The sequence below is a fragment of the Methylobacterium aquaticum genome (genome assembly GCF_016804325.1).
Lineage (GTDB): Bacteria > Pseudomonadota > Alphaproteobacteria > Rhizobiales > Beijerinckiaceae > Methylobacterium > Methylobacterium aquaticum_C.
Genome location: NZ_CP043627.1, coordinates 4,670,293 through 4,726,312, shown reverse-complemented (window position 1 = coordinate 4,726,312; position 56,020 = coordinate 4,670,293). Strand labels below are relative to the sequence as shown.

General features: G+C 71.3%; 49 protein-coding genes, 1 other RNA gene and 5 pseudogenes (2 of these 55 running past the window's edge). 35 read left to right on the top strand and 20 right to left on the bottom strand.

What is annotated here, in order from left to right; translation table 11 throughout:
* Together F1D61_RS21565 and F1D61_RS21560 are read right to left on the bottom strand one after the other, a co-directional pair.
* On the bottom strand, positions 1–121 hold the 5' end (the start) of the coding sequence (locus F1D61_RS21565; RefSeq protein ID WP_246775458.1) for a type II toxin-antitoxin system Phd/YefM family antitoxin. It extends 173 nt beyond the left edge of the window; 121 of the gene's 294 nt are visible here — the first part of the coding sequence; its start codon is at positions 119–121; the stop codon falls past the left edge of the window.
* A gap of 136 nt (positions 122–257) precedes the next feature.
* Complete coding sequence (locus F1D61_RS21560) at positions 258–1,667, bottom strand: PLP-dependent aminotransferase family protein (RefSeq protein WP_246775457.1); 1,410 nt, start codon at positions 1,665–1,667, stop codon at positions 258–260.
* Between the two features lie 194 nt (positions 1,668–1,861).
* Here F1D61_RS21560 and F1D61_RS21555 point away from each other — a divergent pair.
* A pseudogene (locus F1D61_RS21555) lies at positions 1,862–2,721 on the top strand (DMT family transporter).
* Positions 2,722–2,835: 114 nt separating this feature from the next.
* Positions 2,836–3,801: an extensin-like domain-containing protein gene (locus tag F1D61_RS21550; RefSeq protein WP_203154053.1), complete on the top strand. Its 966-nt coding sequence runs from the start codon at positions 2,836–2,838 to the stop codon at positions 3,799–3,801.
* A 133-nt stretch (positions 3,802–3,934) separates the two neighbouring features.
* Here F1D61_RS21550 and F1D61_RS21545 read toward each other — a convergent pair whose 3' ends face one another.
* The 3 genes and pseudogenes from F1D61_RS21545 to F1D61_RS21535 form a co-directional block, all read right to left on the bottom strand.
* Complete coding sequence (locus F1D61_RS21545; RefSeq protein WP_203154045.1) at positions 3,935–4,363, bottom strand: hypothetical protein; 429 nt, start codon at positions 4,361–4,363, stop codon at positions 3,935–3,937.
* Between the two features lie 156 nt (positions 4,364–4,519).
* The gene (locus F1D61_RS21540; protein WP_432443161.1) at positions 4,520–4,855 is read right to left on the bottom strand and encodes a GCG_CRPN prefix-to-repeats domain-containing protein; all 336 of its coding nucleotides are present in this window, start codon (positions 4,853–4,855) and stop codon (positions 4,520–4,522) included.
* A 369-nt stretch (positions 4,856–5,224) separates the two neighbouring features.
* A pseudogene (locus F1D61_RS21535) lies at positions 5,225–5,955 on the bottom strand (lysophospholipid acyltransferase family protein).
* Positions 5,956–6,231: 276 nt separating this feature from the next.
* Here F1D61_RS21535 and F1D61_RS21530 point away from each other — a divergent pair.
* Positions 6,232–7,251 carry a TRAP transporter substrate-binding protein gene (locus tag F1D61_RS21530; protein WP_203154041.1) on the top strand — a complete coding sequence of 340 codons (1,020 nt, stop codon included), beginning with the start codon at positions 6,232–6,234 and terminating at the stop codon, positions 7,249–7,251.
* 38 nt (positions 7,252–7,289) lie between these two features.
* Here the strand turns inward: F1D61_RS21530 and F1D61_RS21525 are convergent.
* A pseudogene (locus F1D61_RS21525) lies at positions 7,290–9,248 on the bottom strand (putative bifunctional diguanylate cyclase/phosphodiesterase); the annotation flags it as partial.
* A gap of 262 nt (positions 9,249–9,510) precedes the next feature.
* A pseudogene (gene guaA / locus F1D61_RS21520) lies at positions 9,511–11,066 on the bottom strand (glutamine-hydrolyzing GMP synthase).
* 140 nt (positions 11,067–11,206) lie between these two features.
* Between guaA and F1D61_RS21515 the strand changes: the two are divergent.
* Complete coding sequence (locus tag F1D61_RS21515; RefSeq protein ID WP_203154031.1) at positions 11,207–11,443, top strand: hypothetical protein; 237 nt, start codon at positions 11,207–11,209, stop codon at positions 11,441–11,443.
* 47 nt (positions 11,444–11,490) lie between these two features.
* On the opposite strand, the gene F1D61_RS21510 is transcribed toward F1D61_RS21515, so the two are convergent.
* From F1D61_RS21510 to F1D61_RS21500, 3 genes are all read right to left on the bottom strand, one after another.
* Positions 11,491–12,426, bottom strand: coding sequence for an alpha/beta fold hydrolase (locus tag F1D61_RS21510; protein ID WP_203154029.1), 936 nt, complete (start codon positions 12,424–12,426; stop codon positions 11,491–11,493).
* Positions 12,427–12,530: 104 nt separating this feature from the next.
* A complete protein-coding gene (locus tag F1D61_RS21505; RefSeq protein ID WP_203154027.1) occupies positions 12,531–13,568 on the bottom strand; it encodes an alpha/beta hydrolase in 1,038 nt (345 codons plus the stop codon).
* 182 nt (positions 13,569–13,750) lie between these two features.
* Positions 13,751–15,043 (bottom strand): RsmB/NOP family class I SAM-dependent RNA methyltransferase, encoded by a 1,293-nt coding sequence (locus F1D61_RS21500; RefSeq protein WP_203154026.1) that lies wholly within the window; start codon positions 15,041–15,043, stop codon positions 13,751–13,753.
* A 111-nt stretch (positions 15,044–15,154) separates the two neighbouring features.
* Here F1D61_RS21500 and F1D61_RS21495 point away from each other — a divergent pair.
* Positions 15,155–15,342, top strand: a pseudogene (locus tag F1D61_RS21495) (hypothetical protein).
* A gap of 124 nt (positions 15,343–15,466) precedes the next feature.
* On the opposite strand, the gene F1D61_RS21490 reads toward F1D61_RS21495, so the two are convergent.
* Complete coding sequence (locus F1D61_RS21490) at positions 15,467–15,886, bottom strand: MAPEG family protein (RefSeq protein WP_203154024.1); 420 nt, start codon at positions 15,884–15,886, stop codon at positions 15,467–15,469.
* Between the two features lie 333 nt (positions 15,887–16,219).
* Here F1D61_RS21490 and ssrS point away from each other — a divergent pair.
* From ssrS to F1D61_RS21465, 5 genes are all read left to right on the top strand, one after another.
* Positions 16,220–16,377, top strand: a non-coding RNA gene (ssrS, locus tag F1D61_RS21485) — 6S RNA.
* A gap of 10 nt (positions 16,378–16,387) precedes the next feature.
* Positions 16,388–16,978 (top strand): 5-formyltetrahydrofolate cyclo-ligase, encoded by a 591-nt coding sequence (locus F1D61_RS21480; RefSeq protein WP_203154021.1) that lies wholly within the window; start codon positions 16,388–16,390, stop codon positions 16,976–16,978.
* Between the two features lie 8 nt (positions 16,979–16,986).
* Positions 16,987–17,808 (top strand): TIGR00282 family metallophosphoesterase, encoded by an 822-nt coding sequence (locus F1D61_RS21475; protein ID WP_203154019.1) that lies wholly within the window; start codon positions 16,987–16,989, stop codon positions 17,806–17,808.
* A gap of 138 nt (positions 17,809–17,946) precedes the next feature.
* The gene (locus F1D61_RS21470) at positions 17,947–18,984 is read left to right on the top strand and encodes a MotA/TolQ/ExbB proton channel family protein (protein ID WP_203154017.1); all 1,038 of its coding nucleotides are present in this window, start codon (positions 17,947–17,949) and stop codon (positions 18,982–18,984) included.
* Between the two features lie 151 nt (positions 18,985–19,135).
* Positions 19,136–20,149, top strand: a complete 1,014-nt coding sequence (locus tag F1D61_RS21465; RefSeq protein ID WP_203154015.1) for a peptidoglycan -binding protein — start codon at positions 19,136–19,138, stop codon at positions 20,147–20,149.
* 248 nt (positions 20,150–20,397) lie between these two features.
* Here F1D61_RS21465 and F1D61_RS21460 read toward each other — a convergent pair whose 3' ends face one another.
* Complete coding sequence (locus tag F1D61_RS21460) at positions 20,398–22,203, bottom strand: ABC transporter transmembrane domain-containing protein (RefSeq protein ID WP_203154013.1); 1,806 nt, start codon at positions 22,201–22,203, stop codon at positions 20,398–20,400.
* 215 nt (positions 22,204–22,418) lie between these two features.
* Between F1D61_RS21460 and rpmE the strand changes: the two genes are divergently transcribed.
* Positions 22,419–22,655, top strand: a complete 237-nt coding sequence (rpmE, locus tag F1D61_RS21455) for a 50S ribosomal protein L31 (protein ID WP_432443317.1) — start codon at positions 22,419–22,421, stop codon at positions 22,653–22,655.
* A 129-nt stretch (positions 22,656–22,784) separates the two neighbouring features.
* Here rpmE and F1D61_RS21450 read toward each other — a convergent pair whose 3' ends face one another.
* Together F1D61_RS21450 and F1D61_RS21445 are read right to left on the bottom strand one after the other, a co-directional pair.
* A complete protein-coding gene (locus tag F1D61_RS21450; protein ID WP_203154003.1) occupies positions 22,785–23,309 on the bottom strand; it encodes a DUF1465 family protein in 525 nt (174 codons plus the stop codon).
* 745 nt (positions 23,310–24,054) lie between these two features.
* On the bottom strand, positions 24,055–24,246 hold the full coding sequence (locus tag F1D61_RS21445) for a DUF1192 domain-containing protein (RefSeq protein WP_203154002.1): 192 nt from the start codon (positions 24,244–24,246) through the stop codon (positions 24,055–24,057).
* 217 nt (positions 24,247–24,463) lie between these two features.
* On the opposite strand from F1D61_RS21445, the gene rpmH reads away from it, so the two are divergent.
* The 9 genes from rpmH to pgl all read left to right on the top strand — a co-directional run bounded on the left by rpmH (position 24,464) and on the right by pgl (position 34,468).
* Complete coding sequence (gene rpmH / locus F1D61_RS21440; RefSeq protein WP_010300405.1) at positions 24,464–24,598, top strand: 50S ribosomal protein L34; 135 nt, start codon at positions 24,464–24,466, stop codon at positions 24,596–24,598.
* A 46-nt stretch (positions 24,599–24,644) separates the two neighbouring features.
* A complete protein-coding gene (locus F1D61_RS21435) occupies positions 24,645–25,169 on the top strand; it encodes a ribonuclease P protein component (RefSeq protein ID WP_203154000.1) in 525 nt (174 codons plus the stop codon).
* A gap of 111 nt (positions 25,170–25,280) precedes the next feature.
* Positions 25,281–27,116 carry a membrane protein insertase YidC gene (gene yidC, locus F1D61_RS21430; protein WP_203153998.1) on the top strand — a complete coding sequence of 612 codons (1,836 nt, stop codon included), beginning with the start codon at positions 25,281–25,283 and terminating at the stop codon, positions 27,114–27,116.
* A gap of 13 nt (positions 27,117–27,129) precedes the next feature.
* Positions 27,130–27,801 (top strand): ribosome biogenesis GTP-binding protein YihA/YsxC, encoded by a 672-nt coding sequence (gene yihA, locus F1D61_RS21425; RefSeq protein WP_203153996.1) that lies wholly within the window; start codon positions 27,130–27,132, stop codon positions 27,799–27,801.
* Positions 27,801–28,172: a DUF423 domain-containing protein gene (locus tag F1D61_RS21420; RefSeq protein ID WP_203153994.1), complete on the top strand. Its 372-nt coding sequence runs from the start codon at positions 27,801–27,803 to the stop codon at positions 28,170–28,172. The genes yihA and F1D61_RS21420 overlap by 1 nt, the downstream gene beginning before the upstream one ends.
* A gap of 116 nt (positions 28,173–28,288) precedes the next feature.
* A complete protein-coding gene (locus F1D61_RS21415) occupies positions 28,289–31,120 on the top strand; it encodes a bifunctional transaldolase/phosoglucose isomerase (protein ID WP_203153993.1) in 2,832 nt (943 codons plus the stop codon).
* Between the two features lie 137 nt (positions 31,121–31,257).
* Complete coding sequence (gnd, locus tag F1D61_RS21410; RefSeq protein ID WP_203153991.1) at positions 31,258–32,232, top strand: phosphogluconate dehydrogenase (NAD(+)-dependent, decarboxylating); 975 nt, start codon at positions 31,258–31,260, stop codon at positions 32,230–32,232.
* Positions 32,229–33,761, top strand: coding sequence for a glucose-6-phosphate dehydrogenase (zwf, locus tag F1D61_RS21405; protein ID WP_203153989.1), 1,533 nt, complete (start codon positions 32,229–32,231; stop codon positions 33,759–33,761). The genes gnd and zwf overlap by 4 nt, the downstream gene beginning before the upstream one ends.
* Positions 33,758–34,468 (top strand): 6-phosphogluconolactonase, encoded by a 711-nt coding sequence (gene pgl, locus F1D61_RS21400; protein ID WP_203153987.1) that lies wholly within the window; start codon positions 33,758–33,760, stop codon positions 34,466–34,468. The genes zwf and pgl overlap by 4 nt, the downstream gene beginning before the upstream one ends.
* A 130-nt stretch (positions 34,469–34,598) precedes the next feature.
* Here the strand turns inward: pgl and F1D61_RS21395 are convergent, their stop codons facing one another.
* Together F1D61_RS21395 and F1D61_RS21390 are read right to left on the bottom strand one after the other, a co-directional pair.
* Positions 34,599–35,684, bottom strand: a complete 1,086-nt coding sequence (locus F1D61_RS21395) for a 2'-deoxycytidine 5'-triphosphate deaminase (RefSeq protein WP_203153985.1) — start codon at positions 35,682–35,684, stop codon at positions 34,599–34,601.
* Between the two features lie 61 nt (positions 35,685–35,745).
* Positions 35,746–36,267: a hypothetical protein gene (locus F1D61_RS21390; RefSeq protein WP_203153983.1), complete on the bottom strand. Its 522-nt coding sequence runs from the start codon at positions 36,265–36,267 to the stop codon at positions 35,746–35,748.
* 133 nt (positions 36,268–36,400) lie between these two features.
* On the opposite strand from F1D61_RS21390, the gene apaG reads away from it, so the two are divergent.
* Positions 36,401–36,793 carry a Co2+/Mg2+ efflux protein ApaG gene (apaG, locus tag F1D61_RS21385; RefSeq protein ID WP_203153981.1) on the top strand — a complete coding sequence of 131 codons (393 nt, stop codon included), beginning with the start codon at positions 36,401–36,403 and terminating at the stop codon, positions 36,791–36,793.
* Between the two features lie 893 nt (positions 36,794–37,686).
* Here the strand turns inward: apaG and F1D61_RS21380 are convergent.
* Positions 37,687–38,223 carry a hypothetical protein gene (locus tag F1D61_RS21380; RefSeq protein ID WP_203153972.1) on the bottom strand — a complete coding sequence of 179 codons (537 nt, stop codon included), beginning with the start codon at positions 38,221–38,223 and terminating at the stop codon, positions 37,687–37,689.
* Positions 38,224–38,556: 333 nt separating this feature from the next.
* Here F1D61_RS21380 and F1D61_RS21375 point away from each other — a divergent pair, with 333 nt between their 5' ends.
* The 8 genes from F1D61_RS21375 to F1D61_RS21340 all read left to right on the top strand — a co-directional run bounded on the left by F1D61_RS21375 (position 38,557) and on the right by F1D61_RS21340 (position 46,835).
* Entirely contained in the window at positions 38,557–38,913 is a 357-nt protein-coding gene (locus F1D61_RS21375; protein ID WP_203153971.1) for a hypothetical protein, read from the top strand.
* 49 nt (positions 38,914–38,962) lie between these two features.
* Entirely contained in the window at positions 38,963–40,357 is a 1,395-nt protein-coding gene (locus F1D61_RS21370; RefSeq protein ID WP_203153969.1) for a PepSY-associated TM helix domain-containing protein, read from the top strand.
* A gap of 59 nt (positions 40,358–40,416) precedes the next feature.
* Positions 40,417–42,723: a TonB-dependent receptor family protein gene (locus tag F1D61_RS21365; protein WP_203153967.1), complete on the top strand. Its 2,307-nt coding sequence runs from the start codon at positions 40,417–40,419 to the stop codon at positions 42,721–42,723.
* Positions 42,724–43,237: 514 nt separating this feature from the next.
* On the top strand, positions 43,238–44,062 hold the full coding sequence (locus F1D61_RS21360; RefSeq protein WP_203153964.1) for a tellurite resistance TerB family protein: 825 nt from the start codon (positions 43,238–43,240) through the stop codon (positions 44,060–44,062).
* A 74-nt stretch (positions 44,063–44,136) separates the two neighbouring features.
* Positions 44,137–44,841, top strand: coding sequence for a septum site-determining protein MinC (gene minC / locus F1D61_RS21355; RefSeq protein WP_203153962.1), 705 nt, complete (start codon positions 44,137–44,139; stop codon positions 44,839–44,841).
* Positions 44,842–44,957: 116 nt separating this feature from the next.
* Positions 44,958–45,773, top strand: a complete 816-nt coding sequence (gene minD, locus F1D61_RS21350; protein ID WP_203153960.1) for a septum site-determining protein MinD — start codon at positions 44,958–44,960, stop codon at positions 45,771–45,773.
* Positions 45,770–46,039: a cell division topological specificity factor MinE gene (gene minE, locus F1D61_RS21345; RefSeq protein WP_109961197.1), complete on the top strand. Its 270-nt coding sequence runs from the start codon at positions 45,770–45,772 to the stop codon at positions 46,037–46,039. The genes minD and minE overlap by 4 nt, the downstream gene beginning before the upstream one ends.
* Positions 46,040–46,232: 193 nt before the next feature.
* The gene (locus F1D61_RS21340; protein ID WP_203153958.1) at positions 46,233–46,835 is read left to right on the top strand and encodes a hypothetical protein; all 603 of its coding nucleotides are present in this window, start codon (positions 46,233–46,235) and stop codon (positions 46,833–46,835) included.
* Between the two features lie 209 nt (positions 46,836–47,044).
* Here the strand turns inward: F1D61_RS21340 and F1D61_RS21335 are convergent, their stop codons facing one another.
* A complete protein-coding gene (locus tag F1D61_RS21335; RefSeq protein ID WP_203153956.1) occupies positions 47,045–48,733 on the bottom strand; it encodes a methyl-accepting chemotaxis protein in 1,689 nt (562 codons plus the stop codon).
* Between the two features lie 500 nt (positions 48,734–49,233).
* Between F1D61_RS21335 and F1D61_RS34855 the strand changes: the two genes are divergently transcribed.
* Together F1D61_RS34855 and F1D61_RS21330 are read left to right on the top strand one after the other, a co-directional pair.
* The gene (locus F1D61_RS34855; protein WP_281437018.1) at positions 49,234–49,359 is read left to right on the top strand and encodes a hypothetical protein; all 126 of its coding nucleotides are present in this window, start codon (positions 49,234–49,236) and stop codon (positions 49,357–49,359) included.
* Entirely contained in the window at positions 49,356–51,260 is a 1,905-nt protein-coding gene (locus F1D61_RS21330; RefSeq protein ID WP_203153954.1) for an adenylate/guanylate cyclase domain-containing protein, read from the top strand. The genes F1D61_RS34855 and F1D61_RS21330 overlap by 4 nt, the downstream gene beginning before the upstream one ends.
* A 194-nt stretch (positions 51,261–51,454) precedes the next feature.
* Here the strand turns inward: F1D61_RS21330 and F1D61_RS21325 are convergent, their stop codons facing one another.
* Positions 51,455–51,700 carry a hypothetical protein gene (locus F1D61_RS21325; protein ID WP_203153952.1) on the bottom strand — a complete coding sequence of 82 codons (246 nt, stop codon included), beginning with the start codon at positions 51,698–51,700 and terminating at the stop codon, positions 51,455–51,457.
* Between the two features lie 233 nt (positions 51,701–51,933).
* On the opposite strand from F1D61_RS21325, the gene F1D61_RS34390 reads away from it, so the two are divergent.
* The 4 genes from F1D61_RS34390 (at position 51,934) to F1D61_RS21310 (ending at position 55,738) form a co-directional block, all read left to right on the top strand.
* The gene (locus F1D61_RS34390) at positions 51,934–52,113 is read left to right on the top strand and encodes a hypothetical protein (RefSeq protein WP_246775455.1); all 180 of its coding nucleotides are present in this window, start codon (positions 51,934–51,936) and stop codon (positions 52,111–52,113) included.
* Positions 52,110–52,919 carry a Gfo/Idh/MocA family protein gene (locus tag F1D61_RS21320; protein ID WP_246775454.1) on the top strand — a complete coding sequence of 270 codons (810 nt, stop codon included), beginning with the start codon at positions 52,110–52,112 and terminating at the stop codon, positions 52,917–52,919. Before F1D61_RS34390 ends, F1D61_RS21320 begins: the two co-directional genes overlap by 4 nt.
* A gap of 795 nt (positions 52,920–53,714) precedes the next feature.
* Positions 53,715–54,902, top strand: coding sequence for a glycosyltransferase (locus F1D61_RS21315; protein ID WP_203159194.1), 1,188 nt, complete (start codon positions 53,715–53,717; stop codon positions 54,900–54,902).
* Between the two features lie 5 nt (positions 54,903–54,907).
* Positions 54,908–55,738 (top strand): WecB/TagA/CpsF family glycosyltransferase, encoded by an 831-nt coding sequence (locus tag F1D61_RS21310; RefSeq protein WP_203153950.1) that lies wholly within the window; start codon positions 54,908–54,910, stop codon positions 55,736–55,738.
* On the opposite strand, the gene F1D61_RS21305 is transcribed toward F1D61_RS21310, so the two are convergent.
* Positions 55,668–56,020 carry the 3' portion of a right-handed parallel beta-helix repeat-containing protein gene (locus tag F1D61_RS21305; protein WP_203153948.1) on the bottom strand. The gene runs 1,588 nt beyond the window's last position, so 353 of the gene's 1,941 nt are visible here — the last part of the coding sequence; its start codon lies beyond the right edge, outside the window; its stop codon occupies positions 55,668–55,670. The genes F1D61_RS21310 and F1D61_RS21305 overlap by 71 nt on opposite strands.

The following is a 56,020-nucleotide window of genomic DNA, read 5'->3' as shown; positions in this document are numbered from 1 at the left end:
GGGGCTCGTGACCCTGACGGGTGACCACCAGCTCTTCCCGGTCGCGTTCGACCCGGTCGAAGTGGGTCGCGATGCTCTGTCGGAAATCAGTCAGGCTCACATGCGTCACGGCCTTCTCCATCTGTACGCATCACCGTACATAAACCGGGAGTTCCCGGGTGCCGAGGTGATGCCCCGCGTGTCATCCGCGACCGACCGGATTCACGGCAGCATCGGCCACGATCATCCGGATCGCTCACCACGACCAGCGGCCCGCCTCACATCTCCGGCACCGCCAGCGCCCGCTCCAGCACCGGCATCACCCGCGCATCCGCCATCTGCGCCACGTTGAAGCGCATGCGCGACCCGGCCGTGCGCGAGACGCTGAACACGTCGCCCGGCGCCAGCACCACGCCCTCGCGGAGCGCCGCCCGGGCCACGGATGCGGCGTCGCGGTCCTCCGGCAGGCTGCACCAGAGATAGAATCCGCCCCGCGGCATCAGCCAGGGCCGGATGCCGAGGGGAGCCAGCCGCTCGGCGGCCTCGCGCCGGGCCCGGTCGAGGCGGCGGCGCACGGAATCCAGGTGCTTGCGGTACTGGCCGTCGCCGAGAACGCCCGCGACCAGTTCCGCCGCGACCGGGCTGACCCCGCCGAAGCTCGTCGCCACCTGGAGGTCGATCAAGGCCTCGATCCAGTCCGGCTTCGCCACGACGTAGCCGCAGCGGATCGAGGCCGAGAGGGTCTTGGAGAAGCTGCCGATCCGGATCACCCGCGTGAGCCCGTCGAGGCCGGCGAGACGCGGCGAGGGTTCGGGCTCGAAGGGCGCGAAGATGTCGTCCTCGACGATGGTGACGTCGTGGGCGGCGGCCGCGTTGAGGAGCCGGTGGGCGACGGCCGGCGAGAGCGTGGCGCCGGTCGGGTTGTGGAGCGCCGAATTGGTGACGTAGAGCCGCGGCCGGTGCGCGGCGGCGGCTTGCGCGAAACGCTCCGGGTCCGGTCCCGCCTCGGTGAAGGGGATGCCGACCACGTTGGCCCGGTGGGCGCGCAGCAGCGCCTGGAAGTTGAAGTAGCAGGGGTCGTCGACCAGCACCGTGTCGCCGGGTCGCACGAGCAGGCGGCAGATCAGGTCGATCGCCTGCGTGCCCGAGCCGGTGAGCAGGACCTGGTCCGGGCCGACCGCCAGCCCCTCCGCGGCGCATTGCCGGGACAGCAGCCGGCGCAACGGGAGCGGTCCGCGCGTGGCGCCGTAATTGGTGAGCACGGAATCCTCGGCCCGGGCGAGGCCGCGGGCGGCGCGGCGGAGCGCCGCGACCGGCATCCAGGCCGGCGGCAGCCAGCCGCAACCGGGCTTCGGGCTCTCCGGCTCGCCGTCGAGGGATTGCCGGGACACCCAGAGCGGGTCCACCGCCCGGTCGAGGCGCGGGCCGGTCTCGGCGAGCACCGGCAGCGGACCCGGCGCCGCGGCGTAGAAGCCGGAACCGGGGCGCGAGCGCACCGCCCCATCCGCCGCGAGGCGCTCATAGGCCTCGACCACCGTCGAGGGCGAGACGCCCATGGCGGCGGCGAGCCCGCGGATCGACGGCAGCCGCTCCCCCGGCGCCAGCCCCCGCGCGGCGATCCGGGCCCGGATCGCCGCCATCACCGCCGCCGTGCGGCCGCCTTCCGCCATCGCCTCGTCCCCGGCCATGTGGGTGCAGGCACCCATACAGTTCGGCGCAACCGTATGGGACCGTGCCTTCGGCAGATAGACCGGGAGCCGTATTCCTGTCGCCGGTCGTGGACAGATTCGGAGACAGAATGAGGCGTGGGTCTCCCCTCTCCCACCCGGGGAGGAGGGATCCCGCGCCTCATCCGGTCTCACCGGTGAAAGAGACGTGAGCGATGCAACGGTCGGCGGATGGGTGGGGCAGCGGGCTCCTCGGGGTGGTCATCTTCAGCGGCTCGCTGCCGGCGACGCGGGTGGCGGTGGGGGGCTTCTCGCCGCTCTTCCTCACCTCGGCCCGGGCGGTGATCGCGGCCCTCCTCGGGGCGGCGCTGCTGTGGGGTTTGCGGCAGGCGCGGCCGGCGCGGTCGGACCTCCTGTCGCTCGCCATCGTGGCCTTCGGCGTGGTGCTGGGCTTCCCGCTCCTGACGGCGCTGGCGCTCCAGCACGTCACCTCGGCCCATTCGATCGTGTTCATCGGCCTCCTGCCGCTCGCCACCGCCCTGTTCGGCGTCCTGCGCGGGGGCGAGCGGCCGCGGCCGGCATTCTGGCTGTTCTCGCTGGTCGGCAGCGCCGCGGTGGCGGGCTTCGCCCTCGTCCAGGGCGGCGCGGGGTCGTTTACCGGCGACCTCCTGATGCTCGCCGCCATCCTGCTCTGCGGGCTCGGCTACGCGGAAGGCGCGGCCCTGTCGCGCCGGCTGGGCGGCTGGCAGGTGATCTCCTGGGCGCTGGTCCTGTCCCTGCCGGCGATGCTGGTCCTGGCCCTCGCGACCCGGCCGGCGGGGGTGGCGCAGGTCGGCGGGCCGGCTTGGGCCGGCCTCGCCTACGTCTCGGTGTTCAGCATGCTGGTCGGCTTCGTGTTCTGGTATCGCGGCTTGGCGCGGGCGGCATCGCCGGGGTGGGCCAGTTGCAGCTGCTCCAGCCCTTCCTCGGCCTGGCGCTGGCGGGCCTGCTCCTCGGCGAGCCGGTCGCCCCGGCGATGATCGCCGTGACCGGGCTGGTGGTCCTGTGCGTGGCGGGAGCCAAAAGGTTCGCGTGAGCGAACCGTCCCACGGAGAATGTGGTTCGCGTGTGCGGACCGACCCATCCTGGGCCAGAAGCTAACGGCCGAGGTTGACGGCGTGTTTACGGCATCGTGCGCATTGTCCGCATCATGCGTCGTGGCATCGTAGCGTTCTCAGCCTTCACGCTTTTCGGCCTGGGGCTTACCGGATGCGCGCTCAACCGGTTTGAGCAGCGCGAACCGTGGCGGAATCAGGCCGAAGAGGTCTGCCTCGCCCAGAAACTCGTTCGTCCGAGCGAGGACATCCAGCCCGTCAAGGAGATCGACGGGCCGGGCGTGTGCGGGATGGTGCATCCGTTCCGGGTCACGCGGCTCGCCGGCGGGACGGTGGCGCTCAAGCAGCGCATGACGCTGGCCTGCCCGATCATCCCGGAGGTCGAGGCCTGGCTCGCCGGCACGGTGCAGCCGGCGGCCGAGATCTATTTCGGCCAGCCGGTGGTCGAGATGAATTCCGGCTCGTATTCCTGCCGCGGCCGCAACAACCAGGTCGGCGCCAAGCTCTCGGAGCATTCCTTCGGCAACGCCGTCGACGTGATGTCCTTCCGCTTCGCCGACGGCTACGTGGTGACGGTGAAGGGCGGCTGGCGCGGCACGGAAGCCGAGCAGGGCTTCTTGCGCGAGGTGTTCCTGGGGGCGTGCAACCACTTCACGACCGTGCTGGCGCCGGGGTCGAACGTCTACCATTACGACCACCTGCATCTCGATCTGGCACGGCACGATCCCCGGGGCCTGCGCCGGATCTGCAAGCCGCTGATCAAGTACGAATCGCGCCTGCCGCCCCCCGGTACGCCGCTCTCGCCGATCCGCAGGAAGCCGCCGGCCTGGCAGCCGGCCCCCGAGCCGGCGCCGATCGACGTCGAGCAGGACGATCCCTACGGCCTGTCGCCGACGAGCGCCCGGGAGACCGCGACCAAGGTCGCCCGCTCGCCCTCCCCTGCGCCGGTCCACGCCTACGTCCCGCCGCCGGCGCGGCCGGCGATGATCGCCGAGCCGCGGGCCCTTCCGGAGCCGCTGCCGCTCTCGAGCCCGACCTGGTCGTCCGGCCCGATCTACTGACGACGCCTCATACCAATGGCCCAAGATGCCGACGCATCGGGCCCTTGAGCCATCTCGAATTGTCTATGCCAAGCCAGAGGCTCGACGAAAATTCGAGAACGGAACCAAAGGTCGTTTCCAACGACCGTTGGTATCACGCCGACACGCCGCCGAGATCCGCCACCACGGCGCGGCGCGCCGCGGCGTCCTCGGCCAAGCGGTGGACATGCATCTCGGTCGCGCCACGGGCCCGGGCGCGGGTGAGCCAGCCGCGGGCGAGTCGCTCGCGCGGGCTCTCGCCGGCGGCGGCCACCGCCACCAGCTCGGCGGTGCCGTCGCCGCCGCGGCGCACCGCGATCACCACCGCCTCGCCGACCTCCGCCGGATCGTCGTCGAGGGCGTGGATCCCCACCACGTAGCGGCGGCCGGACTGGCCGCGCCAGGCACTCAGCGGCAGGGCCGGGGTGCCGCGCAGGCTCGAGGCCGTTCTCAGGCGCTCCTCACGCACGTCCATTCTCCTCGCGCGGTCGTTCTGGATGTCCCGCATCGCCACCGACCAGGACAGGGCTCGTTTGTTCGCCATTTGTTCCAGCCTAGTTCCGATCCCGGACGTCCGTCAAGCGCGAACGATCGGTATGAAGACGATCTGGCGAGGGTGTGCGCGAGGTTCAAGAGCCGGGGTCGATCCGACGCTCCGGGCAGGGTGGCGCGGCGGCCGCCAAGGCCGCCGCGCGCCCGGTTACCAGCGGTGATGCCAGCCGTGATGGCCCCACCCGTGGTGGTGGCCCCAGCCGCCGCCCCATCCGACCCGGCGCCAGCCGCCGCCATAGCCCCAGGGCCGGTGCCAGCCGGCGCGACGCCAGCCGTAGCCCCAGCGCGGGCCGACGACGACCGTGCGGTAGCCGACGACGGGGGCGTAATAGACCCGGGGTCCCCAGGCGTTCGGGCGGCACCAGCCGCGCCAGTTCCGGTGGAATCCGGGACCGCAGCCGTCCCGCGCTTCCGCGGTCGTCGCCGTGCCGGCGAGGGCGCCGAGAGACAGGATCGCAGCGCCTGCAGCCATCGTCCAACGCATCATGGCCTCCTGTTGGTGAGGCCCATGAAATGCACGAGGCGGGGACATCGTTTCAAGATTACGAAGAGTTCATGTTCGACCACCGACGGCTCCAAGGCTGTGCTTGCGCAGCGTTCGGATCCGGATCGAAACAGTCGGATTTCGAGGGACAGGACGGATTTTTCCGACGTCCTTCCCACCCTCGGCCTCATCCTGAGGTGTTAGCCGATCGAAGATCGGCCGACCTCGAAGGAGACCTCCAGCAAGCTCCGTGATCCCTGGAGCCCTCCGTCGAGGTCAATCCATCCCCGATGGACCGATACCTCAGGACGAGGTCGAGGGCGGGGCAGGAAGCCGGACGTCGTCGTCGACCGGAGGAGCATCACCCCCCTACGCCCGCGCCGCGCCTGTGCCGTCCGCCTCGCGCACCAGGGCATCCGAGGCGGTCTCGATCCGCTGCTGCAACTCGGCATGGAACGCGTCCCGCGAAAGGCCCGGCGGAATCACCGGAAGGAACTCGATCACCGCCGTACCGGGCCGGTAGGTCAGGCGGCGGCGGCCCCAGAACACCCCGGTATTGAGGGCGACCGGCAGGCACGGCACGCCGAGGCGGTCGTACATGTGGACGACGCCGTACTTGTAGGCCGGGGGGCGCCCACCGCACGGCGCGTGCCCTCGGGAAAGATGATCAGGCGGCGGCCATCGGCCATGGCGGCGGCGGCCTCCTCGTTCATCAGCGCCAGGGCGCGGGAGCCCTTCGAGCGGTCGATCGCCACCATCTCGCTGCGGGCGAGGTACCAGCCGAACAGCGGCAGCCACATCAGCTCGCGCTTGAGGATGTAGGTGAAGTCGTCGAGCACCGTGACGAGGGCCAGGGTCTCCAGCGCCGATTGGTGCTTGGCGGCGACCAGCACGCCCCCGGCCGGCAGATGCTCCAGCCCGCGGAACTCGACCCGCAGGCCGACGATCAGGTGCAGGAGCTTCAGGATGGTCCGGCCCCAGGTCTGGGCGAGCCAGACCACGCTGCGCCGGCTGACCATGGTCGGCAGGCCGAGGATCATGATCCCGGCGGTGGCGAGATAGAACGCGACGGTGAACAGGATCGAGCGGACGAGCGGCATGATGGGTGGAACAGCGAGCCTTCCGGGCCGGCGCCGCGTCCGGAAGGGGATCGCGGGCCGCCCGCGTGATGCGGAGGCGCCCTCCTTAGAGCATTTCGGCGCGCGCGTAACGGCGACTTGCCGGGGCGGCCCGATCGTCGCGACGGAAACGGCGCGGCGGGGGCCGCGGGGCGGATGCCGGAGCGGAAAAAACGTGCTTTAAGCCACGACGGACCCGCACCCGAGATGCGGGACAACCATCGACCCGGATTCGTCGGGTCTTCCAGGGAGGATGCCATGACCACGCTCACGCGCCGCCGCGCGCTCCATCTCGCCGTCGCCGGCGCCGTCGCGGGACCGGCGGTGTTGCGCATCACCCGGGCGCATGCGGCCGAGTTCAGCCTGAAGGCCGCCAACAACACCCCGATCAGCCACCCCCTCACGGTCTTCATGACCAAGGCCGCGGACGGGATCCGCGAGGAGACCGGCGGCAAGGTCGACATCAAGCTGTTTCCCAACAACCAGCTCGGCGGCGACACCGACATGCTGAGCCAGCTGCGCTCCGGCGCGCTGGAATTCTTCACCCTCTCGCCGCTGATCCTCGCCACCCTGGTGCCGGCGGCCTCGATCAGCGGCGTCGGCTTCGCCTGGTCGTCCTACGACAAGCTGTGGCCGGCGATGGACGGCGATTTCGGCGCCCATGTGCGGGCGCAGATCGAGAAGTCGGGCCTCTACGCCTTCGACCGTATCTGGGAGAACGGCTTCCGCCAGACCACCTCGTCGACCCGGCCGATCCTGAAGCCGGAGGACTTCAAGGGCTTCAAGATCCGGGTCCCGCCGAGCCCGATGTGGACCTCGATGTTCAAGGCCTTCGACGCCGCCCCGATGACGATCAACTTCGCGGAAGTGTACTCGGCGCTCCAGACCAAGATCGCCGAGGGCCAGGAAAACCCGCTGACCCTGATCGACAACGCCAAGCTCTACGAGGTGCAGAAGTACCTCTCGAAGACCAACCACATGTGGGACGGCTTCTGGCTCCTGTCGAACGGCAAGGTCTGGCGCGGCCTGCCGCAGGACGTGAAGACCGTGATCGCCAAGCACTTCAACACCCAGGCCGTGGCGCAGCGCGCCGACATGGCCCAGCGCGCCGGCACGACCGAGCAGGACCTGAAGGCCCGCGGCCTGACCATCCAGGACGTCGACACCAAGGCGTTCCAGGCCAAGCTGCAATCGGCCGGCTTCTACAAGGAGTGGAAGGGCAAGTTCGGCGACGACGCCTGGGCGCTCCTCGAGAAGCACACCGGCCCGATCTCCTGAGCGACAGCCGGGCCTGACCCACACCAAGCCCCGGCGGCTCACGCCGCCGGGGCTGTCAGGACGGCGCGGCCGAACAGGTAGCCCTGCCCCTCCGTGAAACCCTCCTCGTGCACCACCGCGAGCTGGGCCGGCGTCTCGACGCCCTCCGCCACCGTCTCGATGCCGAGGCGCCGGCCGAGCTCGGCCACCACGCCGACGATCGCCCGGCAATCCGGCCGCTCGACGGCGTCGCGCACGAACGAGGCGTCGAGCTTGATCCGGTCGAACGGGAAGGCGCGCAGGCGCCCGAGGGACGAGAACCCGACGCCGAAATCGTCGAGCGAGATCCGCACGCCCATGGCGTGCAGGAGCTGCAGGTCGTCGACGATGCCCTCGGTGGAGTTGGTCAGCACCGTCTCGGTGATCTCGAGCTCGAGGCGCCGGGGGGTAAGGCCGGTCTGCTTCAGGATCTCCTGCACCGCCCGCGGCAGGCTGCCATCCCCGAGCTGGCGCACCGAGACGTTGACGCAGATCCGGGCCTGGTCGGGCCAGGCGGCGGCATCGCGGCAGGCCCGGTCGAGGATCCACAGGCCGAGCACCCGGATCAGGTCCGACTTCTCGGCGAGCGGAATGAATTTCCGCGGCGGGATCGACCCGCGGCCCGGATGGGTCCAGCGCAGGAGCGCCTCCCGGGCGGTGACCGCGCCGTGCGAGAGGCCGATGAGCGGCTGGTAGGCGACGCCGAGCTGGCCGGCCGCGATGGCGTGCCGCAGGTCCTGCTCCAGGCGCTCCTCGTCGCTGCGCTCGATCTGCAGTTCCGGCGTGAACGGGCGCCAGGCGGCCTTGCCGGCGCCCTTGGCGGCGTAGAGCGCGCAATCGGCCTGGTGCAGCATGGCGTCGGGGGAGGTCGTCTCCTCCGAAAAGGCGATGCCGATGCTGGCGGTGACGTGGCGCGGCCGCTGGCCCTCGATCGCGTAGGGCCGGGCGAGCTCGATCAGCAGGCCCTCGGCGAGGGAGACGGCGAGGTCGCCGGCCACGCCCGGGAGCAGCAGGGCGAATTCGTCGCCGCCGAACCGGGCGGCGAGCCCGGTTGGCGGCAGGACCCGGCGCAGGCGGTCGGCGACCTGCTGCAGCAGCGCGTCGCCCGCCTGATGCCCGAGATCGTCGTTGACGGCCTTGAAGCCGTCGAGGTCGAGGAACAGCAAGGCGGTGCCGGCGGGCAGCCGTCCGCCCTCGGCGCTCTCGCGCAGGCGCCGCCACAGCATCGTGCGGTTGGCCAGACCCGTGAGGGCGTCGTGGTGGGCGAGCCGGATGATCTCCAGCTCGGCCTCGCGCTGGCGGGTCACGTCCTCGAAGGTGACGACGAAGGCCCCGCCCGGGACGCCCCGGCGCACGACGGCGATGGCGCGGCCGTCCGGCGTCGGCACCACGACCGCCTCGCCGCGGGCGAGCCCGGCCTCGTGCCCGGCGAGGAGGGCGGCGCCCGCCCCCTCCCCGGCATCCGGCTCCGCGAAGGCGAGGGCCCACAGGGCCGCGACCGGCATCCCGACGAGGTCGCGCCCGCCGGCCGCGGCGAACATCGCGAAGAAGCGCTGGTTGAGGAGCCGCACCTGGCCGTCGGCATCGAACAGACAGAGGCCCTGCGACATGGTCGAGAGGGCGAGGTCGAGGATCAGCGCCACCGCCTCGAACTGGCCGCCCTCCTCCCCGCGCGGTGTCGCGTCGCGGATGGTCTGGGCAAAGCCGGCGAGCCTGTCGCCGTCGTGGATCGCCGTGATGACCGTGCTGGCCCGGAACCGGCTGCCGTCACGCCGCGGCCACCACCCTTCCGTCTCGTGCCGCCCGGCTTCCCGGACCGCCGCGAGCGCCGCGGCGGAATCTTCGGGCGCCTCGCCATACGCGAAGGTGCGGCCGACCACCTCGGCGGCCAGGTAACCGGTCAGGTGCTCGGCGCCGGGGTTCCAGGCGACGACCCGCCCGTGAGGATCGAGAAGGCAGAGGGCCGGATCGGTCGCGTTCCAGACGAGGCGTGACCAGGCATCGTGAAGCGCGGAGGCCGCATCGTCGTCGTCCGTGCGGATCGCGATCGCTTCACTCCCCATCGACGCACAGCCCCATCGCGCCGCGGGCTGTGTTCCGCGGACGCTCACCATTTCGAGGCGCACGCTAGGCGATTTGGTGCCGGAGGTTGAGTCGAATTCTCGGCCTATGCCGCGGCGCGGGGCTCGGTGTGGCGCCGGCCCCACCTTCCGGTTCCGGACGAGTCGCCCGGAACCCGGATCACTCCCACTCGATCGTGCCGGGGGCTTGGAGGTGATGTCGTAGGTCACCCGGTTGATGCCCTTGACCTCGTTGATGATCCGGGTCGCGACCCGGCCCAGGAACGCCATGTCGAAGGGGTAGAAATCCGCCGTCATGCCGTCGACCGAGGTGACGGCGCGCAGGGCACAGACGTGGTCGTAGGTGCGCCCGTCGCCCATCACGCCGACGGTCTTGACCGGCAGGATCACCGCGAAGGCCTGCCAGATCGTGTCGTAGAGGCCGGCCTTGCGGATTTCTTCCAGGTAGATCGCATCGGCCTTGCGGAGCGCATCGAGCTTCTCGCCCGTGATCTCGCCGGGGCAGCGGATGGCGAGGCCCGGACCCGGGAAGGGATGGCGGCCGACGAAGGCCTCGGGCAGGCCGAGCTCGCGGCCGAGCACCCGCACCTCGTCCTTGAACAGCTCGCGCAGGGGCTCGACGAGCTTCATGTTCATGCGGGCGGGCAGGCCGCCGACATTGTGGTGGCTCTTGATCGTCACCGACGGGCCGCCGGTGAACGACACGCTCTCGATCACGTCCGGGTACAGCGTGCCTTGCGCCAGGAAGTCGGCGCCGCCGATCTTCTTCGCTTCGGCCTCGAACACGTCGATGAACAGGCGGCCGATCGTCTTGCGCTTGACCTCGGGATCCGTGACCCCGGCAAGCTCGCCGAGGAACAGGTCGGAGGCTTCGACGTGGACGAGCGGGATGTTGTAGTGGTCGCGGAACAGCCGCACCACCTCCTCGGCCTCGCCCTGGCGCAGCAGGCCGTGATCGACGAAGACGCAGGTGAGCTGCTCGCCGATCGCCTCGTGGATCAGCACCGCCGCCACCGCCGAATCGACGCCGCCCGAGAGGCCGCACAAAACCTTGGCGCCGCCGACCTGGGCGCGGATCCGCTCGATCGCCTCCTCGCGGAAGGCGGCCATCGACCAGTCGCCGGTGCAGCCGGCGATGTCGCGCACGAAGTTGCGGATCAGCAGCGCGCCGTGGGGGGTGTGGGCCACCTCGGGGTGGAACTGCACCGCGTAGAATTTCCGGTCCTCGTCCGCCACCGCCGCGAAGGGGGCGTTGGGCGAGATCGCCACGGTGGTGAAGCCGTCGGGCAGCTTCGTCACCCGGTCGCCGTGGCTCATCCAGACCGGATATTTCTCGCCGACATGCCAGACGCCGCGGAACAGCGCGCTGTCGGCGATGATCTCGACCTCGGCCCGGCCGAACTCGGCGTGGTGGCCGCCCTCGACCTCGCCGCCGAGCTGCGCCGCCATGGTCTGCTCGCCGTAGCAGATCCCGAGAACCGGCACGCCGGCCTCGAACACCGCCTGCGGCGCCCGCGGCGAGGATTCGACGGTGACCGATTCCGGCCCGCCCGACAGGATCACCGCCCGCGGCTTCATCGCCGCGAAGGCCGCCTCGGCCGCCTGGAACGGGACGATCTCGGAATAGACCCCCTCCTCACGCACCCTTCGGGCGATGAGCTGGGTCACCTGGCTGCCGAAATCGATGATGAGGATCTTGTCGTGCTCGGTCGTCATGGAACGATGAGTTAGACGAGGCTCCGGCTCCGCGCAACGCGCCGCACCGCGCATCCCCGGTGCATCCACGGCATTAACCGGACGTTCAGGCGCTAACGGCGATCGAGGCGCCCCCAACCCACCAGACAGGGAGCCTCGTCATGCGAGCCGTCGTCCTCGGGATCGCCGCCACCCTCGCCACGGGCTTGAGCCTCACGCCGGCCTCGGCCCTGCCGGTCGCCCCCGGCCACAGCGTCGCGCCCGTCGCCTCGATCGAGCAGGCGCAGTACGTCACCCGCCGGGTGATCCGCCGCGGTCCGCGCTGCACGGTCAAGGTGACCCGCACCCGCGGGCCCTTCGGCCGGGTGGTGGTGCGCAAGGTGCGCCGCTGCTACTGAGCCGCGCCTGACGATTCGGAAGGGCGGCCCCGTGGGGCCGCCCTTCTTCAGTTCGGCCAGAGCGCCAGCAGCGTCCGGAGCGCCGCCACGAAGGCGAGCGGCTGGTCGACCATCACGTGATGATAGGCCTCCGGCAGGTCGATCCGGGGTGAGCCCGGCGGCAGCAGGCCCTGGACATAGGCCGCATCGGCCGGGCGCATCAGGTCCGAGCGGGCGCCGGTGACGAGCGCCAGCGGGCAGCGCGCTCCCGTCACCATCGCGGCCCGGTCCGGCAGGGCGAGGCGGGCCCAGAGCGACGGGTCGAAGCGCCAGCTCCAGCCGCCCGCCACCTCCTTCAGCGATTCGCGGGCGATCAGGTCGGCGATGTAGAGCGCGTCGCAGGGCTGCATCGGCGCGAAGCGGAATCGCGCCAGAGCCGCTTCCAGGGTCGGGTAGACCCGGTGATGCGCGAAGCGCCCGTCCTCGCGCCGGCGGCCGGTGCGGCGCTCGGGGGAGAAGATCGGCGGATCGACGATCACGGCGCCGCGCCAGCGCCCGGCCTCCCGCCCCGCCTCGGTCAGCATCGGGAAGCAGCCGAAGGAATGGCCGACCATCACGGGCATCCCGGCATCGAACAGGCCGGTCTCCCGCGCCACCGCCTCGATCTCGTCGGCGAAGGTGTCGAGGTCGTAGGTCTCGCGCCAGTCCGAGCCGCCCATGCCGGACCAGGACGGGGCCGCCACCCGGTAATCCTCCGCGAGATACGGCGCGATGAAGCGCCACCAGCCCGCATGGGCCCCGTTGCCGTGCAGGAGCAGCAGCCCCGGTCGCCCGCGCCGGCCCCACGCGAAGGTCTCGAGGCACGCGCCCTTCACCGTGACGCGCCCGATCTCCGGTGCGGCGGCGACCGCGTCCCGGAACCAGTCGGGGGCGGGCGGAGACTCGCCCTCCAGATGGCCGAGGGGAGCGGAGAGGTTCGGGTCGGGGGGCAGAGGGTCGGTCACGGGCGCGATGATGCGGCGTGGCCGGAGGCCGTGTCAATCGAGATTGGAAGAATGGGTATGGCTCTTTGGCCATGATGCGAGCAGGCGTTCGAAACCCCGGTCTCTCACAACCGGATGAACCCCCGCCGCCTCGCCCAGGTGGCGAACAGGCCCGGCCAGGCCGCGGCCGGCGACCCCGGCACGCCGAGGTTGAAGCCGTGGCCGCCGCGCTCGAACAGATGCATCTCCACCGGCACCTCGACGGCCCGGAGCGCCGAGAACATCAGGAGCGAGTTGTCGACGACGGCGATCGGGTCGTCCGCGGCCTGGGCCAGGAAGGTCGGCGGGGTCTCGGGCGGGACGCGGGTCTCGACCGAATAGGCCTCGGTGGCGACGCGGGTCGGGCTGTCGCCGACGAGGACGCGGCGGCTCGAGGTGCGGTCGAAGGGCGGTTTCAGGGTGATGACCGGATAGATCAGCGCCGCGACGTCGGGCCGGGCCGAGACCGCGTCGTCCTCATCCACGGGCTTGTACAGTGGCGCGGCGAAGCGGGTGCTGGCCGACCCCATCAGGTGGCCGCCGGCCGAGAAGCCCATGACCCCGACCCGGTTCGGCTCGTAGCCGTAGCGCCGGGCCCGGGCCCGCACCAGGCGCGTCGCCCGCAGGGCGTCCTGGATCGGCGCGTCGGCCCCCGCCGCCCAGCCCTCGCCGGGCAGGCGGTAGACCAGCGCGAAGGCGGTGACGCCTAAGCTGTTCAGCCAGCGCCCGACCGGCACCGCCTCGTGGCCGAGATCGATGCGGCGATAGCCGCCCCCGGCGGCGATCACCATCGCGCTCCCGGTCGGCCGCGCCGGGCGCATCACCAGCAGGCAGGGCTCGGCGACGCCGGTGACCACGCCCTCGCGGCTCTCGTCGAAGCGCGGCCCGTCCGAACCGGGCCCGCCGCCCCCCGGCGGCTGGCCGGGCCAGAGCGGCATCACCTCCAGGGCGGCACCGGGCGCGGTCTCCGGCGGCGCATCGTGCCCCGATGGTGTCTCCCGCGGCCGCTCCGGGGGTGTTCCGTCCAACGGTGGCGGCGCGCCCGCCGGCCGCTCCTGCGCGGCGGCGGGCGCGAGGGCGAGGGCGGCCGTTCCCGTGAGCAACGTCCTGCGATGCAGCGCCATGCCGACCGTCCGATACGCCCGATGACCGCGACCCAGCTCCCGAAGACCCCGGCCCCGAGACCCGATCGCACGAGGCTCGATCGGACCGCGGGACGACCCCTCGTCCGCCCTGCATACGCCAAGCTGCCGCCGATGCACGGCAGAAAAGTACCGGGTCGGCCGGGCGATGCGCGGCGCCGGGTTCAGGAATGGTCCGGCCCGCGCTCCAGGAGCGCGACGTAGAAGCCGTCGGTCCCGGTCCGCTCCGGGGTCATCTGGATGCCGTGGGCGGTGCGGCGGACCCTGGTGGCGACGGCGTCGGGCAGGTCGAGGGGCCGGGGCGCGATGTCGTCGCGCCGGCCGACGAGCCCGGCCACGGCCGCATCGTTCTCCTCCGGCAGGAGCGAGCAGGTGACGTAGACGATCCGACCGCCCGGCCGCACCAGCCGCGCGGCGCGGTCGAGCACCGCCTCCTGCTCGGCCACCCGGGTGGCGAGGCTGCCGGGGCGCAGGCGCCACTTGGCGTCCGGGTTGCGCCGCCAGGTGCCCGAGCCGGTGCAGGGCGCATCGACGAGGACGAGGTCGGCGGTCCCGTCGAGGTCGGTCAGCACGTCAGGCCGTCCTTTGCCGCCGCGGGGCGTGCGCACCTCCGCCGTGGCGCCGGCCCGGCGCAGGCGCTCGTGGATCGGCGCGAGGCGCCGCGGGTCGCCGTCGGTGGCGATCAGCCGGCCCTGATCGTTCATCAGGGCGGCCAGCGCCAGGGTCTTGCCGCCGCCGCCGGCGCAGAGGTCGATCACGGTCATGCCGGGACCCGCCCCGGAGAGCCGGGCGGCGAGCTGCGAGCCCTCGTCCTGGATCTCGAACCAGCCGTCCAGGAATTCCGGCTCGACGTGGAGCGCCGGCCCGCGGCCATCCTCGCCGAGCGGCACCCGCAGGCCGTCCGGCGAGAGCGGCGTCGGCTCGGGGGCGAGATGGGCCAGCGCCTCGGCCGTGCCGGGGCGGGTCGCCTTGAGGGTGTTGACCCGAATGTCGAGGGGCGCGCGGCGGGCGAGCGCCCGCAATTCGGGCAGGAGGTCGTCGCCCAGAGCGTTCTCGAGGGACGGCACCACCCATTCGGGCACGTCGCCGGCGACGTGGACCGGAGCGTCGGCGAGCGTCCCGGTCTCGAGCCGCGTCCGCTCGGCCTCGGTGAGGGGGGCGGGCGCGAAGCGCTCGCCGGTGAACAGTTCCGCGACCGTCCGGGCCGCGAGGCCGCGCTGGAGCCGCAGCGAGCCGATCAGCGTCGCGCGCGGGCTGTCCGCACCCATGATCCAGGCGGAGGAGGCGCGACGGCGCAACGCGTCGTAGACCAGCGTCGCGATGGTGGCGCGGTCGCCGGAGCCGGCGAAGCGGTGGGCGAGGCCCCAATCCTTCAGGGCATCGGCCACCGGGCGGCGGCGCTCGGCGATGTCGGCCAGGACCTCGATGGCGGCGGAGAGGCGGGCGCCGGGGGTCATCGCGAAACCGCCACGCCAGCGCCGCGGGACCGGCCCATCCCGGCCAAGCTTTCGGCCAGGCGCGTCGCGAAGCCTTGGCCGTTCCCCTCGTTGAGCCGGAGACCCGCTCGCATGATCCGTCGTTCCATCCCGTCCGCCCTCGCCGTGAGTCTCGCCGGCCTGATCGCGCTGGCGGCCGGCGCCTGCGCCACCGCCCCGGCGGCCCGGCCGTCGACCTCACCCCGCCGCCGCCCCGGCCCTACGATGCCAAGACGCAGCTCGAATACGGCAACCCGCCGCCGCGGGCCCCGCGCTACTGAATGTCCTCGCGACACTCCCGCCGCACCGGCGCCGCTACCGCCAGCGACGATGGTGGCCGGGAGTTTCGTGAGAGACGCTGCGTGCCCCTTACCCTCCTCGCGCCGGGATGGCGAGAAGCCGGCTTCAGGCGAGGAGGATCCTGACGGCGAAGATCGCCCACATCGCCATCAGGACGATCGCCCCGGCGAGAAAGGCCTGGAAGCGCCGGATCACCACGTTGCTCGTGGCGTAGATCCCCGCATGGACGAGCCGGGTCAGCACGAACAGCCAGGCGAGGCCGACGAAGAGGTGATCGGCCTTCCCCGTCGCGAGCGCGAAGCCGGTCAGGACGTAGAACAGCACCGGCAGTTCGAACTGGTTGGCGAAGGCGTTCGAGACCTGCTGCACCGGCGCCGGCCAGCTGCGCTCGCCGAGCGAGATGTCCTTGAGCTTCACGGCGCCGGCCCGCGCCGCGGCGAAGCGCACCCGTCCGGTCCAGAGCAGCAGGCAGAAGGTCAACAGTACCTGGACGAAGACGGGGGCAAGGACGGCTTGTGGGCTCATGGGGTCCTGGAGAGGTTGTTGAGCATCTGCTAGTTCATCCGATGAGGCTTGAGTCAGATCGCATCGTAAAGACACTCCAACCTGCGACCTCATCCTGAGGTGCGACCGGAAGGGAGCCTCGAAGGAGGGCTCCAGAGAGCACCGAGGCTTCTGGAGCCCTCCTTCGAGGTCAGTCGATCTGCGATCGACTGACACCTCAGGATGAGGTCGCGGGCGGGATAGTTTCGACGCCGCGGTCGAGCGAGATGCAGCCCCCACCCTCGCTGCGCCCCTCGGCTCCGAATCCCCCATCCGCCCCCTTTCGCAACCGCCTCGGCAGCGCTACATGGGTCGGCGGGGCTGCGGCTCTCGTCAGGAGACAATATCCCCGGGGCCTTATCGACTCCCTCGGGAGCTGTCACTGCCCTGGTCCGTGGACCGGGGCATAACGGCGCCCACCTACTTCGTAGGTTTCCCGGGATCGATTCTCCAACGGCTCTCGTGGCTCCGCGCTGGACTGACATGACGACGGACGTTTCCCCCGCTCCCCCGGACAAGGCCGCCTTGCGCAAAGCCGCCCTGGCGCGGCGGGACGGGCTGGCGGTCGAGGCCCGCGAGGACGCCTCCCGCCGCATCGCCGAGACGATCCTGTCCCTTCCCGAGGTGGCGAGGGCCGACGTGGTCTCGGCCTATTGGCCGATCCGCAGCGAGGTCGACCTGCGGCCGCTGATCGCGCGTTTGCGCGCCCGCGGGCAGGCCGTGGCCCTGCCGCAGGTCACGCCGGACGGGCTGGTGTTCCGCCTCGCCGCCGAGGGCGACGCGCTCAGCCCCGGCGGGTTCGGCCTGAGCGAGCCCGGGCCCGACGCACGGATCGTCGATCCCCGCGTGCTGCTGGTGCCGCTCGCCGCCTTCGACCGGCGCGGCCACCGCATCGGCTACGGCAAGGGCTATTACGACCGGGCGCTGGCGCGCCTCGACGCACCTGTGCCTGCGCTCGCCCTCGGCATCGCCTTTTCGGCCCAGGAAACCCCCCGCGTGCCGGACGGCCCGCACGACAGGCCCCTCGACGCGATCGTCACCGAGGCGGGCCTGATCCACCCCACCGGAGACTGAACCCCGCCATGCGCCTCCTCTTCCTCGGCGACATCGTCGGCCGGCCGGGCCGCCTGGCGGTGAGCGAGCGCTTGCCGGCCCTGCGCGAGCGCTGGCGCCTCGACTGCGTGGTGATCAACGGCGAGAACGCCGCCGGCGGCTTCGGCATCACCGAGAGCATCTGTGACGAACTGATCAATGCCGGCGCCGACGCGGTGACGCTCGGCAACCACTCCTTCGACCAGCGCGAGGCGATGGTGTTCATCGCCCGCCAGCCGCGCCTCGTGCGCCCGGCGAACTACCCGCCCGGCACGCCGGGCCGCGGCGCCACGGTGGTGGAGACGCGGGCGGGCGCCCGGGTCCTCGTCGTCAACGTGATGGGGCGGATCTTCCTCGATCCCCTCGACGACCCCTTCGCGGCGGCCGAGCGCGAGTTGTCGGCCTGCCCCTTGCGCGACGCCGCCGACGCGGTGATCGTCGACGTCCACGCCGAGGCGACGAGCGAGAAGGAGGCCTTCGGCTGGTTCCTCGACGGACGGGCGAGCCTCGTCGTCGGCACCCACACCCACGTGCCGACCGCCGACCACCGCATCCTGCCGGGCGGCACCGCCTACATGTCGGATGTCGGCATGTGCGGCGACTACGATTCGGTGCTGGGCATGCAGAAGGACGAGCCGGTGCGCCGCTTCCTGCAGAAGACGCCCGGCAGCCGGCTCGAGGCCGCGACCGGCGAGGGCACGCTCTGCGGCATCGCGGTCGAGACCGACGACGCCACCGGCCTCGCCCGGCGGGTGAGCCCGGTGCGGCTCGGGCCGCATCTCGAGGAAACCTGGCCGCGGCACTGGGACTGAATCCTTTGGACTCACCCAAAGATCCCCCGGGCACTCCCGAGGCTTCGGCTTGATCGGCCAAGCCGCACCCGGCACAGTGCGGGCGGCCCCCGCCACGCGAGGCAGGGGGTGACCCCGCGACAGTGAGTACGGCCCGCGATGGCGGCGAGCGCAGCGTCCCCTCCCCTGACATCGCCGCGGATCTACCTCGTCCGCATGGTGGTGTTCCTGACGCTGGCCGGCTTCCTGGCCTTCGTGCTCTATCGCCAGATCGTGCCGGCCTTCATGGCCAATCCGGGCCTCAACGGCCTGATCCTCGGCGCGACGCTGATCGCCATCATCATGGCCTTCGGGCAGGTGCAGCGCCTGTTCCGCGAGGTGCGCTTCGCCAACCGCACCGCCACCGGCGCCGCCGATCCCGGCACGCCGCGGGTGCTCGGCGCCCTGGCGCCCGCGCTCCGGGAGGCGCGGGCCGGGCGTCCGCACCCGCAAGGGCAGTTCCAGCCGCTCCTCGACAGCGTGGCCTCGCGGCTCGACGAGGGGCGCGAGATCCTGCGCTATATCGGCGGCCTCCTGATCCTGCTCGGCCTGCTCGGCACCTTCTGGGGCCTGATCGACACGCTGTCGGCGGTCGGCGGCGTGATCCGGTCGATGCGGGCCGGCGGCGGCGACGCGGCGGTGATGTTCGACGAATTGAAGAGCGGCCTCGCGGTGCCGCTGTCTGGCATCGGCCTCGCCTTCTCGGCCTCCTTGTTCGGCCTCGCCGGCTCCCTGGTGATCGGCTTCCTCGACCTCCAGGCGGGGCAGGCCCATAACCGGTTCTACAACGAGCTCGAGGACTGGCTCGTCACCGCCGCCGGCCCGGCGCCGGCCCCGGTGCCGGTTCCCGTCACGGTGCCGGCGGCGGCGGCCCTCCCCGCTCCCCCGCGCCCGCCCGAGCCTCCGCCGCGGGGCGACGCGGTGCTCAAGGACATCGCCGACGCGATGACGCGGCTCGGCACCCTCGTCGGCGACAGCACGGCGCATGGTCGGGCCAGCACCCAGGCGATGGCGAACCTCGCCGAGGGCATCCAGGGCCTCGTCCAGCACATGCGGGCCGAGCAGCAGATGATCCGCGACTGGGTCGAGGCGCAGGCCAACCGCGAGCGCGAGCTGAAGCAGGTGCTCGACCGCCTCGCCAGGGAGAAGGTGGAGTGAGTCGAGACGGTGGAGTGATACCAACGGTTGTTGGAAACGACCTTTGGTTCCGTTCTCGAATTTTCGTCAAGCCTCTGGCTTGGCATAGACAATTCGAGATGGCTCAATGGCCCGATGCGTCAGCATCTTGGGCCATTGGTATGAGTCCCTGATGGCCGGCCGCCTCGTCCGGCGCGACCGCGCCCTCAATGTCTGGCCCGGCTACGTCGACGCGCTGACGACGCTGCTGCTCTCGGTCGTCTTCCTGCTCACCATCTTCGTCACGGGCCAGTTCTTCCTGTCGCAGGAATTGTCGGGCCGCGACACGGTGCTGGAACGGCTCAACCGGCAGATCTCCGAACTCACCGACCTGCTGGCGCTGGAGCGCTCGGGCAAGCGGGCGATGGAGGAGAGCGCCGCGTCCCTGCGGGCGAACCTCCAGGGCTCCGAGGCCGAGCGCAAGCGGTTGCAGGACCTGCTCGCCAGCGGCCAGGGCGCGGAGGGCAAGGCGGCCGAGCTCGGCCGCCAGCTCGACGCCGAGAAGGGTGCCGCCACCCGGGCGCTCAACCAGGTCGATCTCCTGAACCAGCAGATCGCGGCGATGCGCCAGCAGCTCGCGGCGCTGGAGGACGCGCTCGCGGCGTCCGAGACCCGGGACCGCGAGAGCCAGGCCCGCATCGCCGACCTCGGCAGCCGCCTCAACGTGGCTCTGGCGCAACGGGTGCAGGAACTCGCGCGCTACCGCTCGGATTTCTTCGGGCGCCTGCGCCAGATCCTCGGCAACCGCCCCGACATCCGCATCGTCGGCGACCGCTTCGTCTTGCAATCCGAGGTGCTGTTCTCCGCCGGCCAGGCGGTGCTCAAGCCCGAGGCCGGGCCGGAGATCGACCGGATCGCCGGCGCGATCCTGGAGCTCAACCGGCAGATCCCGGCCGACATCCCGTGGGTGCTGCGGGTCGACGGCCATACCGATGCGCGGCCGATCAATTCCTCGCAATTCCCGTCGAACTGGGCGCTGTCGGCGGCACGCGCCATCGCGGTCGTGCAGTACCTGGTCGGAAAGGGCATCCCGCCCCAGCGCCTGCTCGCCGGCGCCTTCGGCGAGTTCCAGCCCGTCGATGTCGGGACGAGCGAGGAGGCCTATGCCCGCAACCGGCGGATCGAGATGAAGCTGACGGAGCGGTAGACAAAAACCCGATCGCACGGTTTCGGTCCTCCCGCCCGACCATCCTGCCACCCTCCGGGTCATCCCGGGGCCGCGAAAGCGGAGCCCGGGATCCGGAAACGCAGGAGGTTCAGAAAGGAGCGGAGCGCATCCCGCTTCCTTCTCCACCCGCCGCGGCACCTGAGTCCGGGCGCCGCTTTCGCGGCCCCGGAACGACGCGGAGGGTGCGATAGCCGGTGGCCGGGTCCCGGGTGGCTCTCCGGCCTGGGTTACGCCTCCGCCACCTGCCGCTCGCCCGCCGCGTCCATCCCGGCCCCGAACTGCAACGCCGCCAGCTGGGCATAGAGCCCGCCGCGCGCCAGCAGCGCGTCGTGGGTGCCCTGCTCGGCGATGCGGCCGTCCTCCAGCACCAGGATGCGGTCGGCGGCCCGGATAGTGGCGAGGCGGTGGGCGATGACCAGGGTGGTGCGGCCCTTCATCAGCACGTCGAGGGCGGCCTGCACCGCCCGCTCGCTCTCGGCGTCGAGGGCGGAGGTCGCCTCGTCGAGGAGCAGGATCGGGGCGTCCTTGAGGATCGCCCGGGCGATGGCGATGCGCTGGCGCTGGCCGCCCGAGAGGGTGACGCCGCGCTCGCCGACGAGGGTCGCGTAGCCCTGCGGCAGGGCGCGGATGAAGCCGTCGGCATGCGCCTGGGCGGCGGCGCGTTCCACCTCGGCCTGGGTCGCCTCGGGCCGGCCGTAGCGGATGTTGTCGAGGATGCTGCCGCTGAACACGACCGGGTCCTGCGGCACCAGGGCCATGCGGGCGCGCAAGGAATCGGGCTCGACCGCGTCGACCGGCACGCCGTCGATCCGCACCTCGCCGGATTCCGGATCGTAGAAGCGCAGGAGCAGTTGCAGCACCGTGCTCTTGCCGGCGCCCGACGGCCCGACGAGGGCCACGCGCTCACCCGGCGCCACCGTGAAGCTGAGGTCGTGGAGCGCCGCGTGCTCGGGCCGGGTCGGGTAGTGGAAGCGCACCTGCGCGAAGGCGATCTCGCCGCGCGGCGGCACCGGCAGGGGGCGGGGGCGGTCCGGCGCGGCGATGACCGGCACCGTGTCGAGGATCTCGCCCAGGCGCTCGGCCGCGCCGGCGGCGAGGGTCAGTTCGCCGTAGACCTCGGAGAGCTGGCCGAGCGCGCTGGCGCCGAACACCGCATAGAGCACGAATTGCGACAATTGCCCGGCCGAGATCGTGCCGGCGGCCACCCCTTGCGCGCCGTACCACAGCACGCCGACGACGCTGGCCGAGATCAGGAAGATCGCCACGCCGGTGAGCAGCGCCCGCGCCCGGGCCGAGCCGCGGGAGGCCAGGAACGCCTCCTCGGACGCCGCGGCGAAGCGCGCGGCGGTGGCCGGCGCCATGCCGAAGGCCTGCATGGTGCGCACCGACCCCACCGCCTCGGTGGCGAAGGCCGAGGCGTCGGCGAGCCGGTCCTGCGCCGCCCGGGAGCGGCGGCGCACGCCGCGGCCGGAGAGGATCAGCGGGAAGACGATGAGCGGGATCGCCGCCAGCACCAGAACCGAGAGCCGGGGGCTGGTCCAGACCATCATCCCGACCGCGCCGGCGAACAGGAACAGGTTGCGCAGGAGGATCGAGAGCGAGACCCCGAAGACCGATTTCACCTGCGCGGCGTCGGCGGTCAGGCGCGAGACCAGCTCGCCGCTGCGCGACCGGTCGAAGAAGGCCGGATCGAGGGTGGTGAGCCGGGAGAAGACCGCGGCGCGCAGATCCGCCACCACCCGCTCGCCGAGCGTCACGACGCAGTAGTAGCGGGCGGCGCTGGCGACGGCGAGCACGGCCACCACCCCGATCAATCCGCCGAAATAGGCGTCGATCATCCCGACCTCTCCGTGGGAGAAACCGAGATCGACCACCCGGCGCACGGCGATCGGCACCGTCAGGGTCGCGCCCGAGGCGGCGACGAGCGCCACGATCGCGGCGGCGATCCGGCCCTTGTAGCGGCCTGCGAAGGGAATGAGGGGCTTCAGGGCCCCGAGGGAGGCGCGGGGACGGGCAGTGTCGTTACGTGCCATCTGAACTGTCGTGCTGTCCGGGGTGCCGGCGCTTGTTTGGCGCACGGAGGTGAGGTATAGGCCGCCGCTCATCCGATTACGCGCGATCAATGGCCGCGGCCCGAAGCGGAGCGTTCGGCGCGGGTCGCACTCTGTAGGAATTCGTCATGGCAAAGCAAGCAGCCCCCGCCGCCAAGCAGGCAATCCCCGCCGGCAAGTCGGTCGCAGTCGCCAAGGTGGCCCGCACCGCGACCGAGCACCCGGACTACCACTTCATCAAGGTGGTGCTGACCGACGGCAGCTCGTTCATGACGCGCTCCACCTACGGCAAGGAGGGCGACACCCTCAACCTCGACATCGACCCGAGCACGCACCCGGCCTGGACCGGCGGCGAGCAGAAGCTGCTGGACCGCGGCGGCCGCCTGTCGCGCTTCAACTCGCGCTTCGCCGGCATCTCGTTCACCAAGAAGTAAGCAGCGGCCTCGTTCGCGCGAAAAAAGCCCCGGCCTCGCGGCCGGGGCTTTTTTCGTGCCCGGATCCCCCGGGACGGTCTTCCAGGATTTTGACGCCGGGGAGGGCCGCGCCCTCCCCTGACGCTCTCGTCAGCCGAACGCCACCCGCAGCATGTCGTGCTGGGCGAAGACCGGGCTCACCCGCGGCTCCGGGGTCGGGCGGTCGTCGGAGATCAGGCGATCGAGGTGGATGATGCGGGCATGCAGGCGCTTCGACTGGGCGATCAGGGCCTGGAGCGACAGCGGCAGCTCGGCAATCAGGACCGCGCCGCCCTCGTTCGGCTCGGAATTCGAGAGGCGGACCCGGGTCTTCTCCTCGGCGGCCTCGCTCAGGCTCAGCTCGCCCTCGGACACGGCGCGCTGCACGAGCAGCCAGGACGCGATCTGCATCAGACGGGTGGTGAGCCGCATGCTCTCGCTGGCATAGGTCAGGGCGGCGTGGCGGGCGAGCAGACGCGATTCATCGCGGCCGGGACCGTCGAGATAGGCCGCCGTCTCCTCCACGAGGGTCATGCCCTCGCGAAACAGCATCTTGAAGCTCTCGGAGGCCACGAAGGTCTCGCCGAACCGCACGGTGGGCTGCTCGTCCCGAAACATCACGTCCATCACGCCCATGATCCCTCCTGTGCCACCGCGACGCCGGTCCCGCCTCGATACGGGACATTCACGGTGCGCTCGGGCTGTCTGGCGCAACGATAGCGCCATGACGCGGATCGCGCGCCGTCAACGATTGATTAACCTTAACGTCAACGCGGGCGGGGGACGGGCGATCCCAAGGAATTCCGGAAAATCGTGGTTAACGAGGCGAAGCGGCGGGAAAAAAGAAAGCCGCCCACGGGGGGCGGCTGAAAGAGTCGTACAGGGAGGCATCAAACAGAGTGGACAGAGACCACTCGACATCCAGAAAGCTGGACCGACATGGTTATCGCCCGGAAGGCTTAAAAAATGGTTAATGGGGCCGGGGCAGAGTCGGGAAAGCGGTGGCGGCGCAGGGAGCTCGGGGCAACAGCCGGTGGGACGGACTGCGAGAAATCCCGTGAAGGTCGGGCGCTGGCCTGTTCCCTCCCCCCTCTGCGGGGGAGGGTGGCGAACGCAGTGAGCCGGGAGAGGGGCAGCGCGACGATGGTCCAGGTGGCGCCCGTCATGACGGTCGCGACGTCTCCGGAAGCGGCGCCCCCTCTCTCCCGGCCTGCTCCGCAGGCCACCCTCCCCCGCAGAGGGGGGAGGGGTGAACCCGCGCCGGTCTCCTTTTCCCGGACCGCCGGCCGTCGCCCGCGGCGCGGTATCGGCGAGACATCCGCCCTTTCGCCACGGCATCCCTGCCCCGGAACGGGACACGCCGCCCCCGTCCCGTCCCGCTTCAGAACTTGAACACCGCCCGGGCCGCCTCCTGCGAGGCCTGCTTGCGCCGCCGGTCCTCCTCGATCCGGGCGATCTCCCGGCGCAGGAGTTCGATCCGCTCGTCGAGGTCGGAAACGGACAGGGCGGCGAGGTCCTGGCCGACCTGGTGGGCGGCATGCGCCGGCTTGCGGATCTCGGCATCGTCGAACATCGGCGTCCCCTGCGTGCGGGCGTCCTGCCCTGGCCCCTCGCCGGGCCCCTCGCGCGATCCTTAACGCGATTGACTCGCGGGGGCCATTCCGCCATACACCGGCGCGTCGTGACCGCGCCCCATTCGGGCGCGGTTCGCTTTCGCCAAGACATTCTGGACCACGAGGGCCTCGGCAGCGCGACGCGCAGGGCCGGCCCCGGCCTTCGGAGAACGAGCCGTGAAGAGAACCTATCAACCGTCGAAGCTCGTGCGCAAGCGCCGCCACGGCTTCCGTGCCCGCATGGCCACCGTCGGCGGCCGCAAGGTGATCGCCGCCCGCCGCGCCCGCGGCCGCAAGCGTCTGTCGGCGTAAGGCGCCTCGCGGTGCCTGCAAGCGCCGCGTTGACCGGAGCGCCGCGATGACCGGTGCTTCGCCGCCGATCGGCCGGATCACCCGGCGCCCGGACTATCTGGCGGCGGCCAAGGCCCGCCGTTTCCATACCGAGCGTCTGACGGCACAGGGCCGCCTGCGGGACGATGGACCGCCGGGCGGCTTGCGCGTGGGCTTCACCGTGACGAAGCGCGAGGGCCACGCGACCGAGCGCAACCGGATCCGCCGCCGCCTCAAGGTCGCGGCCCGGCTCGCGGCCGAGCAGGCCGGTCCGGCGCAGCGGGACAAGCCGGCGGACGTGGTCCTGATCGGTCGGCGCGACGCCCTCGGGGCGCCCTTCGCGCAACTGGTCGAGGATGTCGCCCAGGCGCTCGGCGTGGTGACGAAGCCGCGCTGGCCGAAGCCGCCCTCGCCTGAGGGCGCGCGGCCGGGTCGCGGCAAGGGCCGGCCGGATTTGGGCAGGCCGGATCCGGGCAAGCCGGGATCGGGCAGGCGGGCCCCGGACGCACCGGGGAAGGCCCCGGTATCGGGGCCGCAGGAACGGAATTCATGAGGCGATCCCGGGAAGCCGGAATCGCCTCGTCGTGTTGGTCGTGAGGGCCGGGAAGCGGGCTGCCAGGCCCGCCCTCGGTCCCGCTCTTTTGGCGGCAGGCGTCGCGGGTCCATGGGTAACGACAAGACGAACATGATCATCGCCGTGGCGCTGTCGCTGGCGGTGCTGCTCGGCTGGAACTACTTCGTCAGCGCGCCGCAGGTCGAGCGGCAGCGTCAGGAGCAGGCGGCCAAGCAGGCGCAGGCCGCGAAGGACGGCCCGGCGGCGAGCCCCCGCGAGGGCGGCCCCGCCGCCCCGGTGCCCGGAACCCTGCCGGGCGCGCCCGGCGGCAACCCGGCGCTCGCGGCGACCCGCGAGGAGGCGCTCGCCCGCTCGGCCCGGGTGCGGATCGACACCCCGGCGCTCGCCGGTTCGATCGCGCTCAAGGGCGGCCGCATCGACGACGTGTCGCTGAAGAACTACCACGAGACCGTCGACAATTCCTCGCCGCGCATCGTGCTGCTCTCGCCGACCGGCTCGGCCAACCCGTACTACGCCGAGTTCGGCTGGGTCAGCCAGGGCGGCGCCAAGGTGCCGGACGGCAACACCGAATGGACCGCCGAGGGCGACGTGCTGACGCCGCAGAAGCCCCTGGTCCTGACCTGGGACAACGGCGCCGGCCTCACCTTCCGCCGCACCATCTCTGTCGACGACAAGTTCATGTTCACGGTCGCCGACGCGGTCGAGAACAAGGGCGGCACCGCCGCCACCCTCTACCCGTACGGCCTCGTCTCGCGCTGGGGCAAGCCGCACACGCAGGGCTACTACGTCTTGCACGAGGGCATGATCGGCGTCTTGGGCGACAAGGGCCTGCAGGAAGTCACCTACGACAAGCTCGCCAAGGACAACCCGCTCGGCGCGCCCGGCACCCGCGGCCAGTCCTGGACCGGCGTGACCGGCGGCTTCCTCGGCATCACCGACAAGTACTGGGCCGCGACCGCGATCCCGGACCAGAAGACCCCCTATACCGGCTCGTTCACCGAGCGCGACGAGGGCGCCACCAAGGTCTACCAGGCGAGCAGCCTCGGCGAGGCCAGGCAGCTCGCCCCCGGCGCCAGCATCGAGGCGCAGCAGCACCTCTTCGCCGGCGCCAAGGAGGTCGGCACCATCGACGGCTACGAGAAGTCGATCGGCATCAAGCGCTTCGACCTGCTGATCGATTGGGGGTGGTTCTACTTCATCACCAAGCCGATGTTCAAGGCGCTGGACTTCTTCTACCACCTGTTCGGCAATTTCGGCGTCTCGATCCTGGTCGTCACCCTCCTGCTGAAGCTGCTGTTCCTGCCGATCGCCAACCGCTCCTACGTCTCGATGGCCAAGATGAAGGCCGTCCAGCCGGAGATGACCGCCATCCGCGAGCGCTACGCCGACGACAAGGTGAAGCAGCAGCAGGCGATGATGGAGCTGTACAAGAAGGAGAAGATCAACCCGGTCGCCGGCTGCTGGCCGGTGCTGGTGCAGATCCCGGTCTTCTTCTCGCTCTACAAGGTGCTGTTCGTCACCATCGAGATGCGGCACGCGCCGTTCTTCGGCTGGATCCGCGACCTCGCGGCGCCGGACCCGACCTCGCTGTTCAACCTGTTCGGCCTCCTGCCCTACACCCCGCCGGACTTCCTCCACCTCGGCATCTGGCCCATCATCATGGGTATCACGATGTTCGTGCAGATGAAGATGAACCCGACGCCGCCGGACCCGGTCCAGGCTCAGGTCTTCACCTTCATGCCGATCATCTTCACCTTCATGCTCGGCTCGTTCCCGGCCGGCCTGGTGATCTACTGGGCGTGGAACAACACCCTGTCGGTGATCCAGCAATACGTGATCATGCGGCGCAACGGGGTGAAGGTGGAGCTGTGGGACAACCTGCGCTCGACGTTCTCCCGGCCGAAGGCCGCGAAGGCCAAGAGCTGAGCCGAGGGCCACGATGCAGGACCAGCCTCAGACCGAGGCCGAGAAGGAAGCCGCCCTGCGTGAAGCGGGGCGGCTGCTCTTCGCCGGCACCGCCGATTTCTTCTACGCCGCCGACAAGCTCGAGATCCTGCCGCCGATGCGCGGCCACGAGATCGCCTTCGCGGGCCGCTCCAACGTCGGCAAGTCGAGCCTGATCAACGCGCTCACCGGCCGCAACGCGCTGGCGCGCACCTCGCACACGCCGGGGCGCACCCAGCAGCTCAACTTCTTCGACGTGGGCGGCGGCAAGCTCGTCCTCGTCGACATGCCGGGCTACGGCTACGCCGCGGTCGAGAAGGCGAAGGTCGCGGCCTGGACCGAGCTGATCCATGCCTACCTGCGCGGCCGGGCCAACCTCGCCCGGGTCTACGTGCTGATCGACTCGCGCCACGGCATCAAGCCGAACGACGCCGAGGTGCTGGACGGGCTCGACAAGGCCGCGGTTTCCTACCAGATCGTGCTCACCAAGTCGGACGCGCTCAAGAAGCACGAGATCGAGGCCCGCCTCGACGCGACGAAGGCGGCGATCGCCCGGCGGCCGGCGGCGTACCCGGAGATCATCCTGACCTCGAGCCGCACCGACGACGGCGTCACCGACCTGCGCGCCAGCATCGCCCGGCTGCTCTCCGAGCGCGGGGACGCGTGATGCGGCCGGCCGACCGAGGGCTCCTGGCGCTCGCCGGCCTCGCCGGCGCCCTCGGCGTCGGGTTGTCGGCCGCGGCCGCCCACATCGCCGGGGCGACGAGCCTCGCGACCGCCGCGCAGTTCCTGCTCTTTCACGCCCCTGCCCTCCTCGCCCTCGCGCTCCTCGCCGGCAGCGGTCACGCCCACCCGGTCGTGGTCCGCGTGGCGGGCTTCGCCCTGGCGCTCGGCCTCGCGCTGTTCTCCGGCGACCTCTCGGTCCGGGCGTTCCTGCAGCAGCCGCTCTTCCCGATGGCGGCGCCGAGCGGCGGCCTGATCCTGATCCTCGGCTGGGTCATGGTGGCCGTCTCGGCACTCTGGCCCGCGCGGCGTTGACGTAGGCGAAGGCCCGGGCGCTTTTCCTGCGAACGGCCAAGCTTCTCTCGGGCCCTCCCCCTGGACAGCGGCTCCTTCCGGTCCACATCTGCGGCAAACACGCGGAGACCGCAGGCATGAACCCGCTCAAGACGCTGCACGCCGAACAGGACCAGGCCGTCTGGCTCGATTTCGTCGCCCGGGGCTTCGTCCAGGACGGTGGCCTCAAGCGCCTGGTCGACGAGGACGGCCTGCGCGGGGTCACCTCGAACCCGGCGATCTTCGAGAAGGCGATCGGCCACTCGGACGAGTACGACGACGCGCTCAAGGCGGCCGGCGACCAGCGGGTGATCGACCTCTACGAGGGCCTGGCCATCGCCGACATCCAGGCGGCGGCGGACGTGCTGCGCCCGGTCTACGACGCGAGCGGCGGCCAGGACGGTTTCGTGAGTCTCGAAGTGTCGCCCTACCTGGCGCTGAACACCGCCGAGACGCTGGACGAGGCGCGCCGCCTCCACAAGGCCGTCGCCCGCGACAACCTGATGGTGAAGGTACCGGCCACCCCCGAGGGCATCCCGGCGATCCGCGACCTGACGGCGGACGGCATCAACATCAACGTCACGCTGCTCTTCGCGCAGGACGCCTACGAGCAGGTGGCCAACGCCTATATCGAGGGCCTGGAAACGTTTTCGGCGAGCGGCGGCGACATCGGCCGGATCGCCAGCGTCGCGAGCTTCTTCATCAGCCGCATCGACGCCGCGGTGGACAAGCTCCTCGACGAGAAGATCTCTGCGGCCAACGACCCGGACGAGAAGGCCGCGCTGGAAGGCCTCAAGGGCAAGGTGGCGATCGCCAACGCCAAGCTCGCCTATCGGCGCTACAAGCGACTGTTCTCAGGCGATCGCTGGCAGACGCTCGCGGAGAAGGGCGCGCATCCGCAGCGCCTGCTCTGGGCCTCCACCGGCGTGAAGAACAAGGCCTATTCCGACGTGCTCTACGTCGAGGAATTGATCGGCCCCAACACCGTCAACACCATCCCGCCCGCGACGATGGATGCGTTCCGCGATCACGGGAAGGTCCGGGCGAGCCTGGAAGAAGGTGTCGACGAGGCCGAGCGGGTGCTGGCCCACCTCGCCAAGACCGGTATCGACCTCGACGCGGTGGCGCGCCAGCTCGTCGAGGAGGGCGTGCAGCTCTTCGTCGATGCCGCCGACAAGCTGCTGGGGGCCGTTGCCGGCAAGCGGCAGAAATTCCTGGGGACCGGTCTCGACCGGCAGGCGCTCTCGCTCGGCAGCCTCGACGAGCCGGTGAAGCAGGCGATCGAGACCTGGCGCAAGGATGGCCTGGTGCGCCGCCTGTGGCAGCGCGACGCCAGCGTGTGGAGCGGCGCCGACGAGGCGCAGTGGCTCGGCTGGCTCACCATCGTCGAGGACGAGTCGAAGAAGGCCGCCGACTACGCCGCCTTCAGTTCGGAAGTGAAGCAGGAAGGCTTCACCGATGCGGTGGTGCTCGGCATGGGCGGCTCCAGCCTCGGCCCGGAGGTGCTGGCCGAAACTTATGGCCAGCAGCCCGGCTTCCCGCGCCTGCGCATCCTCGATTCGACCGATCCGGACGAGGTCCGGGCGGTCGAGGCGGCGGTGAACCTCGAGCGCACCCTGTTCATCGTCGCCTCGAAGTCGGGCTCCACGCTCGAGCCGAACGTCTTCCGCGATTACTTCCTCGGCCGGATGCGCGACGTGGTCGGGCCCGACAAGGCCGGACGCCACTTCGTCGCCGTGACCGATCCGGGCTCGGCGATGGAGAAGGCGGCCAAGGATGACGGCTTCCGGCACATCTTCTACGGCGTGAAGCAGATCGGCGGGCGCTATTCGGTGCTCTCGGCCTTCGGCCTGGTGCCGGCCGCCGCCATGGGCCTCGACGTGACGGCGTTCCTGGAGAGTGCCCGCACCATGGTGCGCTCCTGCGGCTCCGACGTGCCGCCGGACCTGAACCCGGCGGTGCAGCTCGGCCTGGTGCTGGGCAAGGCGGCCACCGAGCAGGGCCGCGACAAGGTCACGCTCGTCGCATCGAAGGGCATCGACACCTTCGGCGCCTGGGCCGAGCAGCTGATCGCCGAATCGACCGGCAAGCAGGGCAAGGGCCTGATCCCGATCGAGAACGAGCCCCTGGCCGCGCCCGCCGCCTACGGCTCGGACCGGGTCTTCGTGTACCTGCGCCTCGATGACGGCGCCGACGCCGCCCAGGATGCCGCCGTCACGGCGTTGGAGCAGGCCGGCCACCCGGTGGTGCGGATCGCCCTCGCCTCGAAGGCGAGCCTGCCGCAGGAATTCTTCCGCTTCGAGATCGCCACGGCGGTGGCGGGCGCGGTGCTCGGCATCAACCCGTTCGACCAGCCCGACGTCGAGGCGAGCAAGATCAAGACCCGCGAGCTGTTCTCGGCCGCCGAGAAGGACGGCGCGCTGCCGGCCGAGACGCCGGTGGCGGAGGACGAGACCTTCGCGCTCTACACCGATGCGGCCAATGCGGACGCCTTGCGCAAGGCGGGTGCGGGCTCCGACCCGGTGAGCTGGATCAAGGCTCAAGGAGGGCGGATCGGGGCCGGCGACTACGTCGCGCTGCTCGCCTACGTCACCCGCAACCCGGAACACCTGGCGGTGCTCCAGGAGACCCGGTTGGCCTTGCGCGACGCCAAACACGTCGCGACCTGCGCCGAGTTCGGGCCGCGCTTCCTGCACTCGACCGGCCAGGCCTACAAGGGCGGGCCCGACAGCGGCGTCTTCCTCCAGATCACCTCAGAGGCGCCCGATCTCGCCATCCCCGGTCGCAGTCTGGGCTTTGCCACCGTGATCGCCGCGCAGGCGCGGGGCGATTTCGGCGTGCTGTCCGAGCGGGGGCGGCGGGCCTTGCGCGTCCACATCAAGGGCGATGTGGCCAAGGGACTCGACCGGCTGAAGTCGGCGCTTAGTTAGGGCTAGCAACCGGTCTCCCCTCTCCGGGCGATCCCGGGCCGGCCCGGGATCGCCCGGAGGGAGACCGCGCCAGTCATGCAATAGGGCCCCATGCCCACGGGCCGCCGGCCCCGGCCTCGCCGGCGAGGAGTGACACGATGCAACTCGGCATGGTCGGTCTCGGTCGGATGGGCGGCAACATCGTCCGGCGGCTCCTGCGCAACGGGCACAAAGCCGTGGTGTTCGACCAGGATCCCAAGGCCGTGGCGGCCCTGGTGCAGGAGGGCGCAATCGGCGCCGACAGCCTCGAGGATTTCGTCGCGAAGCTGGACGTGCCGCGCACCGCCTGGGTGATGCTGCCGGCGGGCGACCCGACCGAAGTGACGGTGATGAAGATCGCCGGCCTGATGCAGCCGGACGACGTCATCATCGATGGCGGCAACTCGTTCTACAAGGACGACATCCGCCGCGCCGCCGCCCTCGACGAAAAAGGCCTGCACTACGTCGATGTCGGCACCTCCGGCGGTGTCTGGGGCCTCGAGCGCGGCTACTGCATGATGATCGGCGGCCACAAGGCGGCGGTCGACCGGCTCGACCCGATCTTCAAGACGCTCGCGCCGGGCCTCGGCGAGGTGACGCGCACCCCGGGCCGCGACGGCCGCGATCCCCGCGCCGAGCACGGCTACATCCATGCCGGCCCGAGCGGCGCCGGCCACTTCGTCAAGATGATCCATAACGGCATCGAGTACGGCCTGATGCAGGCCTATGCCGAGGGCTTCGACATCCTCAAGCACGCCAATTCCTCGGAATTGCCGGAGGCGCAGCGCTTCGACCTCAATATCGGCGACATCGCCGAGGTCTGGCGCCGGGGCAGCGTGGTCTCGTCCTGGCTCCTCGACCTCACCGCCACGGCGCTGGCCGGCGACGAGAATCTCGACGCCTTCTCGGGCCACGTCGCCGATTCCGGCGAGGGCCGCTGGACGCTGAACGCCGCGATCGAGGAGGCCGTCCCGGCCCACGTTCTGTCCGCCGCGCTCTACGCCCGCTTCCGCTCGCGCCAGGAGGCGACCTACGCCGACAAGCTGCTCTCGGCGATGCGCAAGGGCTTCGGCGGCCACCAGGAGCTGAAATGACCTCGTCCATGGCCGAGGGGGCCGCGCCCCCGCCCGCCTGCACGCTCGTGATCTTCGGGGCGACCGGCGACCTCACCCACCGGCTCTTGATGCCGGCCTTGTACAATCTCGGCCGCTGGGGCCTCCTGCCGAAAGACTTCTCGGTGATCGGCGTCAGCCGGTCGGAGATGTCGTCCGAGGAATTCCGCTCCGAGCTGAGCGAGACCGTGCGCGGCTTCATCACCGCCAAGGGCGGTGAGGCCGGCGGCGGCGCGTTCGACGAGGGGGTGTGGACCGACCTCGTCGGGCGGGTCCATTACCGCTCGGGCGACCTGTCGGAATCGGCCTCGTTCGAGGCGCTGAAGGGCACCATCGCCGACATCTCGGGCAAGCAGGACGGCGGCAACGTCCTGTTCTACCTCGCGGTCGCCGCCGGCCTGTTCGGGCCGACCATCGCCAAGCTCGGCGAGGCCGGGCTGACCGAACAGGGTGAGGATCGCTGGCGCCGGGTCATCATCGAGAAGCCGTTCGGCCACGACCTCCCGTCCGCCGAAAAGCTCGATGCCGACATCCTGAAGGTCCTGTCCGAGGACCAGATCTTCCGCATCGACCACTTCCTCGGCAAGGAGACGGTGCAGAACATCATGGCGTTCCGGTTCGGCAACGGCCTGTTCGAGCCGCTGTGGAACCGCGACCACATCGACCACGTGCAGATCACCGTCGCCGAGACCGTCGGCGTCGAGGGACGGGGGAAGTTCTACGAGGCCACCGGCGCGCTGCGCGACATGGTGCCGAACCACCTGTTCCAGCTCTACACCCTGGTGGCGATGGAGCCGCCGATCTCGTTCGAGGCCGAGGCCGTCCGCGACAAGAAGGAGGAGGTGCTGCTCGCCACCCCCTCGGCCAAGGTCGAGGATGCGGTGCGGGGCCGTTACACGGCCGGCGAGGTCCAGGGGAAGGCGGTCAGGGATTACCGCGAGGAACCGGACGTCGCCGCCGACAGCGACACCGAGACCTTCGTGGCCCTCAGGCTCGGCATCGACAACTGGCGCTGGGCCGGGGTGCCGTTCTACCTGCGTACCGGCAAGGCGATGACCCGGCGCGACACCGAGATCGCCATCCGCTTCAAGCAGGCGCCGCTCTCGCTGTTCAAGGGCACCAACGTGCATGAGGACGTGCCGAACTGGCTGGTGCTGCAATTGCAGCCCGACGAGGGCATCTCCCTGCAATTCGGCGCCAAGATCCCGGGCCCGGCGGTGCGGCTCGGCAGCGTCGACATGCGGTTCTGCTACAAGGACTACTTCAAGACCGAGCCGAGCACCGGCTACGAGACCCTGATCTACGACGCGATGATCGGCGACCCGACGCTGTTCCAGCGCGCCGACATGATCGAGGCCGGCTGGCGCATCGTCCAGCCGATCCTCGACGCGGCGGCGTCGGGCAAGTTGGAAACCCTGCCCTACGAGGCCGGCAGCGCCGGGCCGGAGGCGGCCGGCGAGCTTCTGACCCGCGAGGGCCGGGCCTGGCGCTCGCTGGAGCACGGGTCATGACCGGCCGTCGCGAGGTACTGCCCGATCCCGACGCGGTCGCCCGGGCGGCGGCCGGGCGGCTGGTCGCGGTGGCGGGGGCGAAGGCGGGCCGGGTCGGGATCTGCCTGTCGGGCGGCTCGACCCCGAAGCTCCTGTACCGGCTGCTCGCCGGGCCGGAGTTTCGCGACCGCCTCCCCTGGGGGCGCCTGCACTGGTTCTTCGGCGACGAGCGCGTCGGGGACCGGCCGGAGGCCGGCAGCAACCGGCGCCTGGCCGAGGAGGCGTTCGGGGATCTCGTCCCCGACGGCCACCTGCACCCGATCCCGACCGACCGCACCCCGCAGGCCTGCGCCGAGGCCTACGCTTCGGCGTTGCAGACCTGGTACGGGGCCGACCGGCTCGCCCCCGCCCGGCCGCTCTTCGACCTCGTGCTCCTCGGCCTCGGCGAGGACGGCCACACCGCCTCGCTGTTTCCGGGCAAGCCCGAGGCGCGGGAGGGGGAGGCCTGGGTGGTGGCGGTGCCGGAGGCGGGGCTTGCCCCCTTCGTGCCGCGGGTGAGCCTGACCCTGCCGGCGCTCGCTGCCACGCCGCTGATGCTGTTCCTGGTCACCGGCGCGGGCAAGCGGGCGCCGCTCGCCCGGATCGCTTCCGGCGAGGACCTGCCGGCGGGCCACGCCAGGGCCCGGGGCGAGACTTTGTGGCTGCTCGACGAGGCCGCGGCGGGCTGACGGGTAGGCCGTCAGTGGAGAAAGCGGCCTCCCAGGGCGCGAATGGGGCGCAGGACCCGTCGCGGCAATCGTCTCGACGGGCCCGATCGCACTGCGCCCCCGGTCCCGGGACAATCGCCTGGTGCGAGGGTCAGATGAAGTGCTTCGAGAGCTTCAGCCCCTGCGCCTGGTAGTTCGAGCCGGCGGCGCTGCCGTAGAGGGCGGCCGGGCGCTGGGCCATGCGCTCGTAGACGAGGCGGCCGACGATCTGGCCGTCCTCCAGCATGAACGGCACGTCGCGGGAGCGCACCTCGAGCACTGCGCGGGCGCCGGTGCCGCCGGCCTCGGCATGGCCGAAACCGGGATCGAAGAAGCCCGCGTAATGGACCCGGAACTCGCCCACCAGGGGATCGAACGGCACCATCTCGGCGGCGAAATCCGGCGGCACCTGCACCGCCTCCTTCGAGGCCAGGATGTAGAACTGGCCCGGATCGAGGATCAGGGTGCCGGAGCCGTCGGCCCGCAGAGGCTCCCAGAACTCCGCTGCCGGATAGGAGCGCGGCCGGTCGACGTCGACGAGGCCGGTATGGCGCTTGGCGCGGTAGCCGATCAGCCCGTCGAAACCCGAGAGGTCGACCGAGACCGCGACGCCGCCCTGGAACGAGGGATCGGACGAATCGACCAGCGGGGTCGCCGCATGCAGGCGCGCGAGCGCGGCATCGTCGAGCCGCACCGCGCCGCGGCGGAAGCGCAGCTGCGACAGGCGCGAGCCGGTGCGGACCAGCACCGGGAAGGTGCGCGGCGAGATCTCGGCGAAGAGCGGCCCGGCATAGCCGGCCTCGACCATGTCGAATTCCCGCGCCTGGTCGGTGATGACACGGGTGAACACGTCGATCCGCCCGGTCGAGCTTTTGGGATTCGCGCTCGCGGCGAGGTCCGGCGGCAGGGCCAGGCCCTCCTGGAGCTCGGCGATGTAGACGCAGCCGGTCTCCAGCACCGCGCCCTGGCGCAGGTCGATCTCGTGCAGCTTCAGCTTGTCGAGGCAGGCGGCGACGTCGCGGGTACGCCCCGGCAGGAAGCTCGCCCGCACCCGCCACGCCCGGTTGCCCAAGCGCAGGTCGAGGCTCGCCGGCTGGACCTGGTCGTCCGCGAAGGGGCTGGCGGGCCGGATAATTCCGGCATCGGCCAGCGCCACGATGCTCTCCGCCGATTGAATCCCGTCCTCGAGCTTCACCATGACCCGTCCATCCTCGAAGGGGATATTGTCGTAGGCCAGGGTTTCGATGAGGTGAAGAGCCCTACGTCTCGTCGCGCACCCCCCGCATCACCGCGACCGCGAGGCTCGCCCGGGCGATCGCCCCCATGGCGGTGAGGCCGGCAAGCGCGCTGGCGATCGGCGGCAGCCGGTCGGGCCACAGGATCAGGGCGGCGAAGGCGAGGGCTGCGAGGAGGTCGGCGCCCCGCCCGCCTGCGAGGATCAGCGAGTGCAGGTCGAGGCCCGGAAGCGCCGTTCCGGTCCGGGCCGCCGCCCAGGCGGCGAGCCGCGCCCCCGCGATCTCGAGAAGGAGCGCGAGAACGAGCGCCGCCGCCGGCCCGCCGGGCGCCCGCCACGCCAGCGCCAGGGCGAGGGCGATGCGGATCCAGGGCCCCTCCCCCGCCAGGCCCCGATGCGCCGCGAAGAGCGTCAGCCCGCACCAGAGGGCGAGGAGCGCGAGGGCGACGGGATCGGCACCGAGCGCCAGGGCCGCCGCGGCGGCGAGGCCCGCGACGGCTGTGGACGGGCGAGGAAGCCGGATCGATGGACTTCTGGTGGGACTCATGGAGGGAACGGGCGCGCCTCGTGCAGGATTACCGACCGCGGTCGGCGGCGATTGACGATCCGGAAGGCCGGACGTACCACGACCCCCGTCGGCCGTCGCGCTTGCCCGCGGGGCCGCCAGCGGAGGTTCCCTGATGTACAAGGCAGAGACCCGCGGCATCAGCGTGTCCGTGCAGCCGCGCTTCGTCGAGGAGGAATCCTCGCCCGACAGCGGACGCTACTTCTTCGCCTATACGGTGGAGATCACCAACAACGGCAGCGAGCAGGTGCAACTGCGCTCCCGCCACTGGCGCATCGTCGACGGTCGCGGCGAGATGCAGGAGGTGCGCGGTGCCGGCGTCGTCGGCAAGCAGCCGGTGCTCGGCCCCGGCGAGTCGTTCAGCTACACCAGCGGCTGCCCCCTCACGACGCCCGACGGCACGATGGAGGGGACCTACACCATGGCAACCGCCGACGGCGACAGCTTCGAGGCGGCGATCCCCGCCTTCTCGCTCGATTCGCCGCATGTGCGCCGGGTGATGCACTGAGCAGACTTGCGCCGGCAGGCCAACGCTTCGTCCGATCAGGTTCTCGTTTCGTCGCAGAAAATGCGGCGAAATCAAAGGCCTGGAGAGCTTCGCGATTGCAGCGCGACCGTGAATTGCTCTAAAACAGTGCTTGGTTGCGTTGCGCACCGACGTGACAGTGACTTGAAGTCTGCCGGTCCTGGGGCCCTACCCACCCACGGCACCATCCCGAGTTCGCGGGTGGGAAGGGCCGAAGCAACACGTAAACGGGCCTGTCATGTACCGTGACGCTATAATCAGGCGCTGGTCCGGAGCATTGACCTGTCCGATATCAATGACGACGCGTTGATCCCAGTCTGCATCGCCGCCGGCTGCTGTGATGATGCGGCGGCATTCGCGCGGGGTGCAGCAGCGCCTCGATCCTGGCAAATGCCTGCTCGATCGAATTAAAGTCGGGCGAGTAGGCGGGCCCGGGCGAGTTCCGCATCCCTACCGCCGCGGCCACCTCGCACGGCCCCGCCGCTGAGCCGCTTCGGATTTGACGGAGGCTGCGTGTCCTGGGTCGGGCGACCGAGGCTTGGCCGCCGACATGAGCATGATCGCGCGCTTCGGGCTCGGCGGGAGGGAGATAACCGACCGACGGCTCGATGCCGGCTCCAGCCGAGGGCTCGGTGTGCCGTAGAGCCAAGGAATGCGAGCCGCGCCGAGTGTTGCACCAGCCCCGCCGTCCCGACCAAGAAAACGGGACTGGTCGCTTCGTCACGGCTCCATCCGCTCGGAAGCTGCAGCCTCTGGCAAACCCGGGTCGGTTCACGGCCGGCAGAGAGAGGGGGTCTCGCGCGCCAGTTGCCGTCCCCGGATCGCGCGCAGCCCGCTTCGTCTCGGAGGCAATCCGAGAGAGCCCGCCTCCCCCGTCAGGCGATACGCCGAAGCCGCAGCGCGGGCGGTCGCGGCACGGCCGGTCCCGAGCCGGCCTCCGCCTGCCGCAGGCGCTGCAGCCAGTCGAGGGCGCTGCGGGCGGCTTCCTCCGCCTGGCGCGCCCGGGCCTCGGCCGCCTCGATCATCGCAGCTGCCCGTAGCTCTGCCGCGCGCGCCCGGCCTTCGGCCGCCTCGACCCGCGCCTCCGCCTCGGCCTCCCGCGCGGCCGCCTCGTCGAGCCGCCGATGCGCGCTGCGCAGCAGCGCCTGGGCCTGCGCCTCGCGCTGGCGGACCTGAGAAGCCGCGACCCCGGGCGTGCCCGGCTCATGCGCGGCTTTCCGCACATGCGCGATCAGCGCGTCCCAATCCCGCGGCGACGAGGCGCCGTCGACCGGCGTCAATCCCTCGCGCTCGTTCATGGCCCCGACCGACTGGATCACCTCGCCGAGATTGGCAACGAAGCTCTGCTCGAGCCAATCGCACTCGCTGCTCGGCCGTGTCGCGCGGATGCTCCCGAAGACGTCGAGTCCCATGACCTGTGTCCCGCCGGCCGCATCGGGCCACTGGTGAACGTTGAGTCCGACGATCGACGATCAGAGTTAATTCCCGGTTAAGCAACAAAACGGAGTCGAGGTGCCGCTGGGTTTCCCGGGATGTATTGGCATTCCTGATTGCGTCGTCATCGCGAATACAGGGATGGGGCATGATGCCGAGGCGGCGTTGCAGATACTGCCCCGGATCATCGATTCCGCATCCGGCCCGATGGCTCGTGCGGGGAACGCGGCACCACCCGCCGGAAATTCGTCTCCGCCGCCGCCTTCGTCATTGACGCAATCGGGCCGGCCGGCCTACCTCGCCTCATGCGCGTGAACCTGCCGACACGGTCGATCGGTCGCGCGACCATCGCGGTGGTCGCGCTCTACGCGCTGTGCCTGCAGGTGCTGCTCGGTGCGCTGGCCCCCGTGCCGGCCCAGGCGGCCTCATGGCCGGTGATCTGTCATTACGACGGGACGGACGGGGCGCCGCAGGCCGTCCCACGTTGCGCCCTGGCGTGCTGCGTCGCGGCCCACCACGTCGCCCTCGCCGCACCGGTCCTGCTCGCCTTCGGGATCGCCTGGGACGATCCCATCCCGGCCGACCGTTTCCCGCCCGCCATCGACGAGAGCCCGGCCCGGGCCCCGCCCGACACCCATGCCAGCCCCCGAGGACCGCCGCAGGCCTGATCGCGCCCTCATCCGCCCGATCGGTCGCCCTCCCGGATCCTCAGGTCCCATGACCCTCCCTTCCTCCGCCGCCCTCCCGGGGCGCGCGCGCCTGCGTGATGCCGTCCATCGCGCGGTGTGGCGCTGGCATTTCTATGCCGGCCTCCTCTGCCTGCCGTTCCTGATCCTCCTGTCGGTCACCGGCTCGGTCTACCTGTTCAAGGACGAGATCAACCGCACGCTTTTTTCCCATCGCATCCTCGTGCCGGTGCGGGCGACGCCGCCCCTGTCGCCGGAGCGGCTGGTCTTCATCGCCGCCGATGCGGTGCCGGATGCCCGGCCGACCACCTATGCGAGCCCGGAGGCGCCCGACCGCTCGAGCGTCGTCACCATGGTGGGCCCCTCGGGAAAGACCCTCGTCTATCTCGACCCCTATGACGGCGCCGTTCTCGACCGGGTCGGGCGCAACGACGAGGCGATGATGGTGGTGCGCCGGCTGCACAGCCTGGCGATGTTCGGGCCGGTGGCGAACGGGCTGATTGAGGTCGTCGCCGGCTTCACGCTGATCCTGGTGCTCAGCGGGATCTACCTGTGGTGGCCGCGCAGGCGTGGCGGCGGGCAAGGGGGTGGGCAAGGGGGCGGAATCGTCTCGGTGCGCGGCACGCCGGGCAAGCGGGTGTGGTGGCGCGACCTGCACGCCGTCACCGGCTTTGCCGCCGGGGCCGGCCTGTTCTTCCTCGCCGCCACCGGCCTGCCCTGGTCGATCCTGTGGGGCGACCAGTTCCGGGCGGTGTCGAACCGGGCAGGCCTCGGCCAGCCGACCGCGCTCTGGGCCGGATTGCCGGTCTCGACGGTGCCGATGGGCGCGGTGCTCGACCAGACCGGCTGGGCGCTCGAGGATGCGCCGCTGCCGCGCTCGGACGCCCGCGACGGGGTGCCGATCGGCATCGACCGGGCGGCCGCGATCCTGAGCGGTCTCGGCATGCCGGCCGGCTACGAGCTCGCCTTGCCGGAGGGGCCGGCGGGAGTCTACGCCGCCGCCGCCTATCCGCGCGACGTCACCCGCCAGCGGATGATCTCCCTCGACCAGTATACGGGTCAGCCGCTGGTCAACGTGCGGTTCGGCGACATCGGGATCGTCGGGCGCGGGATCCAGTACGGGATCGGGCTGCACAAGGGCGAGGTCGCCGGGCGGCTCAACCAGTTCCTGATGCTGGCCTTCTGCCTCGCGACGATCCTGCTCGCGGTGACCGCTGCGGTGATGTGGCGGAAGCGCCGCCCCAAGGGCCGCCTCGGCGTGCCGGCCTGGCCCGACGACCGCCGGGCGGTCGGGGCCGTCACCGGGCTCGTCGTCGCGTTCGGGATCGTCTTTCCCCTCACCGGGCTGGCGATCCTCGCGATGATCGCCCTCGATGCCGCGTTCCTCGGCCTGCGCCGCGGGTTCCGTCGCCCCGCGACGGCCTGACGCCCACCGGCTTGCCGGCGCTGACCGCGCCGCCCCTCCCATTCCACGAGATTCCTCTGATGCCGTCCCTCCCCGGTCCCGGCCTGCGTCCCCGCGCGCTCGCCCTCCTCCTCACGCTGGCCCCCTCCGCCGCCCTGTCGCAGGGCGCACCCGACACCATCGCCCTCGACGAGATCTCCGTGGCGGGATCCGGCGCGGCCCTCAGACCGGCCTTCGGCGTCGCCGCGCCGCCCGGCGCGGCCCCGAGCGTGATCGAGCACCCGGTCGGCGAGATCGTCACGGCAATCGGCCGGCAGGACGTGATCGCCAACCGGCCGGCGACCAGCATCGGCCAGGTCCTCGTCAACAGCCCCGGCGTCACCGTGCGCCAGGGCAACGGGCCGCGCGACGTGGTGGTGTCGATCCGCGGCAACAACGCCCGCTCGACTGGCGTCGTCAAGAACATGGTGGTGCTGGAGGACGGCTTCGTCATGACGCAGCCCGACGGCGCCTCGCGCTTCGACCTCACCGATCCGCGGGCCTATTCCAGGGTCGACGTCTTCCGCGGGCCGCAATCCGCGTTGTTCGGCAACTACGCCACCGGCGGTGCGCTCGCCTTCCGCACCCGCACCGGACGCGAGATCGACGGCTACGAGATCGGCGTCGATGCCGGCAGCTTCGGCACCCTGAACAACTACTTCACGGTCGGCGGCGTGAGCGGCCCCGCCGAGATCAGCCTGTTTGCCAGCGATTACCGCCTCAACGGCTACCAGGACCATGCCAGCGCCAATACCCAGACCGTCAACCTGCTGGCGAGCTACACGCCGACCCCGGACAACCGCTTCACCCTGAAGGTCGTCAACAACACCCTCGACGCCGACCTTCCGGCCCGCTCCTCGCTGGCGCAATACCGGATCAACCCCTACCAGCGCGGCTGCGCGGCGGCGGCCACCGCGGCGCCCGGCTGCACCACCTTCAACCTCTTCGGCAACGGCGCCTTCGGCGCCATGGTGCCGGTGACGGCCGACGAGGGCGCCTTCGGCCGCAAGGACCGGCGCACGATCATCGCCGGCCGCTGGGAGCACGACATCGACGCCAACACCACCTGGCGCACGCAAATCGGCTTCGACGAGCGCAACTTCAACCAGCCGTTCTACACCTCGTCCTCGCGCGGCAGCTATCCGTCCTACACGATCCTCTCCGACATCACCCATCGCACCGAGCTGTTCGGGCTGCCGACGGTCGGCTACGCGGCCCTGTCCTACAGCGCCATCGACAACCACATCGCCCTGTACAACCGGGCGCCCTATGGCGGCCCGCGCCTCGGCGCGCTGACCAGCAACCAGGAGGCGGTGCAGTCGAATCTCGGCGGCCGGGCCCGGGCCGAAATCGCCCTGTCGGAGCGCTGGACCGGCGTGCTCGGCGTCTCGGCCGAGAACACCTGGCTCAAGGGCCGCACCCTCACCTACGCGTATTCCGCCGCCGGCATGCGGACGGCGGTCGCCGACATCGACCGCAGCTTCCTCAACGTGGCGCCGGAACTCGCCCTGGTCTACCGGCCCGATCCGGCATGGGCGTTCCGCGGCCGCGTCGCCACCGGCTACGCGACGCCGGCCGCGAGCGCGCTGTTCGTGACGCCGGCCGGCGTGCCGGGCAACAACACCGACCTGCGCACCCAGACCAATCTCGGTGTCGATCTCGGCGCCGACTGGTCGCCCCTGCCCGATTTGCGGCTGAGCCTGACCGGGTTCTACGAGTTTTTTCGCAACGAGCTCGTCACCCAGTCGCCGGGAGCGGGCCTGCTCAGCTACACCTTCAACGCCCCGGCCTCCGAGCATCGCGGCATCGAGGCGGGGGCGGAATGGGCCTTCTCCCCCGGCTGGCGGGCGGTTGCGGCCTACAGCCTCAACGACCAGTTCTATACCCGCTACGTCGAGCAACTGAGCGCCGGCAGCCTGACCGCCCGGTTCGACCGGGCCGGGCGCCTGATCCCCGGCGTGCCGGCCCACCAGCTCCTCGCCCGGATCGGCTACGACCAGCCGTCGGGACCGCTGAAGGGCCTCGGCGCCTTCGTCGAGGCGGTCTACCAGGACGGCTTCTTCCTCGACAACGCCAACCTGCTCAAGGCGCCGGGCTACGCGATCGTCAACGCCAACGTCCACTACGACACCGACCTGATCGGTGCTTACGCCAAGCGCCTGAGCCTCTACGTCGAGGTGCGCAACATCCTCGACACGACGTACATCGCCTCGGCCCAGCCCCTGGCGAACTCGATCAGCGCCGTGACCGGCTTGCAGAACGGGGCCGGCGTGCTCGCGACCACCACCGGCTCGATCTTCGCTGGCGCGCCGCGGAGCGTCGTCGGGGGGATGAAGCTGACCTTTTGACGGACCGTTCGATCAGCGGGGCGAAACCGGGAACCTGCTGGGTTCGCCCCGCCGATCTGGCACCCTCCGGTCATTCCGGAGCCGCGCAGCGAAACTCGGGATCCGGAATCACAGTATTATCAAATTAAATCGTGAATATTATACGTTTGTAATCCCCTTAACAGAAATCGAATCAGGCAACATCGTATATCAATCTGCGCACATGCCGACATCTTTCCAAGTCATCCCTGGATTTGATGACGTTGAAAAAACTCGGGGTCCACAACGGCTGAGGCCGCAGAACGAGGTGGTCAGCGACACCACGCACGGGGACATGACTCCTCTCTGCCCACGGGAGAGAGGATCCAGCGCTTGATTCCTTGAGGGTTTTCCCCGGACGATCCCGCCCTCGTGGGAAGGGTGAAGCGTCATAGTCTACAACGACTTGGATTTCAGGGGCGTCGTGCGAATCGGCAGGCCCTTGCGGCAGCGCCCCTGCACCCCATCTCGTCGACTCGTACCGGAGGGAGCCCCGATGTTCGACGCCAAGCGCCTGCTCGACCAGTTCCTCGGCGGCTCCGGCCGGGGCGGGTCCTTCGGCGGCCATCCCGGCCCATCGTCCTACGGCCAAGGCGGGTACGGGCACGCGCCCTCCCCCCTCGAACAGGTCGCCCGGTCCCTCGGCGGCGGGGGCGGCAAGGCGGCGATCCTCGGCGGCCTCGCCTCGCTGGTCCTCGGCAGCCGGCGCGGCGGCGGGGGGTTCGGGATGCCCGGCGGGTTGGGCGGAGGCGGGTTGAGCGGAGGAATGGGCGCCGGGCGCGCCGGCGGCCTCGCCCTCATCGCCACCCTGGCGTACCAGGCCTACCAGAGCTGGCAGGCGAACCAGGGCCAGCGCGGCGGCGCCGCACCCGCACGGGCTGGCGGCTTCATTCCCTCCGCCGACGATGCGGCCCGGATGCTCGGCGGCACGCGCTTCGCGGTCGCCTCGCCGGCCGACGAGGAGGACCGCTCCCGCGCGCTCCTGATCGCGATGATCACCGCCGCCAAGGCCGACGGCCACATCGATCCGGAGGAGCAGAGCCGCATTTTCGGCGAGATGGACCGCCACGCTCTCGATGCCGACGACAAGGCCTTCCTGATGGATGCCCTGCGCGCGCCCGTGGACGTCGAGGCGGTGGCGCGCCTCGCCCGCAACCCGGAACAGGCGAGCGAGATCTACGCCGCCTCCCTGATGGCGATCAGCGTCGACACGCCCCAGGAGCGGGCCTATCTCGACCACCTCGCCCGCAGCCTTCGGCTGGAACCGGGGTATGCGCGCCACATCGAAGCCACGCTGGCCTCGGCCTCCGCGCAAAGATGAACACTTCCTTACCGCCGTTAACCATTCGCTAACCATCGAGCGCGCCTGATGGGCTGGTAACGAGTCGTAAAGACGTGACCAGCCAGACCCAAACCCGCCCGCCGATTCGCTTCCGTGGCCGCTCGTTCCTGGCGGTCGTGTTGGCACCCGAGGCGCCGATCGAGGATTGGCTCGCCGACCTCGACGCCCTTGCCAGGCGCTCTCCGGCCTTCTTCGCCGGCCGCGCCGTGATCCTCGACGTGACGGCCCTGGCGCCGAGCCGGGACGCGCTCAAGGACCTGGTGACCGCCCTCAACGCCCGCGAGATCCCGATCATGGGGATCGAGGGCGCGGGAGCGGGCTCGCTCGGACCCGGGATGCCGCCGCCGCTCAACGGCGGCCGTCCCTCCGGCGAGGTGGCGATGCCCGGCGAGGCGCCGGCCGCCGCCCCGGTCGAGCGGGTGACGGGCGCGAAGTCGCTGATGCTGGAGAGCCCCGTGCGCTCCGGCCAGGCGATCCTGTTCCCCGAGGGCGACGTGACCGTGATGGGCTCGGTGGCCTCCGGCGCCGAGGTCATCGCCGGCGGCTCGATCCACATCTACGGGGCCTTGCGGGGCCGTGCCATCGCGGGGGCCGCCGGCTCGCCGGGCGCGCGCATCTTCTGCCGCAAGTTCGAGCCCGAACTGCTCGCCATCGACGGCCTCTACCGCACCGCCGACGACCTCGACCCGACCCTGCGCGGCCGCGCCGTCCAGGTCTGGCTCGACGGCGACTCGATGCGCACCGCCGCGCTCGACTGACAACACCGCTCCGGGGGCCCCGCGGCAACGATCCGCGGACGGGGCGAGACTCAAGAAAACACACGCAGCGGCCGCGCCGGCCGCGACTTCCGACAGCAAACGATCAAGGGGGATCCATGGCCAAGGTCATCGTGGTGACATCCGGCAAGGGAGGGGTGGGCAAGACCACCACGACGGCGGCCTTGGGGGCCGCCCTGGCCAAGACCGGCCAGAGCGTCTGCGTCGTCGACTTCGACGTGGGCCTGCGCAACCTCGACCTCATCATGGGCGCCGAGCGCCGGGTCGTCTACGATCTCATCAACGTCGTCCAGGGCGACGCCAAGCTGCCCCAGGCGCTGATCCGCGACAAGCGCATCGACACGCTCTCGCTGCTGCCCGCCTCGCAGACCCGCGACAAGGACGCGCTCACCGACGAGGGCGTCGCCCGCGTCGTCGGCGAGTTGCGCGAGAAGTTCGACTGGATCATCTGCGACAGCCCGGCCGGCATCGAGCGCGGGGCGACGCTCGCCATGCGCCACGCCGACATCGCGGTGGTCGTGACCAACCCCGAGGTCTCCTCGGTGCGCGATTCCGACCGGATCATCGGGCTGCTCGATTCCAAGACCGAGCGCGCCGAGAAGGGCGAGCGGCTGGAGAAGCACCTGATCCTCACCCGCTACGACCCCAACCGGGCCGAGCGCGGCGAGATGCTGAAGATCGACGACGTCCTGGAGATCCTGTCGATCCCGCTCCTCGCCGTGATCCCGGAGAGCGAGGAGGTGCTGAAGGCCTCGAACCTCGGCAGCCCCGTGACGCTGAACGCGCCCCAGAGCGCGCCGGCCCGGGCCTATGCCGACGCCGTGCGCCGCCTGAAGGGCGAGACCGTGCCGATGACCGTGCCGAGCGACAAGCGCTCGCTCCTGGGCAAGCTGTTCACCCGGAGGGCGGCATGAACCTGCTGAGCTTCCTGTCGCGGCGCGGGACGGCGCCGGTGGCGCGCGAGCGCCTTCAGATCCTGCTGGCCCACGAGCGCACCGCCTTCGGCCGCTCGGACCTGGTGGCGATCCTGCGCGAGGAGATCCTGGCGGTGATCGCCAAGCACGTCGCCATCGACCAGGAGAAGGTGAAGGTGACGATGGAGCGGGGCGACGCCGTCTCGACCCTCGGCGTCGACATCGAGCTTCCCGACAACAAGGTCGCGCGGCTCGCCAGCGCGTGACAGCCCCGGCAGATTTCGCAAAGGCGACCGCCGGTTTTGCGACGAAAATCTGCGATGCGACGGGAGCCTGAGCGGACTTGCGTCGGCCCGCCGAGGCAAGTCCGCTCAGGCCCCGTCGCCGCGGGCGCCGGAGCGCGATATAGGCCGGGCAGGCAGCGGGATCCCCGCGCCTGCCCGGGAAGAGGTCGAGGTCATGCCGGACGCGCCCACCATCTACGCCAACACCCTGATGGCCTTGAGCCTGCGCCGGCCGGGCATCCTGCAGGTCACCCTGGGCACCGCCGGCTTCAGCGGCGACGAGATCGATGTCGCCCTGCGGCTCGCCGTGCCGGAGGACACCGCGGTCGAGCTGGTCGAGGCCCTGGTCGAGGGCTTGCAGGCCGCCGCCGAGGAGGACGAGGACGAGGACGAGACCCCGGAGCCCTACGAGGCCTCGGTCGGCGACGTCGCGACCGCGGGGCTTCTCGCCACGACCCTCGCCACCGCCATGGGCGACGCCCTCGACCTGCTCGCCTCGCGTCCCGACTTTCTCGAGCGCCTGGGCGAGATCGAGGCGCGCGCCGTGCTGACGACGCGCAATTCCGTCTCCGAGGGCGTCTCCGTCGACGACGAGGCCAAGGCGGTGCGCGACACCGTCGCGGTGCTCCAGAGCCTGTTCGCCCAGTGGCGCAAGGACCACGTCCCGCCCGCGACCCCGGGTCCCGATTCGCCGCCCGGCTCGCCTGCCCCCGACTCCCCTGCCCCCGATTCTCCCGCGCCCGATTCCTCGCCCGGGGACGACGGTCCGAAGGCCTGACCCGCGCGAGGACGGCAAGCCGGCCCGGGCATCGGCCCCGGACCGGCGGGATTCGTCCCCCCCTTCGCGGGGTCGCTCGCGCCTTATGCCAATGGCCCGAGATGCTGACGCATCGGGCCATTGAGCTATCTCGGATTTTCTATGCCAAACCAGGGGCTTGACGAAAATTCGAGAACGGAACCAAAGGTCGTTTGCAACGACCGTTGGTATTAGGCCGCCCGCACGGTCGCGAGGAAGCGGTGGACCTCTTCGGAGAGATGCTCCGATTGGCGCGACAGGTCCGAGGCCGAGGTCAGCACCCGGCTCGCCGCCATCCCGGTCGATTCGGAGGCCTGGGCCACACCCGCGATGGTGCCGGTCACCGCGCTCGTGCCGACCGAGGCCTGCGAGACGTTGCGCACGATCTCCTGCGTCGCCGCGCCCTGCTGGGTGACCGCCGCCGCGATGGAGGTCACCACGGTGTCGATCTCGCGGATCCGGGAGGTGATCGAGCCGATCGCCCCGACCGTCTGATCGGTGACGCCCTGGACCTCGCCGATCTGGCGGGCGATCTCCTCCGTCGCGCGGGCGGTCTGGTTGGCCAGTTCCTTCACCTCGGCGGCGACCACCGCGAAGCCGCGGCCCGCCTCGCCGGCGCGCGCCGCCTCGATCGTGGCGTTCAGCGCCAGCAGGTTGGTCTGGCTGGCGATGTTCGAGATCAGCCCGACCATGTCGCCGATCCGGGTCGAGGTGGCCTTCAGCGCCTGGACGAGCTGGCCGGTCCTGTCGGCCTCGCCGACCGCGGCCTGGGCGAGCCCGGCCGAGCCCTCGACCTGGCGGCCGATCTCCGAGATCGAGGCGCCGAGCTCCTCGGCCGCCGCCGCGACGGTGCCGACATTGGTCGCCGCCTCCTCGGCCGCCGCGGCGACGCTCGTCGATTGCGACGCGGTCTCGGCCGCCATCGACGACATCGAGCGGGCGGTGGCCTGAAGCTCGGTGGCGGATGACGAGACCGTGCGGACGACGTCGCCGACCGCCGCCTCGAAGGTGTCGGCCAGTTCCAGGGTCGCGCGCTGCCGGGCCGCGGCGGCGGCGGCATCGGCGATCTGGCGGCGCTCCGCATCCTCCGCCGCCTTGCGGGCGACCATCGCCTTGATGTCTTCGACGGCGCGGCCCAGCGCCCCGATCTCGTCGCCACGCCGGCTCTCGGCGATGGTGGCATCGACGTCGCCGGCCGCCATCCGTTCCAGCACCGCGACCAGCCGCAGGATCGGGCGCTGGATGTTGAGCATCAGCACCACGCCCGCGGCGAGCAGGCTCAGCAGCATCGCCGCGCCGGCCAAGAGGCCGATCCGCGTCGCCGAGGCGATCCGCTCGGCAGCCGCCTTCATCGCCTCGTGCGTGAAGCGGTTGGCGTTCTCGACCGATTCGCCGATGGTCTTCTCGGTCCGTCCGAGGAGCGCGGCGATCCGGTCGCGGGAGGCAGCGGCCGCCGCCGCGTCGACCGGCCGGCCGTAGAGGTCAGCCCGGCCCTGCTGGGCGAAATCCTTCACCGCGGCGGCGAGGTCCCGCACGCCGCGCTCGCTCTCGCGCAGCACGTCCGGCTTGAGGGCGATGGCGATCGGCCGCTCCAGCCCCTTGGCGGCGGCGCCCGCCTCGTCCTGCGCCGCCGTCACGGCCGCATCGGCCGCGGCGGCACTGCGCGCCAGCTCGACGGACCGGTAGCTCAGCTGGATGCGGCTGACCGCGAGCTGCGCCTGCGAGATCCCCCGCAGGATGGTCTCTTCCCGGGCCACCGCGTCGTTCGCCGCGCTGATCTCGGTGTTGCTCGACCATTGATTGTAGACGGCGCCACCGACGAACACGGCCGTGACGGCGGATGACAAAGCCAGCTTGCGCCCGATGCTGAGCCTGAGCATCACTTGACCCATATCTTCATGGATAGGAGGAATATCTTATCGGGGTTAGGTTGAGGTTATTTTCTTAAAAAACTGTTTTCAGGCCCGAACGCGACATCGCCGATATTTTTCGCTCCGCTGGGGAACCAAGTACGGATGCTGTACGGCAGCCGCCGCGGTGGTCCCGATCTGCGGAATTCGGCGGCATGCGCCTCGTGCCCAAGGCCGCTGCCTCGCGCCTGAGGCCGCCGCGTGGCGCCGGCCGATCCCGCGGCTCCCAAATTCGCTGAAGATCAGACGCTTCGCCGCGCGCAGTCGGACCATGTTACCGGGACGCAATCTTCCGGTATTCGCACCATGCTACCGGCACAGCCGTGCCGATGCACCGGTCTCGGTCCGGGATCGGTACGGACGTCGATCCGCCCCGCGTCGTCGACATCGGTCTAATCGATTCCGAATCCCGGATCCGAGGGAAATCTCGGGCGAGACCGGTCCGGGGAAGGAAAGGGAGGTCGCTCTCGATGATCGCCGACGTGATTGATGTCGCCTCGTGGGATGTCTCGTCTTTCCGGGCACGATTATCTGACGATGCCGCGGATGCGGGGAGCCGTGCCGTCGTGGCTTGCGGCGCGGACGAATCACCGTGAGCGAGCGGACGAACCGGTCCGCCGCACCGGAATGGCCGACCCCGGAGCGTCGTCCGGCGGCGATCTTCGCCGCCGACATCGCCGGCTATTCGAAGGCGATGCACGACGACGAGCGCGGCGCCATGCAGGCCCTCCAGGCCACCCGCAAGATCGCCGACCATCTGATCTCGGCGCATCACGGACGGATCGCCAACACGGCGGGGGACAGCGTGCTCGCCGAGTTCGCCCGCGTGCCGGATGCCGTCGCCTGCGCCCTGGCTGTCCAGCGGGCGCTCGCCGAGGCCAAGGGGCATGCGGGGCGGTTCCGCCTGCGCATCGGCATCCATCTCGGCGACGTGATGGTGCACGAGGGCGACCTGTTCGGCGACGGCGTCAACATCGCGGCCCGCCTGCAGGCGGCGGCCGAGCCCGGGGGCCTGCGCCTCTCGGAAGCCGCCTACCGGGAAGTGAGCGACCGGCCCGACATCCGCTTCGTCGATCTCGGCGCGCAGCGCCTCAAGAACATCGCCCGGCCGGTGCGCATCTACGCCGTGCCGTCGCCGGAGGCGGCCGTGTCGCGGATCCGGCTCCCGCGGCCCGCCCTCGCCGCCCTGCTCCTCGCAGGCCTCGGCCTCGCCGGGGGCCTGGCCTGGCCCCACGTCGCGCCCGAGCGTCGGGGGATGGCGTCGCCGGCCGGTACGCCGACCGTTTCGGGCGAGCCCGCGCGGCCGCCTCTGTCCCTCGTCGTCCTGCCGCTCGCCAACCAGAGCGGCGACCCGGAGCAGGATTACCTCGCCGAGCAGATCGCCGAGGACCTCTCCGCCGATCTCGCCCGGGCGCCCGGCACCTTCGTCATCGCCCACGGCACGGCCCGGTCCTACGAGGGGCGGCCGGTCGCGCCTCGCGCCGTCGGCCGGGAGCTCGGGGTGCGCTACGTCGTGCAGGGCAGCCTGCGCCACGGCGCCGGGCAGGTGCGCTTCGCCGTGCAGCTCACCGACGTCGAGACCGGCGCCGCCCTCTGGGCCGACCGCTTCGACGGCGCACGCGCCGATCTCGCCGCCGCGCAGGACGCGCTGATCGCCCAGGTCGGCCGGGCGCTCGGCATCCGCCTGCTGGAAGCCGCCACGCAAGGGCGCGCCGGCCACCCGGCCGATGCGGTCGACCTCGTCATGCGCGGCCAGGCCCTGCTCAACCGGCCCTTCGCCCGGGAGAACCATGCCGGGGCCCGGCCCCTGTTCGAGCGCGCCCTCGCCCTCGATCCCGTCAACGCCCATGCCCGGCTGGGCCTCGCCGAGGTGCTGGTCGACGGGGTGCTGAACGGCTGGACGGGCGAGCGCGAGGGCGATCTCGACCGGGCCGAGCAGGCCGTCGCCGCCGTGCTGCGGGACGACCCGACCCATCCCTTCGCGCATTACCTGCGCGGCGAGACCCTGCGCGCCCGGGCCCGCTACCCCGAGGCGCTGGCCGCCTTCGACCGGGTGCTCGCCCTCAACCCGAGCTTCGCCCGGGCGCATGCCTATCGCGGGCTGATCCACATCTTCCTCGGCCGGGCGGAGGAGACGGAGGCCGACATCGCGGCGGCCCTCCGCCTGAGCCCGAAGGACCCGCTGGTCGGCGCGTGGCTGGCGCGGGACGGGCTGGCAAAGCTCCATCTCGGCCGGGACGAGGCGGCGATCCCGGCCCTGCAACGCGCGGCCGCGGTGAACCCGCTCTTCGACTTCCCGCATCTCTACCTCGCCTGCGCCTTCGCGCGGCTCGGCCGGGAGGCGGAGGCGCGGGCCTCCCTCGCCCGGTTCCTGACGCTCCGGCCCGGCTACACGATCGCGCGCTACCGCAAGCTGACCTCGGGCGACCCGACCTTCCTCGCCCAGCGCGAGCGGATCTACGACGGATTGCGCCGGGCCGGCCTGCCGGAGCGGTGACGCGGGTGACACGCTCGGATCCAAGAACCTGCGCGGTGCTGACGAGGCTCCGGGCCGGAGCCCGTCGCCGTGATCGCCATCCTCGCCGAGTGTGCCCTACGACGGCCGGATCGGCGTCACGACCCGCCCGGCCGGATGGGTGCGGCTCCTCGGCTGCGGCCTGACGATCGCCGGGGTCGCGCCGTTCCGGAGGGTCAGCGCCAGCCGCGGATCTCGTGGGCGTCGCGGCCCGGGACCGGCGGCATCTGCGTCGTGAAAGCCGAAGCACGGCTCCGCCCCGGATCGACGGTGTAGACGTCGGCGAGCAGCACCGTCGCCACGGAGGCGCCGAGCCCGGTGATCACGAAGCCGTAGATCACGGCCCGGGGGGCGCCGAAATGCCGGACGATCAGCGCGACCGAGACGGCGACGGCGAGAAACCCGACGGCATTGTGCCACATGGAAACACTCTCTCCCGGAGCGGGACACCCGATTCCCCGCGCGCAGGAGGAGGTGCGAACGGCGTGCCGACGGCGCGGGTGGTTAACGCACCGTTAATCACCGGGGCAAGCCTCGCGGCTGCGCGCCGCCCTCGCGTCCGGCGCATCGCTCCTGCCCGTGCGGGTGCTGCCAGGGCGCGTTCCCTCCCCGCCTGTTCGGCCTTATGACGAGCACACCCCATCCAGGAGCCCCGATGCGCCAGCCCTCCCCACCCCTCGCCCTCGGCATCATCGGCGCCGGCATCATGGGCGAGCGCATGCTGAACGCCGTCCTCGGGCAGGACGAAGGCCCGGTCCGGATCGCGGCCCTGTGGGACCCGGACCCGGCGGCGCGGGCGCGCATCGCCGCGCGCTCCCCGACCTGCCGCTCGTGACGGAGGCCGCCTCGGTCGTGGCGGCGAGCGCGTGCGTCTACATCGCCTCCCCGCCGGCCTCTCATCTCGGCCATGCCCGGGCGGCCCTGGCCGCAGGGCGGAGCGTCTTCTGCGAGAAGCCCCTCGCCGTCGACCTCGCCGAGGCCCGCGACTTCGTGGCGACGGCCGGCGAGCGCGGGGCGGTGAACTTCCCCTTCGCCTCCTCCCTCGGTGTCGCCACCCTGGCGCAGTGGATCGCCGATGGCGCCGTCGGCACGCCCCGCCGCCTGACCATCGAGGTCGCCTTCGCCCGCTGGCCGCGGGGCTGGCAGAGCGACGCCGCCGGCTGGCTCGACGCGCCGCAGGAGGGCGGCTTCACCCGCGAGGTGGTGTCGCATTTCCTGTTCCTCAGCCGCCGCCTGCTCGGGCCCCTGCGGGAGCTTCAGGCGCAGGCCGTGTTTCCGGAGCCCGGCCGGTCCGAGCGCGCCGTCGATGCGACGTTCCGGGCCGGCGCCGTGCCGGTGGTCCTGCGCGGCCGGGTCGGCGAGACGACCCTCGACGACCACAACACCTGGACGCTGGAGGGCGAGGCCGGGACGATCCGCCTGCGCGACTGGGCGATCGCCGAGCGGCAGGAACGGGACGGCACCTTTGCGCCCGCGCCCGACGCGATCCCGAACGAGCGCGCCCGCCCGATCGCCCTGCGGCGCCAGCTCGAGGGCGTGGTGCGGATGACGAGGGGCGAACCCCACGCGCTTGCGACCTTGGGCGAGGCGCTGGAGGTGCAGGAGGTCGTCGAGGCGATCCTGGCCGGGGGACGGTCTTGACGGGTGGCGACCGGGGCTGACGGCCCGGACATCGCGTCACACCCCGGACGGCGCCCGGCGCCGGCGGCCCGTTTGGGCCGACGGCCCCCCGGCCGTGGCGGAGTGCGGGTAGGTCGCTGTGATCGCAGCGGAATCCTTCTGCAGGATTTTGGCCTGTCAGGGACGGTTCGTTCCCGATCGGTCCGACGAGATGTGTCGGAACGGCCCGATTTCTTGCTGTCGGTAGTCCTCCGCAACTGAATTTCCATCACGTAACGCGTTATTTCCATGCCGTCCGGTCGGCTATCGCCCCGAATCTCTTCGGGATGACGGCGGCACCGGGCCGGATGATCTCGCCATGGGATCGCTCCAGCTCGCCAAGGCGAGCGGTCTATTGTCCTGGGCGGAGCGCGGAGAGCGGGATGGGAGCGGTGACGACCAGGATGGTACGGATCGGCCACGATGGTGCGTCCCTGCGGGATTCGGCTTCGGCGGCGCAGGGCCGTCATGAGCCAAGATGGCGCGGTTTTCCCCCTCCCCCCTCTGCGGGGGAGGGTGGCGAGCGCAGCGGGACGAAGTCCCGCCGAGAGGGGCAGCGCGACGCCCGTCCAGGGAATACCCTTCAGAACGGTTCGGTTTTATCCGGAAGCGGCGCCCCCTCGCCCGGCCTGGCACGAGTGCTGCGCACTCGCCGCAGGTCACCCTTTCCCGCAGAGGGGGGAGGGAGAGACCCGCGCCATGTCGTCCCGCTGAACGCCCCGCCGATCACCGGCACGGACGCGCACGGGCACCCCCGATGACCACCGCCCCCCAAAGCTGCGCATCCTCGTCGCCCACAACCGCTACCAGGTCCGCGGCGGCGAGGATGCCGCCGTGGCCCGGGACCTCGCCGCCCTCGAACGGGCGGGCTGCGCCGTCGAGGCGGTGTTCCTCGACAACGAGGCGATCGATTCCGGGCTCGCGCGCCTGCGGGCGGCGGTCGCGGCGACGCATGCGCCCGACGGCATCGCCCGGGTGATGGCGGCGGCGCGCCGCTTCGCGCCGGACGTGGTCCACGTCCACAACTTCTTCCCGCTGCTCTCGCCCGGCATCCACGCGGCGGCGCGTGCGGCCGACTTCGCCACGGTGCAGACGCTGCACAATTACCGCCTGATCTGCGCCAACGCCTTCCTGATGCGGGACGGCGCGCCGTGCGAGATCTGCGTCACCGGCTCGCCCTACCGGGCGGTGCAGTTCGCCTGCTATCGCGGCTCGCGGGTCGGCACGCTCGCGGTCGCCCGGATGATCGACCACCATCGCCGGGCCGGGACCTGGCGGCGGGACGTCGACCGCTTCATCGCGCTCACGCCGTTTGCCCGCGAGCGCTTCGTCGCGGCGGGGTTCCCGGCGGAAAAAATCCGCATCCGGCCGAACGGGCTGCCCGATCCGGGGCCGCCCGCGGACGGGCCGCGCCGGGGTCTCCTCTATGTTGGCCGGCTCAGCCCCGAGAAGGGCGTGACCGTGCTGGCCGAGGCGGCTGCCCGGGCGGGCGCGCGGATCACGGTGATCGGCGAGGGACCGCTCGCGGGCGCCCTCGCCGATCACCCTGCCCTCGACCTGACGGGCGCCCTGCCCCCGGACGCGGTCCAGGCGGCGATGGCGCGGGCCGCGGCCCTCGTCGTGCCGTCGCTCTGGTACGAGGGGCTGCCGATGGTGGTGGCGGAGGCCTTCGCCGCCGGCACCCCGGTCGTCGCCTCGCGCATCGGGGCGCTCGCGGGCCTCGTCGCCGACGGCGCGACGGGGCTCCTCGCCGAGCCAGGCGACGCGTCCGATCTCGGACGCGCGCTCGCGCGCATCGCGGGCGATCCCGCGGCGGCGGCCGCCATGGGGCGGGCGGCCCGCACCGTCTACGAGCGCGAGTGGCACGAGGACGTCGCCACCCGCGCCCTCCTCGACATCTACCGCGACGCCGTCGCCGCCCGTGCGGCAGGGCCGTCCGCGTCCTCCACCAGAACGGGAACCTGACCTCAGTGGCACACGATCCCCTCGTCTCCTCCTTCACGATCGGTGGCGTTCCGGTCTCGGCCATCGACATGGACGGGCTGATCGCGTCGGTCGGGCGCCGGCTCGCCGCCGGGCCGGGCCAGCCCGGCACCTTCGTGGTCTTTCGCGATGCCCACGGCGTCGTGCGCGCGCAGACGGACGAGGCGTTGCGCGCCGCCCATCACGAGGCCTTGCTGGTCTGTGCCGATGGCCGTCCGGTGAGCTGGATCGGCCGCTGGCGGGGCCTTGCCGCCACGCAGCAGGTGCCGGGGATCGAATCGGTCGAGGCCCTGTGCCGGGCCGGCGCGGATACGGGCTGGCGCCACTACTTCCTCGGCGGGGGCGAGGGCGTCGCCGACCTGCTCGCCACGACGATGCGGGCCCGGATACCGGGCCTCCAGGTCGCCGGTGTCGAGACCCCGCCCTTCCGCCCCCTCTCCGAGGCCGAGACCGAGGCGATGCGCGAGCGCATCCGTGCGTCCGGGGCGCAGATCGTCTGGGTCGGCCTCGGCACCCCGAAGCAGGAATTGTTCATGGCGGCGCATGCCCCCTACCTGCCGGGCACCATCGCCATGGGAGTGGGTGCGGCCTTCGACGTCGCGACCGGGCGCATCCCGCGGGCCCCGAAGATGCTCCAGGTCGCCGGGCTCGAATGGGCCTATCGCCTCGCCCGCGAGCCCCGGCGCCTGTGGCGGCGCTACCTGGACACGATCCCGCGCTTCCTCCTGATCGCGGCGCGGGATGCGGTCAGCGCCCGAAAGGCGCCCCGGCCGTCGCGGAGCGGCGCATCCGATCGAACGGGATCGTCGGCAGTCTGACGCCGCTGCCGACGGCGAGCCCGGCGAAATCCGCCGGGTTCACCGAGGTCCGTGCCAGCGCCTCCAGACCGGCGGGGATCTTCGCCGGGCCGCGGTTGCGGGCCAGATTCTGCTCGGCCGCCTCGCCGCCATCGGTGAAGCGGGGGGGATCGCTCAGGACGATCAGGTTGTCGGTGACGACGTTGCCGGTCGCGACCGCCGGGCGGTCGTAGAGCAGGCCGGGGAGGCGCGGGTAGCGCGCCCGCCAGACCGGGGACTCGACCGGCATCGCCGCATAGGCGG

Coding starts and splice junctions, on each gene's coding strand:
- F1D61_RS21560 (WP_246775457.1), bottom strand. CDS start 1,667: ATGGCCGGGGACGAGGCGATGGCGGAAGGCGGCCGCACGGCGGCGGTG.
- F1D61_RS21550 (WP_203154053.1), top strand. CDS start 2,836: ATGCGTCGTGGCATCGTAGCGTTCTCAGCCTTCACGCTTTTCGGCCTG.
- F1D61_RS21545 (WP_203154045.1), bottom strand. CDS start 4,363: ATGGCGAACAAACGAGCCCTGTCCTGGTCGGTGGCGATGCGGGACATC.
- F1D61_RS21540 (WP_432443161.1), bottom strand. CDS start 4,855: ATGCGTTGGACGATGGCTGCAGGCGCTGCGATCCTGTCTCTCGGCGCC.
- F1D61_RS21530 (WP_203154041.1), top strand. CDS start 6,232: ATGACCACGCTCACGCGCCGCCGCGCGCTCCATCTCGCCGTCGCCGGC.
- F1D61_RS21515 (WP_203154031.1), top strand. CDS start 11,207: ATGCGAGCCGTCGTCCTCGGGATCGCCGCCACCCTCGCCACGGGCTTG.
- F1D61_RS21505 (WP_203154027.1), bottom strand. CDS start 13,568: ATGGCGCTGCATCGCAGGACGTTGCTCACGGGAACGGCCGCCCTCGCC.
- F1D61_RS21500 (WP_203154026.1), bottom strand. CDS start 15,043: ATGACCCCCGGCGCCCGCCTCTCCGCCGCCATCGAGGTCCTGGCCGAC.
- F1D61_RS21490 (WP_203154024.1), bottom strand. CDS start 15,886: ATGAGCCCACAAGCCGTCCTTGCCCCCGTCTTCGTCCAGGTACTGTTG.
- F1D61_RS21480 (WP_203154021.1), top strand. CDS start 16,388: ATGACGACGGACGTTTCCCCCGCTCCCCCGGACAAGGCCGCCTTGCGC.
- F1D61_RS21475 (WP_203154019.1), top strand. CDS start 16,987: ATGCGCCTCCTCTTCCTCGGCGACATCGTCGGCCGGCCGGGCCGCCTG.
- F1D61_RS21470 (WP_203154017.1), top strand. CDS start 17,947: ATGGCGGCGAGCGCAGCGTCCCCTCCCCTGACATCGCCGCGGATCTAC.
- F1D61_RS21465 (WP_203154015.1), top strand. CDS start 19,136: ATGGCCGGCCGCCTCGTCCGGCGCGACCGCGCCCTCAATGTCTGGCCC.
- F1D61_RS21460 (WP_203154013.1), bottom strand. CDS start 22,203: ATGGCACGTAACGACACTGCCCGTCCCCGCGCCTCCCTCGGGGCCCTG.
- F1D61_RS21450 (WP_203154003.1), bottom strand. CDS start 23,309: ATGGGCGTGATGGACGTGATGTTTCGGGACGAGCAGCCCACCGTGCGG.
- F1D61_RS21445 (WP_203154002.1), bottom strand. CDS start 24,246: ATGTTCGACGATGCCGAGATCCGCAAGCCGGCGCATGCCGCCCACCAG.
- F1D61_RS21435 (WP_203154000.1), top strand. CDS start 24,645: ATGACCGGTGCTTCGCCGCCGATCGGCCGGATCACCCGGCGCCCGGAC.
- yidC (WP_203153998.1), top strand. CDS start 25,281: ATGGGTAACGACAAGACGAACATGATCATCGCCGTGGCGCTGTCGCTG.
- yihA (WP_203153996.1), top strand. CDS start 27,130: ATGCAGGACCAGCCTCAGACCGAGGCCGAGAAGGAAGCCGCCCTGCGT.
- F1D61_RS21420 (WP_203153994.1), top strand. CDS start 27,801: ATGCGGCCGGCCGACCGAGGGCTCCTGGCGCTCGCCGGCCTCGCCGGC.
- F1D61_RS21415 (WP_203153993.1), top strand. CDS start 28,289: ATGAACCCGCTCAAGACGCTGCACGCCGAACAGGACCAGGCCGTCTGG.
- gnd (WP_203153991.1), top strand. CDS start 31,258: ATGCAACTCGGCATGGTCGGTCTCGGTCGGATGGGCGGCAACATCGTC.
- zwf (WP_203153989.1), top strand. CDS start 32,229: ATGACCTCGTCCATGGCCGAGGGGGCCGCGCCCCCGCCCGCCTGCACG.
- pgl (WP_203153987.1), top strand. CDS start 33,758: ATGACCGGCCGTCGCGAGGTACTGCCCGATCCCGACGCGGTCGCCCGG.
- F1D61_RS21395 (WP_203153985.1), bottom strand. CDS start 35,684: ATGGTGAAGCTCGAGGACGGGATTCAATCGGCGGAGAGCATCGTGGCG.
- F1D61_RS21390 (WP_203153983.1), bottom strand. CDS start 36,267: ATGAGTCCCACCAGAAGTCCATCGATCCGGCTTCCTCGCCCGTCCACA.
- apaG (WP_203153981.1), top strand. CDS start 36,401: ATGTACAAGGCAGAGACCCGCGGCATCAGCGTGTCCGTGCAGCCGCGC.
- F1D61_RS21380 (WP_203153972.1), bottom strand. CDS start 38,223: ATGGGACTCGACGTCTTCGGGAGCATCCGCGCGACACGGCCGAGCAGC.
- F1D61_RS21370 (WP_203153969.1), top strand. CDS start 38,963: ATGACCCTCCCTTCCTCCGCCGCCCTCCCGGGGCGCGCGCGCCTGCGT.
- F1D61_RS21365 (WP_203153967.1), top strand. CDS start 40,417: ATGCCGTCCCTCCCCGGTCCCGGCCTGCGTCCCCGCGCGCTCGCCCTC.
- F1D61_RS21360 (WP_203153964.1), top strand. CDS start 43,238: ATGTTCGACGCCAAGCGCCTGCTCGACCAGTTCCTCGGCGGCTCCGGC.
- minD (WP_203153960.1), top strand. CDS start 44,958: ATGGCCAAGGTCATCGTGGTGACATCCGGCAAGGGAGGGGTGGGCAAG.
- minE (WP_109961197.1), top strand. CDS start 45,770: ATGAACCTGCTGAGCTTCCTGTCGCGGCGCGGGACGGCGCCGGTGGCG.
- F1D61_RS21340 (WP_203153958.1), top strand. CDS start 46,233: ATGCCGGACGCGCCCACCATCTACGCCAACACCCTGATGGCCTTGAGC.
- F1D61_RS21335 (WP_203153956.1), bottom strand. CDS start 48,733: ATGCTCAGGCTCAGCATCGGGCGCAAGCTGGCTTTGTCATCCGCCGTC.
- F1D61_RS34855 (WP_281437018.1), top strand. CDS start 49,234: ATGATCGCCGACGTGATTGATGTCGCCTCGTGGGATGTCTCGTCTTTC.
- F1D61_RS21325 (WP_203153952.1), bottom strand. CDS start 51,700: ATGTGGCACAATGCCGTCGGGTTTCTCGCCGTCGCCGTCTCGGTCGCG.
- F1D61_RS34390 (WP_246775455.1), top strand. CDS start 51,934: ATGCGCCAGCCCTCCCCACCCCTCGCCCTCGGCATCATCGGCGCCGGC.